Origin of the sequence: Mesorhizobium sp. BH1-1-5 (assembly GCF_020165615.1) — a bacterium.
In the GTDB taxonomy this organism is placed as follows: Bacteria; Pseudomonadota; Alphaproteobacteria; order Rhizobiales; family Rhizobiaceae; genus Mesorhizobium.
This window is the reverse complement of sequence record NZ_JAIUIM010000012.1, coordinates 55371-113041: the sequence shown is the minus strand read 5'-3', so window position 1 is coordinate 113041 and position 57671 is coordinate 55371. Positions and strand designations below refer to the sequence as shown.

At 63.0% G+C, this 57671-nt stretch carries 42 protein-coding genes and 3 pseudogenes (2 of these 45 cut by a window edge); 13 read left to right on the top strand and 32 right to left on the bottom strand.

Features of this window, described 5'->3' with window-relative positions; translation table 11 throughout:
- From LB572_RS17750 to LB572_RS17725, 6 genes are all read right to left on the bottom strand, one after another.
- Window positions 1-488: the 5' end (the start) of a hypothetical protein gene (locus LB572_RS17750; RefSeq protein WP_224668597.1), read on the bottom strand. Its footprint begins 871 nt before the window's first position; the window shows 488 of its 1359 coding nt (coding positions 1-488); its start codon is at window positions 486-488; its stop codon lies beyond the left edge, outside the window.
- 44 nt (window positions 489-532) lie between these two features.
- Window positions 533-1471, bottom strand: coding sequence for a cyclase family protein (locus LB572_RS17745; RefSeq protein ID WP_210242043.1), 939 nt, complete (start codon window positions 1469-1471; stop codon window positions 533-535).
- A gap of 83 nt (window positions 1472-1554) precedes the next feature.
- Window positions 1555-3618 (bottom strand): ABC transporter permease, encoded by a 2064-nt coding sequence (locus LB572_RS17740; RefSeq protein ID WP_224668596.1) that lies wholly within the window; start codon window positions 3616-3618, stop codon window positions 1555-1557.
- A gap of 2 nt (window positions 3619-3620) precedes the next feature.
- Window positions 3621-5159: a sugar ABC transporter ATP-binding protein gene (locus tag LB572_RS17735; RefSeq protein WP_224668595.1), complete on the bottom strand. Its 1539-nt coding sequence runs from the start codon at window positions 5157-5159 to the stop codon at window positions 3621-3623.
- A gap of 70 nt (window positions 5160-5229) precedes the next feature.
- Window positions 5230-6354, bottom strand: coding sequence for a sugar ABC transporter substrate-binding protein (locus LB572_RS17730; protein WP_224668594.1), 1125 nt, complete (start codon window positions 6352-6354; stop codon window positions 5230-5232).
- Between the two features lie 199 nt (window positions 6355-6553).
- Window positions 6554-7405 (bottom strand): enoyl-CoA hydratase-related protein, encoded by an 852-nt coding sequence (locus tag LB572_RS17725; RefSeq protein WP_224668593.1) that lies wholly within the window; start codon window positions 7403-7405, stop codon window positions 6554-6556.
- 89 nt (window positions 7406-7494) lie between these two features.
- Here LB572_RS17725 and LB572_RS34425 point away from each other — a divergent pair, with 89 nt between their 5' ends.
- Together LB572_RS34425 and LB572_RS34420 are read left to right on the top strand one after the other, a co-directional pair.
- Window positions 7495-7974: an enoyl-CoA hydratase/isomerase family protein gene (locus tag LB572_RS34425; protein WP_263498113.1), complete on the top strand. Its 480-nt coding sequence runs from the start codon at window positions 7495-7497 to the stop codon at window positions 7972-7974.
- Window positions 7971-8288, top strand: coding sequence for an enoyl-CoA hydratase/isomerase family protein (locus LB572_RS34420; protein WP_263498112.1), 318 nt, complete (start codon window positions 7971-7973; stop codon window positions 8286-8288). The genes LB572_RS34425 and LB572_RS34420 overlap by 4 nt, the downstream gene beginning before the upstream one ends.
- On the opposite strand, the gene LB572_RS17715 is transcribed toward LB572_RS34420, so the two are convergent.
- The 4 genes from LB572_RS17715 to LB572_RS17700 all read right to left on the bottom strand — a co-directional run bounded on the left by LB572_RS17715 (window position 8274) and on the right by LB572_RS17700 (window position 13006).
- Window positions 8274-9011 (bottom strand): FadR/GntR family transcriptional regulator, encoded by a 738-nt coding sequence (locus LB572_RS17715; RefSeq protein WP_224668592.1) that lies wholly within the window; start codon window positions 9009-9011, stop codon window positions 8274-8276. The two genes, LB572_RS34420 and LB572_RS17715, sit on opposite strands and share 15 nt — an antisense overlap.
- Window positions 9012-9052: 41 nt before the next feature.
- Complete coding sequence (locus LB572_RS17710; protein ID WP_224668669.1) at window positions 9053-10309, bottom strand: acyl-CoA dehydrogenase family protein; 1257 nt, start codon at window positions 10307-10309, stop codon at window positions 9053-9055.
- Between the two features lie 70 nt (window positions 10310-10379).
- Window positions 10380-11957, bottom strand: coding sequence for a class I adenylate-forming enzyme family protein (locus tag LB572_RS17705; RefSeq protein ID WP_140806659.1), 1578 nt, complete (start codon window positions 11955-11957; stop codon window positions 10380-10382).
- Window positions 11958-12007: 50 nt separating this feature from the next.
- On the bottom strand, window positions 12008-13006 hold the full coding sequence (locus LB572_RS17700; RefSeq protein ID WP_412033572.1) for an NADPH:quinone oxidoreductase family protein: 999 nt from the start codon (window positions 13004-13006) through the stop codon (window positions 12008-12010).
- A gap of 98 nt (window positions 13007-13104) precedes the next feature.
- On the opposite strand from LB572_RS17700, the gene LB572_RS17695 reads away from it, so the two are divergent.
- Window positions 13105-14181 carry a phosphotransferase family protein gene (locus LB572_RS17695; RefSeq protein ID WP_224668590.1) on the top strand — a complete coding sequence of 359 codons (1077 nt, stop codon included), beginning with the start codon at window positions 13105-13107 and terminating at the stop codon, window positions 14179-14181.
- A 52-nt stretch (window positions 14182-14233) separates the two neighbouring features.
- On the opposite strand, the gene LB572_RS17690 is transcribed toward LB572_RS17695, so the two are convergent.
- The 10 genes and pseudogenes from LB572_RS17690 to LB572_RS17645 form a co-directional block, all read right to left on the bottom strand.
- Window positions 14234-15154, bottom strand: coding sequence for a cupin domain-containing protein (locus LB572_RS17690; RefSeq protein ID WP_224668589.1), 921 nt, complete (start codon window positions 15152-15154; stop codon window positions 14234-14236).
- A gap of 55 nt (window positions 15155-15209) precedes the next feature.
- On the bottom strand, window positions 15210-16058 hold the full coding sequence (locus tag LB572_RS17685; RefSeq protein ID WP_224668588.1) for a MaoC/PaaZ C-terminal domain-containing protein: 849 nt from the start codon (window positions 16056-16058) through the stop codon (window positions 15210-15212).
- A gap of 9 nt (window positions 16059-16067) precedes the next feature.
- Window positions 16068-18365: a 3-hydroxyacyl-CoA dehydrogenase/enoyl-CoA hydratase family protein gene (locus LB572_RS17680; protein WP_224668587.1), complete on the bottom strand. Its 2298-nt coding sequence runs from the start codon at window positions 18363-18365 to the stop codon at window positions 16068-16070.
- The gene (locus LB572_RS17675; RefSeq protein ID WP_140806664.1) at window positions 18362-19498 is read right to left on the bottom strand and encodes a thiolase family protein; all 1137 of its coding nucleotides are present in this window, start codon (window positions 19496-19498) and stop codon (window positions 18362-18364) included. The genes LB572_RS17680 and LB572_RS17675 overlap by 4 nt, the downstream gene beginning before the upstream one ends.
- A gap of 28 nt (window positions 19499-19526) precedes the next feature.
- Window positions 19527-20315 (bottom strand): enoyl-CoA hydratase/isomerase family protein, encoded by a 789-nt coding sequence (locus LB572_RS17670; RefSeq protein WP_224668586.1) that lies wholly within the window; start codon window positions 20313-20315, stop codon window positions 19527-19529.
- Window positions 20308-21285: an NAD(P)H-dependent flavin oxidoreductase gene (locus tag LB572_RS17665; RefSeq protein WP_224668585.1), complete on the bottom strand. Its 978-nt coding sequence runs from the start codon at window positions 21283-21285 to the stop codon at window positions 20308-20310. Before LB572_RS17665 ends, LB572_RS17670 begins: the two co-directional genes overlap by 8 nt.
- Window positions 21286-21288: 3 nt before the next feature.
- The gene (locus LB572_RS17660; protein WP_224668584.1) at window positions 21289-21930 is read right to left on the bottom strand and encodes a TetR/AcrR family transcriptional regulator; all 642 of its coding nucleotides are present in this window, start codon (window positions 21928-21930) and stop codon (window positions 21289-21291) included.
- A gap of 135 nt (window positions 21931-22065) precedes the next feature.
- Window positions 22066-24202: pseudogene (gene scpA / locus LB572_RS17655) on the bottom strand (methylmalonyl-CoA mutase).
- Entirely contained in the window at window positions 24202-26205 is a 2004-nt protein-coding gene (locus LB572_RS17650; protein ID WP_224668583.1) for an acetyl/propionyl/methylcrotonyl-CoA carboxylase subunit alpha, read from the bottom strand. Before LB572_RS17650 ends, scpA begins: the two are co-directional and overlap by 1 nt.
- A 233-nt stretch (window positions 26206-26438) precedes the next feature.
- Window positions 26439-27971 (bottom strand): acyl-CoA carboxylase subunit beta, encoded by a 1533-nt coding sequence (locus LB572_RS17645; protein ID WP_224668582.1) that lies wholly within the window; start codon window positions 27969-27971, stop codon window positions 26439-26441.
- Between the two features lie 249 nt (window positions 27972-28220).
- On the opposite strand from LB572_RS17645, the gene LB572_RS17640 reads away from it, so the two are divergent.
- Window positions 28221-29633, top strand: coding sequence for a helix-turn-helix domain-containing protein (locus LB572_RS17640; RefSeq protein ID WP_224668581.1), 1413 nt, complete (start codon window positions 28221-28223; stop codon window positions 29631-29633).
- Window positions 29634-29710: 77 nt separating this feature from the next.
- Complete coding sequence (locus tag LB572_RS17635; RefSeq protein ID WP_224668580.1) at window positions 29711-30343, top strand: sigma 54-interacting transcriptional regulator; 633 nt, start codon at window positions 29711-29713, stop codon at window positions 30341-30343.
- Window positions 30344-30495: 152 nt separating this feature from the next.
- Here LB572_RS17635 and LB572_RS17630 read toward each other — a convergent pair whose 3' ends face one another.
- The 4 genes from LB572_RS17630 to LB572_RS17615 all read right to left on the bottom strand — a co-directional run bounded on the left by LB572_RS17630 (window position 30496) and on the right by LB572_RS17615 (window position 35676).
- The gene (locus tag LB572_RS17630; RefSeq protein WP_318014043.1) at window positions 30496-32133 is read right to left on the bottom strand and encodes an ABC transporter ATP-binding protein; all 1638 of its coding nucleotides are present in this window, start codon (window positions 32131-32133) and stop codon (window positions 30496-30498) included.
- A 7-nt stretch (window positions 32134-32140) separates the two neighbouring features.
- Window positions 32141-33040 carry an ABC transporter permease gene (locus tag LB572_RS17625; RefSeq protein ID WP_140806675.1) on the bottom strand — a complete coding sequence of 300 codons (900 nt, stop codon included), beginning with the start codon at window positions 33038-33040 and terminating at the stop codon, window positions 32141-32143.
- Window positions 33037-34023, bottom strand: coding sequence for an ABC transporter permease (locus LB572_RS17620; RefSeq protein WP_224668579.1), 987 nt, complete (start codon window positions 34021-34023; stop codon window positions 33037-33039). The genes LB572_RS17625 and LB572_RS17620 overlap by 4 nt, the downstream gene beginning before the upstream one ends.
- A gap of 72 nt (window positions 34024-34095) precedes the next feature.
- Entirely contained in the window at window positions 34096-35676 is a 1581-nt protein-coding gene (locus LB572_RS17615) for an ABC transporter substrate-binding protein (protein WP_224668578.1), read from the bottom strand.
- A gap of 119 nt (window positions 35677-35795) precedes the next feature.
- Here LB572_RS17615 and LB572_RS17610 point away from each other — a divergent pair, with 119 nt between their 5' ends.
- The 6 genes and pseudogenes from LB572_RS17610 (at window position 35796) to LB572_RS17585 (ending at window position 42580) form a co-directional block, all read left to right on the top strand.
- Window positions 35796-36515 carry a TetR family transcriptional regulator C-terminal domain-containing protein gene (locus LB572_RS17610; protein ID WP_318014042.1) on the top strand — a complete coding sequence of 240 codons (720 nt, stop codon included), beginning with the start codon at window positions 35796-35798 and terminating at the stop codon, window positions 36513-36515.
- A gap of 54 nt (window positions 36516-36569) precedes the next feature.
- A complete protein-coding gene (locus tag LB572_RS17605) occupies window positions 36570-37970 on the top strand; it encodes an aminotransferase (RefSeq protein WP_140802664.1) in 1401 nt (466 codons plus the stop codon).
- 56 nt (window positions 37971-38026) lie between these two features.
- A complete protein-coding gene (locus LB572_RS17600; RefSeq protein WP_140802665.1) occupies window positions 38027-40084 on the top strand; it encodes an NADH:flavin oxidoreductase in 2058 nt (685 codons plus the stop codon).
- Window positions 40081-41099: pseudogene (locus LB572_RS17595) on the top strand (FAD-dependent oxidoreductase); the annotation flags it as partial. The gene LB572_RS17600 and the pseudogene LB572_RS17595, both read left to right, overlap by 4 nt.
- A gap of 141 nt (window positions 41100-41240) precedes the next feature.
- Window positions 41241-41627 carry a hypothetical protein gene (locus LB572_RS17590; protein WP_224668673.1) on the top strand — a complete coding sequence of 129 codons (387 nt, stop codon included), beginning with the start codon at window positions 41241-41243 and terminating at the stop codon, window positions 41625-41627.
- Window positions 41618-42580: an ornithine cyclodeaminase family protein gene (locus LB572_RS17585; RefSeq protein WP_224668576.1), complete on the top strand. Its 963-nt coding sequence runs from the start codon at window positions 41618-41620 to the stop codon at window positions 42578-42580. The genes LB572_RS17590 and LB572_RS17585 overlap by 10 nt, the downstream gene beginning before the upstream one ends.
- A gap of 36 nt (window positions 42581-42616) precedes the next feature.
- Here the strand turns inward: LB572_RS17585 and LB572_RS17580 are convergent, their stop codons facing one another.
- Window positions 42617-46627: an AAA and adenylate/guanylate cyclase domain-containing protein gene (locus LB572_RS17580; protein WP_224668575.1), complete on the bottom strand. Its 4011-nt coding sequence runs from the start codon at window positions 46625-46627 to the stop codon at window positions 42617-42619.
- A gap of 143 nt (window positions 46628-46770) precedes the next feature.
- On the opposite strand from LB572_RS17580, the gene LB572_RS17575 reads away from it, so the two are divergent.
- Together LB572_RS17575 and LB572_RS17570 are read left to right on the top strand one after the other, a co-directional pair.
- The gene (locus tag LB572_RS17575; RefSeq protein WP_224668574.1) at window positions 46771-50868 is read left to right on the top strand and encodes a GMC family oxidoreductase N-terminal domain-containing protein; all 4098 of its coding nucleotides are present in this window, start codon (window positions 46771-46773) and stop codon (window positions 50866-50868) included.
- Window positions 50869-51068: 200 nt separating this feature from the next.
- On the top strand, window positions 51069-52577 hold the full coding sequence (locus LB572_RS17570; RefSeq protein ID WP_224668573.1) for an alkaline phosphatase D family protein: 1509 nt from the start codon (window positions 51069-51071) through the stop codon (window positions 52575-52577).
- A 538-nt stretch (window positions 52578-53115) separates the two neighbouring features.
- Here the strand turns inward: LB572_RS17570 and LB572_RS17565 are convergent.
- The 7 genes and pseudogenes from LB572_RS17565 to LB572_RS17535 all read right to left on the bottom strand — a co-directional run.
- Complete coding sequence (locus tag LB572_RS17565) at window positions 53116-53814, bottom strand: GntR family transcriptional regulator (RefSeq protein ID WP_210242003.1); 699 nt, start codon at window positions 53812-53814, stop codon at window positions 53116-53118.
- Between the two features lie 60 nt (window positions 53815-53874).
- Window positions 53875-54111 (bottom strand): annotated as a pseudogene (locus LB572_RS17560) (SDR family NAD(P)-dependent oxidoreductase); the annotation flags it as partial.
- A complete protein-coding gene (locus LB572_RS17555; protein WP_140802671.1) occupies window positions 54051-54464 on the bottom strand; it encodes a histidinol dehydrogenase in 414 nt (137 codons plus the stop codon). The pseudogene LB572_RS17560 and the gene LB572_RS17555, both read right to left, overlap by 61 nt.
- An 82-nt stretch (window positions 54465-54546) precedes the next feature.
- Window positions 54547-55503, bottom strand: coding sequence for a VOC family protein (locus LB572_RS17550; protein WP_140802672.1), 957 nt, complete (start codon window positions 55501-55503; stop codon window positions 54547-54549).
- 97 nt (window positions 55504-55600) lie between these two features.
- On the bottom strand, window positions 55601-55999 hold the full coding sequence (locus tag LB572_RS17545) for a nuclear transport factor 2 family protein (RefSeq protein ID WP_140802673.1): 399 nt from the start codon (window positions 55997-55999) through the stop codon (window positions 55601-55603).
- Between the two features lie 16 nt (window positions 56000-56015).
- Window positions 56016-56909 (bottom strand): VOC family protein, encoded by an 894-nt coding sequence (locus LB572_RS17540; RefSeq protein WP_224668572.1) that lies wholly within the window; start codon window positions 56907-56909, stop codon window positions 56016-56018.
- A gap of 48 nt (window positions 56910-56957) precedes the next feature.
- On the bottom strand, window positions 56958-57671 hold the 3' portion of the coding sequence (locus LB572_RS17535; RefSeq protein ID WP_224668571.1) for an ABC transporter permease. 261 nt of this gene lie beyond the right edge of the window; only the last 714 of its 975 coding nucleotides appear in the window; its start codon lies off the right edge, out of view — the gene reads right to left on this strand; it ends in the stop codon at window positions 56958-56960.

Here is a 57671-nt window from a genome sequence, read left to right as displayed (position 1 = left end):
GGCCTCGGTCCGTATAGATCTTCCACCATCATGAGGATATCGCGACTTTGACAGTGGGGATCCTTGCCTTGGCTCAGCCTGACGAAGATCGGTTCCGAAAACAGCGGCGGCGTGAGTGTGGTGGCGAGGTGCCCTTTCAGGTCGCCGACGGGCTCGCGGAGGTCGACGTCCTGCCAATCCAGCAGTTCAAGCGGGTCCTTGGAAAGGTTGTCGAGCACCATGCCTGGAATGACCGTCCTGCCGCCGAGGTCGATGACGCGGGTGCTCCTGGCCTTGTGCGCCATGGCGCCGTCGAGCGAGCCGACAAACTGAACGAGGCCGTCACGGATGCTCAGCGCCTCGGCGTCAGGCTGCAGCTCGTCCATCGTCACGATGGGGCCGCCGCGCAGGATGACGTCCGCCGGCCCTTCCAGACGCTGCGCGACAGTCTTGCCAGCCGCCCGGTAGGTCAGGCGGCTGGCGGTTGCGGGGTCGCAGAACAGGCACATCCGGGGACCGTGGCGTATCGTTGCCGAACGTCAGCAATGCCGATCTATTTGATCGCCACGACGTTGACCGGCGAGCCGGTGCCCTGGTGGACCTTGAGCGGAGCGGCGACGTAGAGGAAATCCCATTGGCCGTCCGCGTGGCAATCCTTCGCCAGCGCCTCGAAATTGCAGATCTCGTTGAAGGTGATGCCCAGATTGCGCATCAGCGCGCAATGCAGCGTCACCTGCATGCCGGTTTCCGGGTCGAAGTCCATCTCGTTGGAGATGGTGTCGGTGCACAGAGCCGGGATCTCCATCTTGTGGAACCAGTCCACCAGTTCCGGGCTGTAGATCATGCCAGGCTCGTTGAAGTCGGCATAGAATTTCTGCGGCCCCTGCGTGTGCAGCAGCTGCAGGAAGCCGATGCGCATGCACAGCACGTCGTGCTTCTCGATCGTGACGCCCTGCTTCTTGGCCGCGCCGAGGATATCCTCGAGGCCGAGCGTGTCGCCCTTCTCCAAGGCGAACTTGCCCTTGTAGGCAGCCATGTCGAGAAGAACGCCGCGTCCGACGATCCCGCGTTCGGCGATCGGCTCGATCGAGGCCTTGTTCATGCCTCCGATGGTCTCGGACGCCGGATAGCCGTTCCAGATCTGGTCCTCGTACCAGACGTGGCCGAGGGCGTCATACTGCGTGGACCCCTGCAGGAACATGGTGATCTGATCGTCGGCATATTGGGCGCCGCCGGGCAGCGGCTTCAACCTGCCGCTGTCGTAGTCGCCACGGTCTTGCGTGTTGCTGCGCTTGGGTTGCGTGCGGCTGGGAAAGATCGGATCGCCGGTCGGGCTGGCGATCAGTTCGCCGCAGGTGATGACCTTGCCCTGCCTGATCGCGCGCACGCCGCGCAGAACTTCGGCATTGGTCAGAAAATTCAGGGCGCCGACCTGGTCGTTGGGACCCCAGCGCCCCCAGTTCTTCGGCGAGCCGGCCAGGAGCTGGCTCATCCTCCGATCCTGGTCGCCTGTCATTCCGGCTTGTTTCGACATTTCTTTCTCCTCCTTCGCAAGATCTGAATTTCGGCGCCCGGCTATCCGGTGGACCGTTCCCTCAAGGCAAGCACCGCCGCCAGAACGACCAGGCCGAAGATGATGTCGCGCGACGCCGACGGCAGCGTCGTTCCGGCAAGCAGGGTTTGCAGGGCCGTCAGCAACAGGACGCCGCCCAGCATTCCGACATAGTGGCCGCGTCCGCCGGTGATCAGCGTGCCGCCGATGATCACCACGGCGATCGAGGGCAGCAGATAGGTGTCGCCCATGCCGAGGCTGGCCTGTCCCCCGAACCCGGTCAGCAGGATGCCGACGAGAGCGGAGCAGACGCCGCTCAGAACATAGACGGCGATCGTCGTGGTCCGGACGTTCACGCCGGCGAGATAGGAGGCCTTGGGGCTGTTGCCCAGCGCGTATACCCAACGGCTGAAGACCGTGCGGCCGAGCAGGCCGATCGCCGCGAGCACGAAGATCGCCACGAAGACGACGACAGGGGTAATGCCTAACACCTTGCCGGTCATCAGCCAGCGCAAGCCTGGCGAGGTGAAGCCTGCTGGCGTGCCATCGCTGAACACAAGGGCCGCGCCCTGCAGGATGCCGTTCATGGCCAGAGTGACGACGATGGGTGGCAGGCCGAGGACGGCGACGCCGATGCCATTCAGCCCGCCAATCGCCGCGCCGACGACGAGCACCAGAGGGATCACCCACACCGAGGCCAGATTGGAGCCATTGATGAGGCCGGCGGCGAGGATGCCGCAAAAGGCAATCGTCCAGGCGATTGAAAGGTCCAGTCCGCCCGAGAGGATGACCGTCCCCTGTCCGAGCGCCAGGATAGCCAGGAAAGAGCCCAGGACGATCAGGGAATCATAGTATTTCCAGGCGAAGATCGTGTCGCCGCCATAGACGACCTGCGTCGCGATCACCACGATCACGAAGGCGAGGTAGGCCGGCAGAACGATGCGCACGAGATCGGCGTGGCGCACCAGCCATGACACGTTCCAACCCTGGTCTTGCGCGCTCATCTGTCTGAGGGCCGCAGGCTTGAGCGTAGCAGCCGACGCCGCAAGACCGGCAGCGCGGGCCTTCAGGCGCAGGCCGACCGAACTGAGATAGCGGCGCAGCGGCGCCTCCGAACCAAGTGCTCCGGCCATTGCGGCGACGATCAGGACGATGCCCTCGGCAACCGTGCTGTAATAGGCCGAGACATCGAGCGAAAGCAGGATGTTGACCATGACCATCAGCGTATAGGCGCCAAGGACGGAGCCGAGGGCGCCGCCGCGGCCGCCCGCCAGCGATGTGCCTCCGAGCACCACCGCCGTAAAGGTCTGCAGCAGGATCGGGTCGCCGACCAACGGATCGGCCGAGCCGGTCTGCGCGCTTATGAAGACGCCCGCGGCGCCGTAGAAAAGACCGCCGAGGGTAAAGGCCCAGAAACGGGTCCAGGGGACCGACAATCCGGCCGAGCGGGCGGCATCGGCATCGCTGCCGACGGCGTAAAGGGCGGTGCCGAACCGCAAGCCCTTGAGATAGAGCCACGCCAGAAGCGCCACGGCCAGGACGAGAACGGAGGCCGGCAACACGTCCGTGATGGCCGAACCGGAGAAGAACGCCGTGATCTCCGGCGCGACCGCCCCGCCCGGGTCCGGCATGATCAGCAGCGTCACGCCGTGCACAAGGAACATGGTGGACAACGTGACCACAATCGACTGAAGCCTGAAATACGCGACGAAGAAGCCGTTGAAGGCGCCGACGAGCCCGCCGACCAGCAGACCGAGCAGCACCACGCCGACCTGTCCGGCGAGCGTATCCTGCGGCAGCGATGCAACGATGACGTTGACCAGGGAGATGGTCGAGCCGGCCGACAGGTCGAAGCCGCCGGATAGCACGATGATCGTCTGGCCGACGGCAGCCAGCGCCAGCGGCGCCCCGCCATTGGCGAGGGAGTGAAAATCGAAGTAGCTCATCGGCGCCGGCGAGATGGCATTCACCAGTCCCAGAGCCAGGATGAATATGACGATGATGGCGGCGAGCCCGCGATTTCTGAGCGCCGCCGAGAACAAGCCATTGCCGGACCGGGCGGAAGGTGCCTGCATCGACTGGGCCATGATCAGACGCTCGCTGCTTGTGGCCGGCGGGCACCACCGATGGCCGCTTCGATGACCACGTCCTCGCTGAGGTCGGCGCCATCGATCTGCCGCGCGATCCGCCCGCCATACATGACGAGGACGCGGTCGCATAGATTGGTCAATTCCGGGATTTCCGTCGAGAACATAAGAACGGCGCCGCCGCCATCCGCGAATTGGCGGATCATAGTGTAGATCTCATGCTTGGTGCCGACGTCGACGCCGCGTGTCGGATCGTAAAGCAGCAGGATCCTGCTCCCGGTCAGCAGCCACTTCGCGATGGCAATCTTCTGCTGGTTTCCGCCGCTGAAGGTACCGACTTTGCTGTGCAGCGCCCTCTGGTCGACCTGGATGGCCTTCAGCGCGTCGGAGACGGCCTTCCGTTCCCTGGCGGCGTCGATCAACCCGAAGCGCGTGAACTGGCTGAGGCTTGGCAGCGACGCATTGCGCCGGCCGTCGAGCTTCAGGAACAAGCCTTCCGTCTTGCGGTCCTCCGGAACCAGGCTGATGCCGATATTGGCACGAATGGCATCGCGCGGCGACGTAAGCACGACAGGCTGGCCCCGCACAAGGAGCTGTCCATCGCTGACGGGTTGCGCGCCGAAGCAGGCGAGGAAAAGCTCGAGCTGCCCCATGCCTTGCAGCCCGGCGACACCCAGCACCTCGCCCGGCGACAGCGTGAAGGATGCGCCCTTCAGCCGATGGCCGACGGAGATGGAGCGTGCTTCCAGGGCCGGCGGCGAGACGGCCTGCCGCGCTTCGCCGCGCGGCGGGAATGTCGCGTCCAGCGAACGGCCGATGATCATGCGCACGACCTCGTCATCGGAGAGCTCGCCCACTCTGGCGGTACCGATGTCCTTGCCGTTTCGCAGAACCGTCAGGTATTCGCAGAAATCGTTCACCTCGGGCATGCGATGCGAAATGAAGATCGTGGAGATGCCCTCCGTCTTCGCCTTGGCAATGATGTCGCCGAGCCAGGTGATGTCGGGGCCGGACAACGTCGATGTCGGCTCGTCGAGAAGCAGGATTCGAGGGCGTCGGAAGATCGCCCTGGCGATCTCGAGTTTCTGGCGGATCGCCAGGCTGAGGTCGCGCAGGTCGGCGCGCGGATCGACGAAACTGAGACCCATATCCGCGAGATGGCGCGCGACGATCCGCTCGGTTTCGGCCTTTCTGATTTGCCCCAGAGCATTGGTCGGCTCGTAGAGCAGCAGCATGTTCTGGGTGACCGTCAGATCCGGAATCTGGGTCATCTCCTGGAAGGCCGTCTGTATCCCGAGCATATGCGCTTCGCGCGGCGAGCCGATCGTGACATCCTTGCCGTCGATGACCAGTTGTCCACTGTCGGGTCGCACGAGCCCGCTCAGCACCTTGACCAGGGTCGACTTGCCGGCACCGTTCTCGCCGAGAAGCGCATGCACGGTTCCGGCCTTGACCGAAAAGGACGCATCGTTGAGCGCAACGGTCGGCCCGTAGGCTTTGCGCACTTTGATTGCCGAGATGGCTGTAGGTGTTTCACTCACGGTATCACTCGCCAGGCAAACAGACAGGCCGGCATTTGGCGCGGACGCCAAATGCCGGTTCATGCGCCGACTACTCTTCAGGCGTGCCGGTGAGCGCGGCGTTGAGGCCGACCTGCGGCAGATCCGGCGAGAAGATCGAGGCGTACCAGCCGGGGTTGGGAATGATCTCGGGCTGGAACGTGTTGCAGCCGGCTTTCATTTCCTCCCAGGAGCCAGTCTGGCACAGCTTGACCTTGTCGTTTGTGACCGCGCCGGGAGACAGGAGCGTGGTTTTCTCGACCTTCTTCTTCGCCAGAACCTCCATGGCGATCTTGAAGGCATAAGCGCCCGGATAGGCTTGCGAGCTCGCCGAGATGCTGGGCGCGCCGAGCGGCTTGTAGGTGCCGTTCGAGCCGGCAGCCTGCGTGTCCTTGGGAAGCATCTGTACGCGGTGGCCATTGGAGCCCTCGCCCGCGCAAGGCAGAACCTTGTCGTCGGCGACGCCGGCCTCGAGCTGCATCGAGTTGGCCGTGTAGCATCCGACCTGCATCCACAAGCCGTTCAGCGTATCCCAGCTATGGGTGGCCACGATCTTCGCCAATTCGGTGCGAGCGACCGCCTGGCTCCACATGCCATTCGCCTCGGCCACCACCTTGATGTCGGGATATTTTGCGAAAACCTCGCGAGCGGCTTTGTTGCGTAGCGTGTCGACGGAGGTTCCGGACACGCCGGTGATCATCACGATATTGCCCTTGCCACCGAGCTTGTCGGCGAGCCACTGCGCCGTCACCTTGCCCCATTCCGCTTGATCGATATGGACGTTGTAGGCGCATGGCTCCTCGATCACGCCGTCATAGGCGACGATGGTGACGCCCTTGGCGCAAGCATTCTTGACGGCTTCATTGAGCGCGGTGGGTGAAATCGGGTAGACGATGATCGCCTCCGCCCCGGCCTGCACCATGGCGTTTATCTGCTGGATCTGCTTCTGGGCGTTCGGACCGGCGACCTGGACTTTCAGGTCCACCTTGTCGGCATACTCTTTCGACGCAGCCATGGCCTTCAGCATGTTGGCCGCCTCGGCCTGCCAGTCGTTGCCGATATAGCTCATGCTCAGATAGATCTTGTGCCGCTTCTCGGCCATCGCCTGCGACGTGACCGACAGGGCCGCAACCGCTGCGGTTGCCAGACCCAAAGCGGCGGATTTCCAGAAATTCATGACTTTTCCTCCCTTCAACGAACCGATGGCCAGGCCAGGCCTGGCCGCCACTGGAATTCGACTCTCTCTCCCCATTCAGTCGTGGCGCACGACGTGTTGTCGATTTAACCGACTGACTGATTGTCGGACAATAATCATGTCTAACTCTGCCCGTCAACGCCGTTGATGGTCACCGCTCAATTTTGCTGAACACAAAGCGCTATAGCGGCGTGTCGTCGCTGGCCCACCAGTCGGAGGCGAGATCGTGAGCGCTGATCGCGGCGTTGAAATTCGGCCGCCGTTTTTCCTTGTATGCGGCCATGGCTTCAGCGACGTCAGGCAGGGCCAAGGCAGCCACCAGCGCCCGCGACTCGTAACGATGCGCGACAACCGGATGGCTCGCGCCGAGCATGCGCCAGAGCAGGCGTCGCGTCGTCGCGATTGAAACGGGCGCCCCGTCGGCGGCGATCTCGTTCGCCTTGCGCAACGCTCGCGCCATCAGGTCTTGCGGGCTGACGACCTCGTGCACGAGCCCTTTGGCGAACGCTTCGTCGGCACCGATCATCCTGCCCGACATCATCCATTCGACGGCATTCGCGATACCGACGATGCGCGGCAGAAACCAGCTCGAGCAGGATTCGGCCACAATGGCGCGCCGGACAAAGACATAGCCGAAACTGGCCTGGGTCGAGCAGATCCGCACGTCCATCGGCAACGTCACCGAGGCGCCAAACCCGACCGCTGGGCCGTTGATCGCGCCGATGACCGGCTTGTTCATCCTGAAGAGACGCAGGACGACTTTGGCACCGACATCGGCCGGCACGCCTTCGCCGGTCACCGGATCGCCGCCGGTAGGCAGGGCGAAACCGTTGGTCAGGTCGGTCCCCGCGCAGAAAGCCCGGCCTGCCCCCGTCACCACGACCGCCCTCACGGCATCGTTGCGGTCGATCTCATCGAGAGCTTCGAAAAGATCGTCTATGCCATTTTGCGTTATGGCGTTCAGCTTTGCTGGGCCGTCCAGCGTGATCGTCGCGACGCGTCCGTTGACCTCGCATTTGATTTCAGTGTCCACCGGATAGCCCTTCCTTGCAGTTGACAAGTTTCGCGTCCGCCATCAACGTCGGCTTGTCCGACAGTTAGACAAATTCAGCGGCAAAAGCCATGAGTCACAGGTTCGTTTCGCTGCAAAGAGCAGGAGGCGTCGCGACGATCGCCTTCTCCCGCGAAGAGGCTTTGAACGCGCTGACGCTGGACATGATCGAGGAGTTCGACTGCCTGCTGGCGCAAATCGACGGTGCGCCGGACATCCGCGCCGTGCTGCTGCGCGGCGAAGGCCGGGCCTTCATGGCCGGCGGGGATCTGGATTATCTGCGTGCCGCCGAAGACGCGCCGGCTGCCGCCGGCGCCACGATCCGGTCGCTGAACAAGACCATCCTGCGGCTGACGCGCCTGTCCAAGCCAACGGTCGCCTGCGTCCATGGCGTGGTGGCGGGTGCCGGGCTCAGCATCGTCCTGGCTTGCGATGTGGCGGTGGCCGCGCAGGATTGCCGCTTCGTCTACGCCTATGATGCCATCGCCGCGGTGCCGGACGGCGCCTGTCGCATTTCCTGCCGCGGGCGATCGGCCTCGGCAGAGCCTTGAAATTCGCTTTCCTGAAAGGAGAGCTGACAGCGAGCGAGGCCGAGAGCTTCGGGCTGGTCGCAATGACTGTGCCGGCATCGGAGCTATTGCATAGGGGAGCCGCAGTCGCGGAAAGGCTGTCCGGCCGGAACCGCGAGGCCCTGGTCCGTACCCGGCGTCTCTTGCGTGAAAATTTCGATAGAGCGCTGGAGGACCAGTTGGAGCAGGAACGAACCGCCTTCATGGCATGCGCCGAGACCGCCGCCTTCCAGACCGCGATCGAAGAATTCTTTGCCGCACGCGCCGCGCGAAAGGCGAAATCAGCTGGTGAGTGACCTGTCGATCTGGTTATCGAGCGGCAGCTTCGCCATCAGCCAGCCGCGCTTCAGGTCTTCGATGTGCTTGGCGGCCCAGAGCTCGGCGTGCCGGGGATCCCGACGCTCCAGCGCCTCCACAATCTCCGTATGCGCTTTTATGAGGCGACCGGCAGCCTGGGGAAGCTGGGGCTGGATCTGCTCGAACGCGGGATAAAGCAACCGGCCCACGGGCTCCCGGCACAAAAGCAGCGCATGATTGTGTGCGGCCTCCGACAGCAGCGTGTGGAACTCCAGGTCGAGAATGCCCGGCGATTGGCCTTGCTCGACAGCCTGCTTCGTTGCCTCGAGATTTTGCTTGAGGGCGTCCAGTTCCGCTTCCGAGATGTTTTCCGCGGCGAGCCTGGCTGCGAGAGGCTCAAGCACCCGCGACACGTCCCAAAGCTCCCCGAAGGTCACGGCGCGCATGACGAGGGCTCGCGTCGTGCGCGGTGTCAGATCCGAATGATCCGGTATCGTCACGAGGAGCCGCTTGCGCCCCTCGCGCCTGACCAGGCCATCGCTTTCGAGCTGGCGTATGCCTTCGCGCACGGTCGAGCGGTTGACGCCGAACCGGGCGGCGAGTTCGACTTCGCTGGGTAACGGATCGCCCGGTCTCAGCGAGCCGGCAAGAATGTGGCGCCTCAACTCGTTCGACACGACCTGATATGCCGGCGGGACGCTCAATTTTTCGATTTTCAGCATTCTTATGCCTTTGGTGGCCGCAGTATCCGCAGTCGTCTTGCTCAAATCGCGGGCGACACGTCTTTGGCGGAACTCGCCGCTGCCCCGCGCATTTTCGCGGCCCTCAATTCGTCGCGGGCGATGCCGCGCAAATGAACCTCGTCAGGCCCGTCGATGTAGCGCAGCGCCCGGCCCCAAGTCCACAGAAATGCAAGCGGAGTATCCGAAGTCAATCCTTTTGCTCCAAAGACCTGCATTGCCCGGTCGGCAATTCTTGTCTGCAGACGAGCGGCAACTACTTTGATCGCCGATATTTCTCGTTTGGCGGCCTTGTTCCCGGCGACGTCCATAAGCCAGGCCGCCTTCAGGTTCAACAGCCGGGCCTGCTCGATCTCGATGCGGGATTCGGCAATCCAGTCCTGGATGTTGGCATTGTCCGCGAGGGCTTTGCCGAAGGTGGAGCGGCTGAGCGCGCGATCGCACATCAGTTCCAGGGCGAGCTCGCATTGGCCGATGGTGCGCATGCAATGATGGATCCGGCCCGGCCCCAGGCGGGCCTGGGCGATGGCGAACCCCGCCCCCTCCTCCCCGAGGAGGTTGGCGACCGGCACGCGGACATTTTCGAAGCGCACCTCGCAATGCCCTTCGGGCGAATGGTGGTGCATCAAGGTGACATCGCGCACGACGCTGAATCCGGGCGTGCCGGCCGGGACGATCACGAAAGAGTGCCTGCCGTGTTTCGGCGCATCCGGCGACTTGTCCGAGATGCCGAAAACCAGGGTGAAGGCGAAGAGCGGATGCAGCGCGCCGGTGGTGAACCATTTGCGGCCGTTGACGACGAAATGGTCGCCGTCGCGATCGATCGTGGTGGCAAGGTTGGTCGGATCCGACGATGCCACGTCCGGCTCGGTGATGGACACGCCTGACCGTATCTTGCCGTGCAGCAGCGGGTTGAGCCATTGCTCCCGCTGGGCGGGCGTGGCGAACATGTGGAGAATTTCCATGTTGCCCGTGTCCGGCGCGCTGCAATTGAACACCTCGGAGGCCCAGGGCACGCGTCCCATAATCTCGGCGAGAGGCGCGTAGTCCACGTTGCTGAGCGCCGTCCCCGGTTCGTCTGGACGAAGCGCGGGAAGGAACAGGTTCCAGAGCCCTGCGCTCCTGGCCTTTTCCTTCAGCGGCTCGACCACTTCGCTCGGGTAGGCGCCGGAGTGGGCAATTTCATGCCACCGCCGGTCGTTGGGCAGGATGTGGTCTTCCATGAACCGGTCGAGTTCCGTCCTGAAGGACTGGACCTTTGGTGAATGTTCGAAGTTCATCATCTTCCTTTCCGTCATGGCGCCCGATCGAGGATTTCTTCAGGGCGCTGAAACACGCGACCTCGACCGCCTATCCGGTGATCAGGGCGCGCAGTGCATTCTTGAGGACCTTGCCGTTGGCGTTGCGGGGCAACGGTTCCTTGAGGAAGGTCACGCCGTCCGGCACCTTGTAGTCGGACAGGCGCTCGGCGCAGAAATTCTTGACGGCGGCCTCATCGCTGAGCGAGCCGTCGCTGTAGATGAAGGCATGCACCCGTTCGCCCAGGATCGGATCCGGCTTGCCGACGACCGCGCTTTCGACGAGGCCCGGTATATGGGCGAGCGTGCTTTCGACCTCGATGCAGTAGACCTTGAAGCCGGCCCTGTTGATCATGTCCTTCTTGCGGTCGAAGACGTAGACATAGCCCTGCTCGTCCTTCGACCCGATGTCGCCGGACACCCAGTAGCCCATGACGAAACCGGCCTTGTTGCCAGCGGGATTGTCCCAATATCCGGGAACGACGACGGCGCCGCCGATCAGCAACTCGCCGCTCTGCCCTGACGCAACCTCGCGCCCTTGATCGTCGACGACGATAATGTCGGCGCAAGGCAGGACCTTGCCCACCGAACTCGGCGCCTTGGTGATGTCGCCGAGCGGCATCATCGTCACGGGCGAACTTGTTTCGGTCGAACCGTAGACGTTGCACAAGGTAAGGTTGGGCAGCGCGGCCGCCAGGCGCTCGATCGTGGCTTCCGGCATTGCCGCTCCGCCGAACCCGGCGACCTTCCAGTTGGAGAGATCGAACTGCATGAAATCGGGATCGAGCAGCAGCAGATTGTAGATGGCAGGGACGACGACGGTGAAGTTGATCTTCTCGCGGGAGGCAAGCTCGAGGAACGGGCGTGCCTTGAAGGCGCGCTGGATCACGGTGCAGCCCGCGACGCGCATCGCGGTCAGGATGATGGCGACAAGCCCGGTCACATGCGAGGCCGGCACGGCCAGCATCGCTATATCGCCTTCAGCGATCGCAAAGCCGTGCTGGTAGTGGAGCAATGTATGGATCGTGCTCACATGGGTGAGCATGGCTCCCTTGGGCTTGCCGGTGGTGCCGGATGTGTAGAGCAGGCAGTAGGTATCCTCCTCGGCGACATCGGGAAACGCCACGGCCGGGCGTTCGCCAAACAGGTCGCCGAAAGGCTCGCCGCGGCCGTCTCCCACGACGTAGGCATGGCGCAGCGAGCCGACCGCTTCGCCCGTCGGAACATTCGCCTCGTATTCCGCGTCATAGATGATCCCGGAAGCCGTGCATTGATTGAGGACGAATTCGACCTCCGGAAGCTTCTGACGAATATTCATCGGCACGGAGATCAGGCCGGCGCGCGCCGCCCCCAGGATCGAGTAGACGAACTCGAGGCCATTTCCGAGCAGCAGCGCCAGGCGATCCCCCTTCTTGAATCCCGCATGGATCAGGTTTCTTGCAACCAGCTCCGCCTTCGCATCCAGTTCCCGGTAGGTAACCCGCTGCTGTTCGAACACCAGGGCAATCCGGTCGGGCGCGCGCTGCACGGCACTGCGGAACATCTCGTCCATGTTGCCCGGCCTGTCGACGAAACAGCGCACTATGCGTTCACCGTAGCGAACCTCATGACGCATCGCTGGAACCGGCATTTTTTGACCTCCCTTGGAAATTAGCGGCCGACGTGCTTCGGCCATGTCCTTTATGGAACCGTGATGACCACCTTGCCCGTCACGGTCCTGGAGGCGAGCAGCTTCAAAGCCTCGGCAGTGTCCGCAAGGGGGAAAAGGCCGTGTATCGACGGTTTGATTTTTTCGGCGGCATAGAACGCGAGCAATTCGCTCACCGCCTCGACGTGGCGCGCCGCGTCGCGCTCGATCGCCGCGCCCCAGAACACGCCGCGGATATCGCAGCTCTTCAGCAGGGGCAGGTTGAGCGGTATGCTTGCGATGCCCGCCGGGAATCCGACGACAAGATAGCGTCCCTCCCACGCGATCGCGCGCAGAGCCGGCTCGGTATATTCGCCTCCGACCGGGTCGTAGACGACGTCGGCGCCTTGTTCTCCGCATGCAGTCTTGAACTGGCCTGCAAGGCGCTTCTGTCCGTCTTTCCCCAGTGCGCCGGTTTCATAGAGAACCGTGCCGTCGGCACCGAGCGAGCGCGTCGCGGCAAGCTTGCCCTCGCTCGACGCCGCCGCGATCACCCTGGCCCCCATGGCCTTGCCAAGCTCGACGGCCGCGAGCCCGACGCCACCGGCGGCGCCGAGGACGAGCAACGTCTCTTCGGGCCGCAGCCCGGCTCGATCGTTCAACGCATGGTAGGAGGTGCCGTAGGTCATCAGGAAGGCCGCGCCGTCCTCGAACGGCATCGAATCGGGCATCAAGGAACAGCGCTGGGCTTCCGCGCACACATATTCGGCCATGCCGCCCCAGCCGAGCATCGCCATGACGCGCTGCCCCGGAACGAAGTTGCCGACCCCCGGGCCGATTGCATCGATGATCCCGGAAACTTCGGCTCCCGGTGAGAAGGGACGAGCCGGCTTGAACTGGTAGCGGTCCTCGATGATCAGCAGGTCCGGATAGTTCACGCCGATGGCATGAACGCGGATGCGGACCTGGCCCGGCCCTGGCGAAGGAACCGGCCGCTCCGCCAAAACCAGGGATTCAGGCCCTCCCGGTTCAAGGCTGAGCACGGAAATCATCGAGTCTGACATAGTTCGGGCTCCAGATTTGTCCGACAAACCGATAATCCGGCTTCATAACGCATTCGTCAATGCCCTTGTTAAGGCGGATTGTCGGATTGACGGTCTATTGGCACTTATTTATTGTCCGACAATCGAACATTAGCAGCAGGCCTCTTGTGACCAATCCTACCAAACGGCTCGAACAATTCCTGAGATCGGAAATCCCGGGACTTTCGGGGGACCTTCGGCTGGAACCCGTCGCGGGGGGACAATCCAATCCGACTTTCTTTGCAAATTTCGACAATCGCCGGCTCGTTGTAAGGAAGAAGCCCGACGGGCCGGTCCTGCCGTCCGCCCACGCCGTGGATCGGGAATTCAGGGTCCTGGAAGCCCTCGGAAAGGTCGGGATCGCGGTGCCGCCCGTCCTGCTTTACCACGAAGCGGGAGATGTATTCGGGACATCCTTCTACGTCATGGAGCGCGTCGACGGGCGCATCTTCCATGACAGCCAGCTCGCCGGGGCGCCTCGGTCCGAACGCTTCGAGATGTATCGCTCCGCGGCCCGGATGCTTGCCGCGATCCACAAAGTTGACTTCGAGCAGGCCGGCTTGTCCACGTTCGGCAAACACGGCAATTTTTTTTCGCGTCAGATCGCCCGCTGGACCCATCAGTGGCATCTCTCCAAATCGCACGACCTGCCGGAAATCGACCGGCTGGTCGAGTGGCTGCCAGCGAATCTGCCCGCGAACGACCAAACCACTGTCGTTCATGGCGATTTCCGCATCGGCAATCTGATGTTCCACCCGACGGAGCCGCGCATCGTGGCGGTGCTTGATTGGGAGCTTTCGACACTCGGCCATCCGATGGCGGACCTTGCGCATAGCTGCATCTACAGCTGGTATGTCACGCCCGAGGAATATGGCGGCATTCTCGGCCTGGACTTCGCTGACCACGGACTGCCGACCCTTTCGGAATTCTCCCGCGCCTATTACGAGGCCTCCAACCAGTCTGACAGGCTGGAGGTTTTCCATATCGTGCTGGCCCTGTTTCGGAATGCCGTCATCTTTCAGGGCATCGCCTCGCGCGCCAAGGCTGGAAACGCGGCCTCGCAAAACGCCGCCGCCGTGGGCAAGCTGGCTCCGATCTTCGCCCGCCGCGCGGTCGACCTGATCAAATCCTCCGGACAGCTCTGAGCCGGCCGGGCCGAGGGTCCGGCTCCGTCGCTGCCGCGACCCCGGCCGTGTTCTAATCGCAGTAAGCGAAGCCGACCGCCCTCGTGTGGTAGTAAAGACCGGAATCCTGCATGACAAAACTGCGCATCAATTCCTGGCCGCGGTTGTGATGCGAGTGGGCTTCGGTGGGCGGCGTGACCATGACGCCGAATTTGCGCCAATCGACGCGCTGGCCTTCGATGACGGAATGACACCCCTCGCCCTGGATGCAGAACGTCAGCGCCACCGCGTTGTGGCGATGGGCGCGCTGATCGCCACCGGCTTCAAGGGTGTTGATCACGCCCACCATCATTGGCGTGACGGTGCTGGTCGCCTCGCCTATGGGTGTCGTGCAGAAAACCGCCTTGCCGGCGACATCCGTTCCGGCCCGCGAGTGGACATCCTTGAGGATCAGGTCGATCTCGGAGCCTCTGTAAAGCGTCGGCTTTATCACGCCGTCGGCCGGATCCCTGGGCCGAACCCCGAGGAAGTTCAGCATCGGCTCGTCGGTGCATTGCAGCAGCAGCGCGCGCCCGCGCCCGGCTCTGTGCGTTGTGACTCCGCCGCCCGGCATGCAGAACACATCTCCGGCCTGCCATTCGAGCTTGACGTCGCCCTTGCTCGAAGCGCCATGGCCGGAGGCCACATAGTACATTTCGCCGGTGGCGTTGGTGGAGAGCTCGAGCGCGGAACTGTCGTCGAGGATCAGGTATCGCGCCAGCAGGCTGGGAGTGGTTGCCGGATAAGCCAACCCCAAACGCGCCGACAGATCGAGAGCGATGGCGCCCGCTGGCGTGGCATCATCGAGAGCCGCCAGCCGCTCTTCCTCGAAGAGATGACAAGGTACTTTCGGGATCTTAACGCTGAACGCGTTCGAAGGCGTTCGAAAGATCGGCGCTCCGATGCCTGCGTGGTTGCCGTGGATCGCCTCAGATACGCTCGCGCGATCGGCCATCGTCATCCTCTCCCAAGATCGACATCGCTCTCATTCCCAAGCCTCCTGCGATTTTTCACTCCAAGGCGGCCAGGCCGTTGTCGACCACGACGCGTTCGCCTACCTTGGCCCTGAAGCTGACGACATGGCCGTCGCGCCAAAGCGAGATGGACAGGACGTCGCCTGGAAACACCGGTGCCGTGAAGCGGCAGTCCATCGTCTTGATCGAGGCCGAACTATCGCCGCGCAAGGCCTTTGATATCGCGCGCCCGATGTGGCCATAGGTGGCAAGACCATGCAGGATGGGCCTGGGGAACCCGGCCCCGCGGGCGAATTCCGGATCGACATGCAGCGGATTGTCGTCGCCGGAAAGGCGATAGATCAGCGCCGACCGCAATGCGGGGGGCATGTCGATGGCCGCGTCCGAATTCCGGTCGGGAAGCTGATGCGGTTTGGGCGGCGCGATCACCGGCCCGCCCAGGCCGCCGTCACCTCGGCAGAACGCGGTCTGGGTAACCGTCGCGAGCGCCTCGCCGGTCGACCGGTCCGCAATCACCCTTTCGCTCACGACCAGCGAACCCCGGCCGGCTCCCTTGTCATATATCGCGACGATCCTTGGCGTTGCGACAAGTGAGGCGGCGACCGGCAACGGTCGATGGAGTTCGAAGCGCTCCGAAGCGTGCACTGTCAGCGTGTCGTCGAGACCGGGCGAGAGCGTGCGATACCAGTTTCCCGGATAGGCAAGAACGACCGCCATGGTCGGCAGCGCGATCAGGCCGTTCTCGTAGACATGCCGCAGTTCCCCGGGATCGTCCGGCGGATCGCCGGCCCCAACGCCCAGCGCGTAGAGGATGGTCTCACGCGCACCATAGTCGTGCACGATCTCCGGGAACCGGAAAGCCATCAGCTCGTCGTAGCGGGACATCGTGGCCTTTCAGTTGCGCAAGGGTTTGCCGGTCTTGAGCATGTGCTCAATGCGCGCGGCGGTCGCCGGAAGCTTGGCCAGTCCGACACATGCTTTGCGCTCGAGCGTCATGATCTGCGTCTCGTCGAGATGCGCCGCTGCCGTATCGCCGCCGGTAAGCGCGCCGGCCAGGGCTTCGGCTATGGCGACGTCGGCGTCGCTGATCTGGCCGAGATTGCGGGAGGCCCGGACGCTGTTGGTCAGCGACAGATAGCCTGAGCGTCCGGCAACCGCGATCGACGTGCGTTCCGGCGCGACGTAGTCGCGAGCGAGCTCCATCGCAAAGCTTCTGGCGGCGCCAAGAAGGTGGGAGCGGTTCATGACGATGCGATCGGTTGGCAAGAGCATGCCGAGGCCGCGCGCGTCGAGCGCCGACGTCGAGACCGCGGCGCGCCAGATCACGTCGAAGACGGCCGCGGCATTTGCAGCCGGCCCGCGCGGAACAGACGGGTTCAGCGCCGCGCGCCTGAGCAGCTGGGTGCCGCCGCCCCAGCCGGGGATGATGCCGACCTTGGTCTCGGGCAGCCCCGCGTTCAGCTCTGCATGGGCGACGATCGCGTCGCAGTGGAGCATGAACTCGCAGCCGCCGCCGAGCGCCAGGCCATGCGCGGCGGCGACCACCGGAAACGGCGCGTATTTCATGCGCAGGAACAGGTCCTGGCCCTCTTCGATATAGGCATCGAGCGCTACCCAGTCCTTGCGCTCGATCATGCCGAGAAAGGCCCGCAGATCGGCTCCCGCCGAGAAAGCGCGCGGATCGTCATTGCCGAGGACGAGGCCCGAGAACGAAGAACGGACATGCTCCAGCGAGGCTTCCAGCACGCTGAAGACAGCCGGCGCGAAACTGTTGAGTTTCGTGTGCAATTGAAGGCACGCAATGCCTTCGCCCATGTCCCAGAGCGAGGCCGCCTCGTTCTCGACGACCGCCTTGTCTTGCTCGCGGAGCGAGGCGATCGACAACGCCGGGGCGGTCGTGCCGCGTCCGGCGCGGACGGGCGCCGTCTCGAGCAGGCGCGCCGGCAAGGCGCGGCCTTCGGCGGTAAACCGGGCGGCAAGCCGGGCGCCATCATAGCGCCGGGCCAGCGCCACCGGGCCCTGCGACCAGCCATAGCCGAGGATCATCGCACGATCGATGTCGCTGCGGTCGAGGCTGATGTCGTCGGCTATCCTGTCGACATAGCCGACGAGGTTGGCGAAGACCGTCCAGGCATAGCGTCCAAGCCGCTCGTCGCTTTCGAGAAGCGCTGCAAGATCCTTTCCGTCGCCCGGCAACTGCCGGAGGTCGAAAGGCCGCGCATCACGATAGTCCTGGGTCGCGAGATCCAGCGCCTGCTTGGTCTTTTGCGGCGTCAGCCTGTAGAAACCCTCGCCGCTCTTGCGGCCAAGGCGTCCCGCTGCCAGCAGGTCCTGAACCAGCTTCGTGCCTGGCAGGTCGAAATTCTGCAGGTCGTCCGCACCGGGCAGCGCCGACATCAGGCTGCCCCAGACATGCGGGATGAGGTCCAGGCCGATCAGGTCGAGAACACCGAAGACCCCAGTGCGCGGCGCTCCCAAAGCCATCATGACGGCGTCCGCCTCTTCGACGCTCACGCCCTGCCGAATGGCTTCTATGGCCGCGACCGCCAGCGCGTAGCAGCCGATCCGGTTGGCGATGAATCCGGGCGTGTCCCTGCAGTCGACAGTCGTCTTGCCGAGAGCCGTTTCGCAATAGTCCCTGGCAGTGCCTATGATCGCGGCCGGGTTTTCGTCGCCCGAGACGATTTCCACGAGTTGCATCACGCGCGGTGGATTGAAGAAATGCGTGATGACGAAGTCGGACGCGAACTCGCGCGGCATCCCGTCCAGGAGTGCCTCGCGCAGGATCGTCGAGGTATTCGACGAAACCAGCGAGCCCTTCTTGCGCACCGCGTCGATCTGGCGATACAGCGCGCGCTTGGCGCCGACCTCCTCGACGATCGCCTCGACGATCCAGTCCGCCTCCGCCAGGCGCGGCATGTCGTCGGCGATGTTGCCTGGACGCACGAGCCCCGCCGCGGCAGGCGTCATGAAGCCGCCGACCTTGAGCTGGCGCTCGACGCCCTTTTGCGCCGGATCGTTCCTGCTGGCCGGATCGGATCCCGGTACATCGAGCAGGTCGACCGCTATGCCGGCATTGGCGAGCTGCGCGGCGATGCCGCCGCCCATCGAGCCGGCCCCGATCACGACGGCACGACGCAGGCCGATGCGCTCGACCCCCGCGGCGGCTGAAATCCTGGCCACGGCGTTCATGCGGCCTCCAGGACCATAGCGATGCCCATGCCCCCGCCGATGCATTGGGTGGCGAGCGCCCGCCTGCCCTTCTCGCGCCGCAACAGCGATGCGGCCTTGCCGACGAGGCGGCCGCCGGTCGCGCCGAGCGGATGACCAAGCGCGATTGCGCCTCCATCGATGTTGAGCTTCTCATGCGGAATGTCGAGCTGCCTGCGGCAGGCTTCCGCCTGGGCGGCAAAGGCCTCGTTCATCTCGACGATATCGATGTCCGCCATCGTCAGGCCGGCACGGCCCATGGCCTTGCGCGAAGCTTCGACAGGTCCCATGCCCATGATGCCCGGCGCGCAGCCGGAGACGGCGAAGCTCTCCACGCGGGCCAGAAGTTCCAGCCCATGGCGCTTCGCAAATTCCTCGCTGCAGACCAGCAGCGCCGAGGCTCCGTCGGTCATCGGCGAGGAGGTGCCGGCCGTCACCGTCCCGTCCTTGAGGAACACCGTCTTCAGCTCGGCGAGCTTTTCGAGCGTAGTCTCGCGCACGCAGCCGTCCTCGGCGACCGTCGTGTCGCCGAGCGGATAAGGAGCGATCTCCTGCGCCAGCAGCCCCTTCTTCTGCGCCGCCCGTGCCTTGGCCTGGCTCGCGAGGGCAAAGCGATCCTGGTCCTCGCGCGTGATTCCGAATTGCCTGGAGACGCGCTCGGCCGTCATGCCCACATTGACGAAGTCCTCGACCTGCTCGTCCGACCATGAAGGGTGGGGAAGCACGTTGAAGCCCATCATCGGCACCTTCGACATGCTCTCCGTGCCGCCGGCGATAAAAGCATCGCCGGCGTTCATCAAAAGCATGCCCGCGGCGACCTGGACCGCCTGGATGGACGAGCCGCACCAGCGGTTGACGGTCACGCCGGCTGTGGTCTCCGGCAAGCCCGCCTGCAGGCCGACGACGCGGCCGATATTGAGCCCCTGCTCGCCCTCGGGAAACGCACATCCCCAGACGACGTCCTCGATCTCTTCGCCGGCAACGCCGGTCCGCTCCAGCAACGCTCTTACCGCATGCGCGCCGAGGTCATCCGGACGCACGCCCGCAAGGGCGCCCTTTCTTGCAAAGGTGAACGGCGTGCGGACGTAGCCCGCTATGAAAGCGTGTCTTGTCATGAATGCTCCTCCCGACCTGCCGTCGTGCTCAACGGCCGTGAAACTGGGGTTTTCTCTTCTCGAAGAATGCGTCGACCGCGCCGGAGAAGTCTTCGGTGAGGGCGCAGACCCCGAAGCTCTCGCCCTCGGCGTCGAGCTGGGCCTCGAATGAGCGATCCCACGACGAGCGCAGCAGCGACTTGATACGGCCCATCGCAATCGGCGCTCCCTGCGCCAGGCGTCTCGCCAGCGTTTCGGTCTCGCTTGCGAGGTCGTCCGCCGGGACGACCCTGTTGACCAGGCCCAGGCGCAATGCTTCCTCGGACCGGACGGTCTCGCACAGAAGCGCTATCTCCATGGCCCTGCGCAGGCCGATCAGGCGCGGCAACGCCCATGAGCCTCCGCAGTCCGGCGAAGCGCCGATCGCGGCATAGGCGAGATTGAAGCGGCAATTGTCGGCGGCGATGGCGAGGTCGAGGCTGAGCGCGATGCTCATGCCGCCGCCGGCGACGGCGCCTTTCAGGCTGGCGAGCGTGATCGACGGCGACTGGGCGAGCCGCTTCAAGGCGGAATGGATCGGATCGATCAGGTCGAACGCGGCGGCACGCTTGTCCGCCGAGGCGCGAAAATGCGCGAGGTCGCCGCCGGCGACGAATGCATTTCCTTCGGCCGCGACCACTATGACACGCACCGCGGGTTCGTTCAGGGCTCTGTCCACCGCCTCGTGGAAGCCGCGCGCGCTCTCCACATCCAGGACATTCAGCCGCTCGGGACGGTTGAACCGGATCTCGGCGACACCGTCCTTGCTCCGGTAGAGAATGGCCGGTTTCTCAGGCATGGGCGCTCCTATCGGAAGAGGTGAGTGGCGCCAGGAACCGATCCGACCCCGCCGCCGCCATCGCGTCGCGGTATTCATCCGCCAGACGGTCGCATAGAACGGCGGCAGGCGGGACGTCCGTCACCGCGCCGACCCCCTGTCCGGCCGACCAGATCGCCTTCCAGGCCCTGGCTTCATGGTTCAGATCAAGTTCCGCATGCGCCGGCAGATGGTCCGGATCGAGACCGGCAGCCACGATGCTGGGGCGCAGGAAATTGGCGTTCACCCCGGATATCGCGGGCGTATAGAGGATGTCCGCGGATGACGATGCCACGATCATGTTCTTGTAGGCCGCAGGAGCCATCGACTCGCGCGTGGCGATGAAGCGCGTGCCCATATAGGCGAGGTCGGCGCCCATGACGCGAGCGGCAGCGATATCGCGGCCCGTGGCGAGCGACCCGGACAGCACCAGCGTGCCGCGAAAGAAGGAGCGGACTTCGGAAAGCAGCGCAAACGGGTTGGTCGCGCCGGCATGGCCGCCGGCGCCGGCCGAGACGGCGATAATGCCGTCGACCCCCGCCTGCGCCGCTTTTTCGGCATGGCGGATGTTGATGACGTCATGGAAGACGAGCCCGCCATAGGCATGAACGGTATCGACCACGTCCCGCACCGCGCCGAGCGAGGTTATGACCAGCGGCACCTTATGCCTGGCGACGATCTCGAGGTCGGCGGCAAGGCGTGGATTGGACCTGTGAACGATCAGGTTCACCGCGAAGGGAGCGGCGCTGTCGCCGATGTCGGCCAGCTGCCCGCTTATCTCCTCCAGCCAGGCCGCGAAGCCTTCGCTGCTGCGCTGGTTCAGCGCCGGGAACGACCCGATCACTCCTGAACGGCAGACCTCGACGACGAGGTCCGGCCCCGAAACCAGGAACATCGGCGCTGCTATGACCGGCAGCCGCAACCGTTTCAGAAGAGCGTCCGCGATAGGCATCCCTCAAGCTCCGGAACGGGGCGTCAGGCCCAGCAGAAGGGTCGCGACACAACCGTCCGCGACCTCCTCCGCCGAGAGCGATCCAGCGGGGTCGTACCAGCGCGCGATCCAGTTCAGCGCGCCCGTCAGCGTGAACGTCACGATCTTGGGGTCGCCCGCGGCCAGCGAGCCGTCCCGCATCCCGTCGGCGACGACGCGCCGCACCGTATGATCGATCTCGCGCTTGAGGGCTCGAAACTGCGCCTTGGCCTGCGGCGACAGTTCGTGGTCGGCGGTGCGTGTGACGCAAATGCCGAAATCCTGCGTCATGATGATCGCATAGCGGCGCATCAGCGCCTTCAACCTGTCGAACCCGCTGCCGCCATTGCGCTCGACCGTCTCGGCGGCCACCCGGATCCCGTCCAGGCCCAGCCGGACGCATTCGAACAGTATTTCGTCCTTGTTCGCGAAATAGTGGTAGATCGTCGGCTTCGTCACATTCAACGACGCCGCCACCTCGTCCAGCGACGTGGCATGAAACCCCTTCCGGTTGAAAGATTGCACCGCCGCGTGGAGCACGGCCTCGCGTTTCACGGCGCGGTCCCGCTTCCTCTCATGCTTGGCCGGCCAGGGCGATGCAGGCTCCGCGAGTGAAAGCGCGCTCATCCGTTTTCCGATCGGTACCATGGTTACTCATCAGTAGTAATTTACTGGCGAGTAACCTGTCAATGGCTGCTCGGCATCTCGTCAGGGTCCGTGCGGTCGAGCGGTTCTGGGTTTTCCGGGAAACGGCGAACTGCTCTAAGCATTGCGTCTCCTGCCCTCCATGAGATCGAGCACGGCATGGGCTGCGTGGAGGACGTTGGTGCCCGGCCCGAAGACGGCGGCCACGCCGTGATCATGGAGGTACTTGTAGTCCTGGCGCGGCACGACGCCGCCAACCACCACAATGACGTCCGAGGCACCCTTTGCCTTGAGCGCCTCGACCAGTTGCGGAGCCAGGGTCTTGTGGCCGGCCGCCAGCGAGGACATGCCCACCACATGGACCTTCATCGTCGCCGCAAGGTCCGCCGCTTCCTGCGGCGTCTGAAACAGCGGCCCGGCGATGACCTCGAACCCGACATCCCCGAAGGCCGAGGCGATGACCTTGGCGCCGCGGTCGTGGCCGTCCTGGCCGAGCTTGGCCACCAATATCCTGGGCGCTTCTCCCCGGTCGGCCCGCAGGGCTTCGAGGCGCTTCACCAACATCTCGTATTCCGGCTCGCCGCGGTAGGCGGCATCATAGACCTTGCGCACCACCTTCGGGGCCGCGGCATGGTCGCCAAAGACCTTGCGCAGCACATCCGATATCTCGCCGACCGTTGCGCGGGCCCTGGCAGCCTCGACGGCGATCGCCAGGATATTGCCCTCGCCGGAGCGGGCGACCTGGCCCAGCGCGGCGAGTGCCTTCGCGACCTTTGCGGGATCTCGCTGGCGCCTGACCGTTTCGATGCGGGCGATCTGCGCGGCCCGCACCGCCTTGTTGTCGATGTCGAGGATGTCGAGTTGCGCTTCCTCTTCGAGTCTGTACCGGTTGACGCCGACGATCACCTCGTCGGCGCGGTCGATCGCCGCCTGCCTGCGGGTCGCGGCTTCCTCGATCATGCGCTTGGGCAGTCCCTCATGGACGGCCTTGGTCATCCCGCCCATGGCCTCGACCTCCTCGATCAGCGTCCAGGCGGCGTCGGCGAGCTCCTTGGTCAGGGTCTCGACATAGTAGGAGCCGGCCAGCGGATCGACCACCTTGGTCACACCCCGTCTCATGCTGCAGGATCAACTGCGTGTTGCGCGCGATGCGGGCCGAGAACTCGGTCGGCAGCGCGATCGCCTCGTCGAAGGAATTGGTGTGCAGACTCTGCGTGCCGCCCAGCACCGCGCTCATCGCCTCATAGGCGGTTCGCACGATGTTGTTGTAGGGATCCTGCTCCTGCAGCGAGACGCCCGATGTCTGGCAGTGGGTGCGCAGCATCAGCGAGGCAGCCTTCTTCGGCTGGAACTCCTCCATGATGCGGGTCCACAGCAGCCGCGCCGCGCGCAGCTTGGCAGCCTCCATGAAGAAGTTCATGCCGATGGCGAAGAAGAAGGACAGCCGGCCGGCGAAATCGTCGACGTCGAGGCCTTTCTTCAGTGCCGCGCGGACATATTCGCGCCCGTCGGCCAGCGTGAAGGCAAGCTCCTGCACCAGCGTCGCCCCGGCCTCCTGCATGTGATAGCCGGAGATCGAGATCGAGTTGAACTTGGGCATCTCCTTCGCCGTGTACTCGATGATGTCGGCGACGATCCGCATCGAGGGTTCCGGCGGGTAGATGTAGGTGTTGCGGACCATGAACTCCTTGAGGATGTCGTTCTGGATCGTGCCCGAGAGTTGTGCCCGCGGCACGCCCTGCTCCTCGCCCGCGACGATGAAGCTGGCGAGGATCGGGATCACCGCGCCGTTCATGGTCATCGACACCGAGACCTTGTCGAGCGGGATGCCGTCGAACAGGATCTTCATGTCCTCGACGGAATCGATGGCCACGCCGGCCTTGCCGACATCGCCCTCGACGCGCGGGTGATCGCTGTCATAGCCACGATGGGTGGCAAGGTCGAAGGCCACCGACACGCCTTGCTGGCCTGCAGCAAGCGCCTTGCGATAGAAGGCGTTGGAGGCCTCCGCCGTCGAGAAGCCCGCATATTGCCGGATCGTCCATGGGCGGCCGGCATACATGGTTGCACGCGGCCCGCGCAGGAACGGTTTTTGTCCCGGCAAGCCGCCGAGATAGTCGTTCCCCTCGAGATCCTGTGCCGTGTAGAGAGGCTTGACCTCCATGCCTTCCGGCGTGCGCCAGGCAAGCGTGTCCGGGTCGGCCTTGACCTCCCTCTCGGCGAGGGCGCGCCACTGCTGGAGCTTGTCGGCCATTACTCGAACTCCATGATGAGCTCGTCGACCGCGAGGCTGGCGCCGGCTCTTGCCGCGATCGCCTTCACCACCGCCCGACGCTCGGCGCGCAGCACGTTCTCCATCTTCATGGCCTCGACAGTCGCAAGCGTCTGCCCGGCCTCGACCGTGTCGCCCACCTGCACCGCGAGCGAGGTGATGATGCCGGGCATCGGACACAGCAGCATCTTCGAGGTGTCAGGCGGCGTTTTCACCGGCATCAGCCGGGCAAGCTCGGCCACGCGTGGCGAGCGCACGAACGCGGTGACGTCGATGCCACGCCAGCGCAGGCGCAGGCCGGAGCCGTCGAGCGACACCTTCACGCCCACCGCCTCGCCGTTGACCACAAAGGCGGCATGACTATCGCCCGGCAGCCAGTCGCTCGACACGGTGAGGCTCGGCCCATCGGCAAAGGCGACGAGGGCGCTCGCCTCGTCCTGAAACATCGCGAACGCAAATTCACAATCGGCCACCGTCGCCATCCAGTCCTTGCCAATGCCGCGCGGATGATTGGCGAGAGCGCCCGAAATCTGTGCCGACCGGCGAACGATCCTCGCATTGATGAAGGCCGCGACGGCCGCCAGCAGACGCGCCTGGGCATCATCCGGCCCGACGCCCTGAAAACCGTCCGGGAACTCTTCCGCGATATAGGCCGTGGTCAGCCGGCCCTCGCGGAAGCGCGGCTGCGCCATCACCGCCGACAGGAACGGAAGGTTGTGACCGATGCCTTCGACCTCGAAATCGTCGAGCGCACGGGCCATCGCGTCGATCGCCGCGCCACGCTCCGGCGCCCAGGCGCAGAGCTTGGCGATCATCGGATCGTAATACATCGAGATCTCGCCGCCCTCGAACACGCCGGTGTCGTTGCGCACGACCGTGCCGTCGTCGCGCCGCCCCTCGACCGGCGGCCGGTAGCGAGTCAGGCGTCCGATGGACGGCAGGAAGTTGCGATAGGGATCCTCGGCATAGAGCCGGCTTTCGATCGCCCAGCCGTTGAGCTTCACATCGTCCTGGCCAAAGCGCAGCTTTTCGCCGGCGGCGATGCGTATCATCTCCTCGACGAGGTCGAGGCCGGTGACCAGTTCCGTCACCGGATGCTCGACCTGAAGCCGGGTGTTCATCTCGAGGAAGTAGAAATTCTTCGTGCCGTCGACGATGAACTCGACCGTGCCGGCCGAGAAATAGCCGACCTCGCGCGCCAGCGCGACGGCCTGCTCGCCCATGGCCTTGCGGGTAGCTGGATCGAGGAATGGCGACGGCGCTTCCTCGATGACCTTCTGGTTGCGCCGCTGGATCGAGCATTCGCGCTCGCCGAGATAGACGATATCGCCGTGCTGGTCGCCCAGCACCTGGATCTCGATATGACGCGGCTCGGTGACGAATTTCTCGATGAAGATGCGGTCGTCGCCGAAGGAGGCCTTGGCCTCGTTCCTTGACGACTGGAACCCCTCACGCGCCTCTGCGTCGTTCCAGGCGATGCGCATGCCCTTGCCGCCGCCACCGGCGGACGCCTTGATCATTACCGGATAGCCGATCAATGCTGCGATGCGCGCGGCTTCGTCCGCGTCCTCGATCAGGTCCATATGACCGGGCACGGTGGAGACTCCGGCCGCCGCGGCGATGCGTTTGGAGGTGATCTTGTCGCCCATTGCCTCGATCGCCGCCACCGGCGGGCCGATGAAGGCGATGCCGGCATCCTTGAGCGCATCGGCGAAATTGGCGTTCTCCGACAGGAAGCCATAGCCGGGATGCACCGCGTCAGCGCCAACGGCCTTTGCCGCGTCGACGATCTTGCCGATGACGATATAGGATTGGTTGGACGGCGATGGCCCGATATGGATCGCCTCGTCGGCCATCTTGACATGCAGCGCGTCGCGATCGGCATCCGAATAGACCGCCACGGTTGCTATGCCGAGCTTCTTCGCTGTCTTGATGACCCGGCAAGCGATCTCGCCCCGGTTGGCGATGAGGATTTTCCTGAACATTATCGCTCGACCACGAACATTTCCGACGCGCCTTGGCGTGCCCATTTCAGCGCTGAACGCTCCAGTGTCCTGGGCACGTCGATCACGCACAGGCACCAGTCCATCTCGCCATGGTGATCCACCCATTCGAGGAGCCTTTCGGCGCCAAGTCTTTCGGGTCGAAGCCGGGCGGCCAGCTGCCGCGGGGTCGAACAGAGAATTCCGTCAATCTGGACCTGCGTGCACATGGACCCTCACAGCGGCATGGTGTCGTGCTTCTTCCAGCGCGGCTCGAGGCTCTTGCCACGCAGCGCGGCAAAGGCGCGGGCGATGCGCTTGCGCGAGGAATGCGGCATGATCACCTCGTCGATGAAGCCGCGTTCGGCCGCCACGAACGGGTTGGCGAAGCGTGTCTCGTACTCCCTGGTCCGCGCCGCGATCTTGTCCGCGTCGGCGAGTTCCGAGCGATAAAGGATCTCGGTCGCGCCCTTCGCGCCCATCACGGCGATCTCGGCGGTCGGCCAGGCATAGTTCACGTCGGCGCCGATATGCTTGGAGGCCATCACGTCATAGGCGCCGCCATAGGCCTTGCGCGTGATCAGCGTCACCATCGGCACTGTGGCCTGCGAATAGGCAAACAGAAGCTTGGCGCCGTGCTTGATGACGCCGCCATATTCTTGGCTCGTGCCCGGCAGGAAGCCCGGCACGTCGACCAGCGTCAGCAATGGAATGCTGAAGGCATCGCAGAAACGCACGAAGCGCGCGGCCTTGCGGCTGGAATCGATGTCGAGGCATCCCGCCAGCACCATAGGCTGGTTGGCGACGACGCCCACGGTCTGGCCCTCGAGGCGCAGGAAGCCGGTGATGATGTTCCCGGCGTAGGCTTGGCTGATTTCGAAGAAATCGCCCTCGTCGGCGATGGCCAGGATCAGTTCCTTGATGTCGTAAGGCTTGTTGGCGCTGTCGGGCACCAGCGTATCCAGCCGCATGTCGAGGCGCGCCGGATCGTCGTGGAAGGGCCTGACCGGCGGCTTGTCGCGATTGTTGAGCGGCAGGAAGTCGAACAGCCTGCGGATCGCCTCCAGCGCCTCGACGTCGTTCTCGAAAGCGCCGTCGGCCACGGAGGATTTTTGCGTGTGCGTGCCAGCGCCGCCGAGTTCCTCCGCCGTGACGATCTCGTTGGTCACGGTCTTCACCACATCCGGGCCGGTGACGAACATGTAGGAGGTGTCGCGCACCATGAAGATGAAGTCGGTCATGGCCGGCGAATAGACGGCGCCGCCGGCGCACGGCCCCATGATCACGGAGATCTGCGGCACCACGCCGGAGGCGTCCACGTTGCGCTTGAAGACATCGGCATAGCCGGCGAGCGAATCCACGCCTTCCTGGATGCGCGCGCCGCCGGAATCGTTGAGACCGATGACAGGCGCGCCGTTCTTCACGGCCATATCCATGATCTTGCAGATCTTCCTGGCGTGCGTCTCCGACAGCGAGCCGCCAAGGACGGTGAAGTCCTGGCTGAAGACATAGACCATGCGGCCGTTGATCGTGCCCCAGCCGGTGACGACGCCATCGCCGGCGATCTTCTGGTTCGCCATCCCGAACTCGGTCGCCCGGTGGGTGACGTACATGTCGTATTCCTCGAAGGACCCCTCATCGAGAAGCACTTCGAGCCGTTCGCGCGCCGTCAGCTTGCCCTTCGCATGCTGAGCGTCGATGCGCTTCTGGCCGCCGCCAAGGCGCGCTTCAGCGCGGCGCGCCTCCAACTGCTCCAGCACCGCCCGCATCAGCGTCCCGCCTTGTTGTCGAACCCGACGTTGCCGGGGGCGAACGACCGCACCGCCTGCAATGGGACTATATCGAGCGCCGCGGCCCGATGGGGCGCACGCAAGGTCGAAACGATTGTCGTCATGTCTTCCCCATCGGTCCGGGATCGGGGCAGACAGCTAGCGCTCGGGCGGGTTGGAGAAAACGGTTGAAAAGGCGCAAAAGCTATGTAAGCATTTTTGCAAATAGAAAAATGCGAAATTGCAAAAATGGCACCCTCGAAACTCTTTATCGGCCGCAAGATCCGCGAACTGCGTGAGGCGAACAAGGCGACCCAGGCTGTCTTCGCCGAGAGACTGGGTATCTCGACCAGCTATCTCAACCAGATCGAGAACAACCAGCGCGCCGTCTCGGCCTCGGTGCTGCTGTCGCTGGCCGAGAAATTCCGGGTCGACCTGTCCGCCTTTTCCGGCAGCGACAGCGACCGGCTGCTCTCGGCGCTGAGCGAGGCGCTGGCCGATCCGCTGTTCGACGTATTGTCGCCGGGATCGCAGGAGTTGAAGCTGGTGGCGCAGAGCGCGCCCGCCTTCGCCCATGCGCTGCTCGCCTGCCATCAGGCCTACCGGCGCAACAGCGAGCAGCTTGCCAGCATCGACGACCAGATGGTGCGCACCGACAGCTTTTCCGAGCCGACGCCTTATGAGGAGGTGCGCGACTTCTTTCATTTCGTCGACAATTACATTGACGAACTGGATATGGCAGCCGAGAGCCTCGCCGGCGATCTGCGGATCGGCGAGCAGGACGGCATCGCCGCCATGGCGGAGCACCTGGAAAAGCGGCACGGGGTGCGCGTTGCCGGTTCGGGCGAGGACAGCGAAACGCTGCGCCGCTATGACAGCAAGGCCAAGGTGCTCTATCTCAGTCCCTATCTGGACAGCGCCTCGCGCGCCTTCCAGCTTGCTTTCCAGATCGCCGCGCTGGAGCGACGGGCAGAGGTCGATGCGATCATCGCGCGCGCCGGTTTCCGTACGGCCGAGGCCGGCGACATCTGCCGTATCGGCCTCCGCAATTATTTTGCCGGGGCGCTGGTGTTGCCCTATGGGCGCTTTCTCGCCGCGGCAAAGGAAGTACGGCACGACATAGAATTGCTGGCGGCGCGCTTCGGCGCCAGTCTCGAACAGGTGGCGCACCGGCTCTCCACCTTGCAGCGGCCTGGGCAGAAGGGCGTGCCCGTCTTCTTCGCCCGCATCGACAGGGCCGGCAACATCACCAAGCGCCATAGCGCCGCGAAGCTGCAATTCGCCCGCTATGGCGCGGCTTGCCCATTGTGGAATGCCTACGACGCCTTCGAGACCCCTGGCCGGTTCGTGCGTCAGCTCGCCGAGATGCCGGACGGCGCGCGCTATCTGTCCATCGCCACGGAGATTTCCAAGCGCAGCGGCGGCTTTACCGCGCCGCAACGGCGCTATGCGATCGCGCTTGGCTGCGAAGTCTCCCATGCCGACGACTTCGTCTATGCCGACGGCCTCAACCTGGCCGGCCGGGCAGGTTTCCAACCGATCGGCATCTCCTGCCGCATCTGCGAGCGGGTGAACTGTGGCCAACGCGCCGTGCCGCCGCTGAAACGGCGCCTGCGCGTCGAACATGACGTGCGGACAACCCTTCCGTACCAGATCACGTAGTCCTATGCCGGGGCATGATGAGGGGCCAAGGGCGAAACGCCCGCTCTTCGAGGGGTGATCGGCTAAGAAGCCGATTTATGCCCGGCCTTGCGCGCCTCGCCGACCGAGGTACGTTGTTCCTCGACGAGGTCGCCGACATCCCCCTGCCCGCCCAGACCGCGCTGCTGCGCTTCCTCGATTCCATGGAAGTCCGCGCGATCGGCGGACAGCACACGCACAGGGTGGATGTGCAGATCGTTTCCGCCACCAACCGCGATCTTGGCGAGATGATCGCCGGGCGAAGCTTCCGCGCCGATCTGCTCTATCGGCTCAACGCCTTCACGCTGCATCTGCCGCCCCTGGGAGCACGTTCGGATTTCGCGCTGATCGTGCGGCACCTGATGCGCAAGCTTGCGCCGGACGCGGCGATCACCGACGCAGCGATCACCGCGCTTTCGCTGCGCAAGTGGCCCGGCAACATCCGCGAGCTTCAGGCAGCGCTGCAGCGCGCCCTGGTCCGCGGCGCGGACTACGTCGACGAAGGGTCTTTCGACGATCACCCGCTCCAGGAAGAAACGGACAGTTGCCCAACCTGCCGCGGACATCCACTCGACGAGAGCAGGTGTCGCGACATTCGCAGGACCTATCGCGAGGCTTCCGAAAATATTTCGGAAACGACGCGCCGGCTCGGCCTTTCGCGAACGACCGTCTACAAGCATCTCGGCTTGTAATCAGCGCTGCCCGTCTCGAAGATTTCGATAAAACTTGCGCTCATCTCAGCTTAGAGCTCCAGGCGAAGTTTGCTGGCGCGACCGTCATTGGCCGCGAACCAGCCCGGATGTCCGTTACGCCGGCAATGTCTCCGATGCGCACTGCATCGAAATCAGTCAGCGATGCGGCCCAGGCTCGAACCACTGCGATCAGCGGCCAGGATGTCATCCAGCCAGCGTGGATCCATCTGTGGGACGGCGGACAACAACGCTTTCGTATAAGGATGATCCGGCGCAACCATGACGGCGCTCCTGGGGCCCTGCTGCACGATCTTGCCGCGCTGCATGACCACGACTTCGTCGGCTATGGCGTTCACGGTTGCGATGTCATGGGTGATGAAGATGTAGGATTTGCCGAGTTCCTTCTGCAGCCGAAGCAACAGCTTGAGGATCTGCTCCTGGACGAGCTGGTCGAGCGCCGAAGTGATCTCGTCGCAGATGAAAACATCCGGATCGGCCGCGATCGCCCTGGCGATGGAGACGCGCTGCTTTTGCCCGCCCGACAGTTCGGACGGGAAGCTGGTGAGGTATCTCCGCGGCAGTTCGACCGTTTCCAGCAGGTCGGCCACCCGGCGCGCGCATTGCTGCCCCCTCTGGCCGGTGTGCAGGGTGACCAAGCGGCCGACGATATCCATAACGGTCTGGCGCGGGTTGAGGGCATTGTCGGCCGATTGGTAGATCATCTGGATGCGCCGCAATTGGTCGACGTCGCGGCTTCGGAACGACCGGGCCAACTTCTGGCCGTTCAGGCTGACCGAACCGCCGGCAGCCGGCAGCAGCCCGGCTATGACGCGGGCGAGCGTGGACTTGCCCGAGCCGGACTCGCCGACGATTGCCAGAGTACGCCCTTTGGGCAAAACCAGGCTGACGTCGTCCAGCACCTTCGCTTGTCCGTAATGGGCAACGATATGCTCTACGTCGAGGATCGGAGGTGCTTGCGGAACCGCTTCCTTTTCCAGGGACCGCACGGCCCATAGCGAACGGGTGTATTCCTGCTGGGGCCTTTCCAGCATCAGTCCGGTCTGCTGCTCCTCGACGAGCTCGCCATAACGCAAGACCATGATGCGATGCGCCATCTGGGCGACAACGGCAAGGTCGTGGGTGATATAGAGCGCGGCCGTATGGTGATCGTTGACGATCCGGCGGATGGACGCCAGCACCTCGACCTGCGTGGTCACATCGAGCGCGGTCGTCGGCTCGTCGAACACGATCAGGTCCGGTTTGCACATCATTGCCATGGCCGTCATCGCGCGCTGCAATTGCCCGCCGGACAACTGATGCGGGAAACGTCCGCCGATCGTGTTCGGATCGGGCAACTGCATCTCGGCAAAGAGCGAGCAGGCCCGGGCCTCCGCCTCCTTGCGTGAGGTCGCGCCGTCGCGCATGGCGCACTCAACGGCCTGATCCATCAGCGTGTGCGCGGGATTGAAGGAGGCCGAGGCGCTTTGCGCGACATAGGCGATCCGCGTGCCGCGAAGCCTGCGCCGGGCGTCCTCATCCAGAGCCAGCATGTCCCGGCCACCGAAGAGAACTTCTCCCGAAGCTACGCGGCATCCGGAGCGGGTGAAGCCCAGCGCGGCCAGGCCGAGCGTGGATTTGCCCGCTCCCGATTCTCCGATGATGCCGAGGACTTCCCCTCGCCGCAGCGACAGGCTGATGCCCTTGACGATCGGTTGCCAGGCGCCGTCGGTGTCGGCCTCGACCCACAGGTCCCGGATGTCGAGGATCGTGTCGGAAGCCTGCGACCGCAATGACGGTTCAGCTATCATTGCGCAGTCCGCTCGTGACATCCAGGAACCAGTCTATGACGAAGTTGATGCTTACGGTCAGGATCGCGATCGCCGCGGCCGGAAGAAGGGGCGTGATATTGCCGTAGCTGATGAACGTCGCGCTCTCGCGCACCATCGTGCCCCAATCCGCGGATGGCGGCTGGATACCGAGGCCGAGAAAGGAGAGAGCCGAGATGGTCAGGAACACGAAGCAGAAGCGCAGCCCGAATTCCGCCAGGAGCGTCGGAAGCACGTTGGGAAGGATTTCCTTGGTGACGATCCACCAGGTGCTTTCCGCGCGCAGATAGGCCGCCTCGATATATTCCATCACCACGACGTTGCGGGCGAGCAAGCGGGACAGACGGAAAATCTGAGTGGCGTTGAGCATGGCGATGATCAACACGATGCTGGTGATGGATGACCCGAACAGGGCCAGCAGAATGAGCGCGAAAATCAGTTGCGGGATCGCCATCAGCGTGTCGGCGACCACCGACAGGACATTGTCGAACCAAGGCGACGAGATAGCCGAGAAAATGCCCAGCCCCGCCCCCACGACAAATGCGAGCGAGGTTGTGATGAAGGCGATACCGACGGAATTTCGCGCGCCGTAAATCAGGCGGCTCAGCACATCGCGCCCCATTTGATCGGTACCGAGCAGATGCGCGACGCTCCATGCAGCGAACGGTTCGCTGGAAACCACGTCGGACTCGCCGAAAGGCGCCAGCAGGGGCGCGAACACCGCCATGGCGACATAGATTGCAATCACGACCAGGCCGATCCGGGCTGAAAGCGGCGTCTTCCTGAGGCCATCGCGAAACAACGATAGACGAGAGCGGCGATACCTGATCGGCGAGGTGTCGCCGCCCTGTCGGTTGGCTTGGAAGGTCATCGTGGATGAGCCAGTCTGGGGTTCGTGGCGATCGCGACTATGTCTGCCAACAGGTTCAAAAGGACATAAGCCGTGGCGAAGATGAGCGCACAGGCCTGAACGACCGGAATATCGCGTGAGCGGACGGCGTCCACCATCGCCTGGCCGATGCCCGGATAGACGAAGACGACTTCCACCACGACCACGCCGACGATCAGATAGGCCAGGTTGAACGCCACGACGGCCGCGATGGGCGCCCATGCGTTAGGCAACGCGTGGCGAAGGACGATGTCGCGCGTTGTGACACCCTTCAGCTTCGCCATTTCGACATATGGCGCGGAAAGCAGGTTGATGATCGCGGCCCGCGTCATGCGCATCATGTGGGCGATGATCCCGAGGCTGAGCGTCGCGATCGGCAAGGCGAGGCGCAGCGCGATCTCGGATGCCGTCATGTTCGGCGTTATGCGCGCCAGCGAATAGAAGATCGGCAGCTTCACGGCGAAGAGGAGCATGAGGACATAAGCGACGAAGAACTCCGGAAACGATATGCCGACAAGCGTGACCGTGTTGAGCAGGCGATCCACCCAACTGTTGCGGCGGATCGCGGCGATCATGCCGAGCGCCAGGGCAAGCGGGACGCAGCAGATCGCGGTTATGGCCGCCAGGAAAAGCGTATTCTTCAGACGCGGGCCGACAATGCTGACGACCGTCCGCGGTGTGCCGGAGCCTGAGGAGAACGACATCCCCAGATCTCCAGTGAGGGTCTTGCCGATCCATTTCGCATAGCGCTCCGGCAGGGGGCGGTCCAAGCCGATCGATTTCTGAAAGTTGGCGACCGTCTCCGGCGTCGCCGCGCGGCCCAGGGCGACCTTGGCGAAGTCGCCGGGCAGAACCGCGATCGCCGCGAAGATGATTAGGGAGACGAGGAACAGGGTGACGAAACCGGATCCGACCCTGATAAGCGCCGTTCTCGCCAAAGGTGGAAGGTTCAGCCGCTGCAACAATCTGGCCTTTCGAAAATCGGCTGGCGACAAAGCGCCAGCCATCCGGTCGGGTGAGACGCGTCAGGCCCGCGGTCAGGCCAGCCACCAGCGCTCCGCCATCCGGAAATTGTCGCATTGAAGCATATTGCCGATCTTGCCGTGGGTGATCTTCTTCGACAGCGCGTCCATGAACAGCGCATATGCGATGACGAGCGCTCCGCCGTCGTCGTGCAGGATCTGCTGCATCTCGCCGTACATCGCCTGACGCTTGGTCTTGTCGGACTCCGCCCTAGCCTTGACGAGAAGTTCATCGAAACGTCCATTGCTCCAGGCGGTATCGTTCCAGGGCGCGCCGGTCGCGTAGGTCGTCGTGAACAGGGAATCCAGCGTCGGCTTGCCCAGCCAGTCGACGCCCACGAAGGGCTTGTGCTGCCAGACATTATCCCAATAGCCATCGTCCGGCTCACGGATGACGTTGATATCGATGCCCGCCTTGGCAGCATGTTCCTTGAACAGCAAAGCGGCATCGATCGCGTTCGGGAAGGCGGTTTCGGCGACGGAAAGATCCACCGACAGCGTGGTTAGTCCCGCCTTTGCCAGATACGCCTTGGCCTTGGCGACATCATATTCATGGATCGGCTCGGGATTCACCGCGAAAGCGATCTGGGGAGCGGCCGGATCGTCGTTCGCGACCTTGGCGTTGCCCAGGAACGCCTTGTTGATGACGTCGTTTCGATCGATGGCGTGCTTCAGGGCCTGACGCACATCCGGATTGTCGAATGGCGCGGTCTTGGTGTTCATGCTGAAGCTGAAGTGGCGCAGCCCGCTCACCCGGGTGATCTCGATATCCGGATTCTGCTCGAGCATCTTGAGCGTCTTTATGTCGACATCGACCATGTAATCGATCTCGCCGGTCAGCAAGGCATTGGTGCGGGCGGCGACGTCGATGATGTTGACGAATTCGATCGCGTCGAAATAGGGCTGACCGGGCTTATGATAGGCGGGATTGCGCTTCATGCGCACCGAAATGCCCGGCTGGTTGTCATCGATCATGTAGGGGCCGGTCGCGACGCCCTTCTCCCAGGCGACGCCGCCTTCAGGCTTGGCCGGCAAGATCACCAGATGAACGTCCGCGGTGAGGTAAGGGAAGTCCGCGTTCCCACCGCTCAAGGTGAAGACCACCTTGCGGTCGCCATCGGCCTTGATGTCCACGATCGAATCGACCAGCGCCTTCACAGCCGACGACGAAGACGGCCCCATATGATGGCGGTAGGACTGGATGACGTCATTGGGCGTGACGGGCGTGCCATCATGGAACTTGAGGCCCGGCCTCAGCGTGTAGGTCCAGACCTTGAGATCGTCCGAGGGGGCGAAGCTCTCCGCGAGGTCGGGCGCTGCCGCGCCCTCCACGTCCAGTTCCGTCAGCGCGTTGCACAGCGTGCCGCCGAAGATCACCTGCGTATAAGAGTTCTGCCAGGTCGCCGGATCGTAGGAATCCGTCTGCGTGCCGTCATTGATGGCGAACTTCACCGAGCCACCCTGCTTGGGCTCGGCGCGCGCCACGGAAGTCTGCGCCATAAGCGATGCGCTCAAAGCCAGCATGCCAACGGCGCCCATGAACTGGCGACGGGTCGCCGTGAACCCGGCGAGGCCCCGATCCTGCTTGTCCTGCATGTCATTCCCCTTTGTTTTTTTGCTCTTTGAAGGCGGCACCCGTTCGATCCGGAACCGGCACCCGCCTTTTTCATCTGGCTCGCAATATCAGTTTCGAAATCTGATCGGTCAATAAAAATATGATCGATCAATCAAAAAAATCTCCCGAAAACACCATTGACGACAATCACATAAAGTTCATAGCATCGCATATGGGATCAAAAAAAAATGAGATATCGAACCATAGCGCGCAGCGCCGCAAGCAGTTGCTGGAGGCCGCTTGCGCGGTGATAGCCAGACGCGGCCTGTCCGGAATCACGGTCAACGACATCGCCAACGAAGCCGGGTGCAGCTATGGCGTCATCGCCTTTCACTTCAAGACGAAGGAACGCCTGCTGCTTGCCGCCCTCAATGTCGTGGCCAGCAAGTATGAGGCGGTTTGGTCCGAGGCCATGGCGGCCGCTCCGAGCTCTCCCGCCGAGCGGTTGCGCATCCTGCTTGAAGTCGATTTCGATCCAAGGATAGCCAGGGCGGCCGATCTTGCGGTCTGGATGGCCTTCTGGGACGAGGCTCCGCGTGTCACTGCCTATAAGAGGCGCTGCAGCGAGCTGAAACGCCGATCCCTGCAGTCGATTACCGACCTGGTCTCGGAACTTGCCACGCTCAGGTCTCTCGACATCAACGTCGAAGCGGTGTCCCAGGGCCTTTATGCCATCACCGACGGCTGCTGGATATTCGGGCACGTCACCGGCCAGAACGGCCCCCAGGACCGCAAGCGCTACAGGCAGATTTGCCTGACATTCCTGTCGGCATTCTTCCCGGACGATTTCAGCCCGATGCCTGTTGCATCGCCTCGCTGAAGCGGCCCGCCCAATCGGCAACAACACACAACAAGACAAGAGAAGACAGTGCACATGTATTCAGAGACCGGATCCCAGTGGAATGTCGCGGAACTGGAAAGCGCCGCGCACCGCCACCTCATCAGCCCTGCGGAGGAACTGGCCAAGCTTGGCACCGCCGGCGGCCGGCCTCTGTTCACTTCGGCCGACGGCATCTACATCACCGACAGTCGCGGCCGCAGGATGATCGACGGCCCTGCCGGAATGTGGTGCACGCAGGTCGGCTACAACTGCAAGCCCATTGCCGATGCGATCGCCGCGCAGGCGCTGCGCATCTGCTACAATTCGCCCTGGTATTCCCTGAACGGCCCGTCGGCCGAGCTGGCAAGGCGCATTTCCGAATTCGCTCCGGGCGACCTCAACCATGTGTTCTTCACCACCGGCGGCTCGTCGGCGGTGGATTCGGCGCTTCGCTTCGTCCAGTTCTTCAACAATGTGCTGGGGCGTCACAGCAAGAAGAAGATCATCTGCCGTATCGACGGCTACCACGGAAGCTCGCATCTTACCGCGGCCTGCTCGGGCCGCGCCGGAAACCGCCCCAATTTCGACCTGGAGCTGGATAACGTCACCTTCATCTCGGCGCCGAACCGCTACCGCCATCCGCAGGGCGGCGACGAGGCCGCTTTCCTCGAATTCCTAGTGGCCGAGTTCGAAGAGCGGATCGAGAGCCTCGGCCCGCAGAATGTCGGCGCCTTCCTGGCCGAGCCCGTGCTGGCTTCGGGCGGCGTCATCGTGCCGCCCAAGGGTTATCATCGCCGCTTCCGCGATATCTGCCGCAAGCACGACATCCTCTATATCTCCGACGAGGTCGTGACCGGCTTCGGCCGCTGCGGCGAATGGTTCGCGTCCGAGAAGGTGTTCGACATCGTTCCCGACATCATCACCTTCGCCAAGGGCGTGACTTCGGGCTACGTGCCGCTGGGCGGCTTCGTCATTTCGGACGCCGTGCTGGGTCGCATATCGGGCGAGAACGCGAAGGGAAGCGCCTACACCAACGGCTACACCTATAGCGGCCATCCTGTGAGCTGCGCCGCGGCGCTCGCCAACATCGAGGTCATCGAGCAAGAAGGGCTGCTCGAACATGTCCGCGAAATCGCTCCCTATTTCCAGGAGCAGTTGCGCAAGCTCGGCGAGATTCCCCTTGTCGGCGACGCGCGCGGCATCGGTCTCCTGGGTTGCGTCGAATGCGCCACCGATCCGCACGCGCCGGCCGCGACGGATTTCGACAAGGCCGTCGCGCTGCGCATCGATCGGCTTTGCTACGAAAACGGCCTGATCGTGCGGCCTATCGGCAGCATGTGCGTGCTCTCGCCGGCGCTGATCATCAAGAAGGAAGAGATCGACACCATGATCTCGATCCTGCGCGACAGCATCGAGAAAGTGCAGGGAGAGATCCGGGCGGAAGGCAGGTTCTGAACGACGCCCGTTTCCGTACCTCCGCTCCAGAGCAAGCACGAGCCATGGATCCGGCAATGCCCCAGTCACATTCGTCTTCGAGCGCGCCAGCAGGCGGCAAGGATCCCCTGCTGCAGCCGCTGACCATCAAGAAGCTGGTGCTGCGCAACCGCATCATGAGCACCAGCCACGCCTCCTTCATGGAGGAAGGCGGCTTCCCGCTGGAACGTTACCAGCGCTATCACGAGGAGAAGGCCAAGGGCGGGCTGGCCCTGACCATGTTCGGCGGCTCCTCCATGGTGGATGTGGATTCGAACTGGGGCGGCGGACAGATCAACATCGCCACCGATGAGATCATCCCGCACCTGCAGCAGTTCTCGCAGCGCATCCATGCCCACGGCGCGGCGCTGATGTGCCAGATTTCGCATCTGGGTCGCCGCGCGGACGCCACGACCAGCAATTGGCTGCCGGCAATCGCTCCCTCCCGATCGCGCGAGACGCAGCATCGCGCCTTCTCCAGGGAAATGGATGAATATGACATTGCGCGCGTCGTCAAAGCCTATGGCGACGCGGCCGCGCGCTGCGTGGAGGGAGGCCTGGACGGCGTCGAGACGCTGACCGGAGGCCACCTGATCGGCCAGTTCTTCTCGCCGCGCACCAATTTCCGCACCGACCGCTTTGGCGGCTCGGTGGAAAATCGCGTTCGCTTCGGCCTCATGGTGCATGAGGAAATCCGCAGGCGCGTCCGCGACGACACTGTCGTCAGCATGCGCTTCGTCATCGACGAGGCGAGCGAGGACGGCCTGAATTTCGAGGACTGCCTCGAGATCGCGCGGATCTTCGAACGCGAAGGGCTTATCGACGTGTTCAACTGCATATTCGGCAGGATGGATACGGTCATCGCGCTGGCCGAACAGAACATGCCGGGCATGTCGCAGCCTCTCTCCCCTTTCCTCTCACGGGTCGGGATGTTCCGGCAGCATACCAAGCTTCCGGTCTTCCATGCCGCCCGCATAACCGACCTCGCCACGGCGCGGCACGCCATTCGTGACGGGCTGCTCGACATGGTCGCCATGACGCGCGCCCACATGGCGGACCCGCAGATCGTCAACAAGCTGATGCGCGGCGAGGAAGACCGCATCCGCCCCTGTGTTGGCGCCTCCTATTGCATGCACAAGAAGGTGAACTGCATCCACAATCCGGCCTCGGGCCGCGAGACGATTTTGCCGCAGGTCATCGAACCAGCCGATCACAGCCGCAAGGTGGTTGTCGTCGGCGGCGGCCCCGCCGGCCTCGAAGCCGCGCGTGTGTGCGCCGAACGCGGCCATCGGGTGGTGCTTTTCGAAGCGTCGAGCAAGCCCGGCGGGCAGGTTCTGCTCGCCTGCCGCGCGACCTGGCGCAGGGACCTGATCGGCATCGTCGACTGGCGGGTATCCGAACTGGAGCGTCTTGGCGTGGACGTGCGCTGCGACGTCTACGCCAGCGATGCCGATGTGCTGGCCGAGAAACCGGACAGCGTCATCGTCGCTACCGGCGGCCTGCCGGACCTCGATTGGCTGCCTGGCGCGGAGCATTGCGAAAACATCTGGGACGTGTTGAGCGCCAGCACCCATCAGGGGGGAGACGTCATGCTCTATGACGGAACCGGCAGGCACGAAGGAATATCGACGGCGCTGCACCTGGCCGAGCAGGGAGCGTCCGTCCATCTCGTCACCATCGACGACAGCCTCGGGCAGGAGATCGAATATTCCTCGCGCGCGGTCTACCGCAAGCAATTCCGCCAGCGCGGCATAAAGGTGACCGTCGACCACCATCTTGTCAGGGTCGAACGCAACGGCTCCAACCTCCTGAACGCTGTCTTCAGGCACGAGCTGACCGGACAGGAACTGGAGATTTCCGCCCCTCGCATCATCGTCGAGCGCGGCACGCAGCCTCTCGACGAGGTCTTCAACGCGCTCCGCGATCTCTCCAGCAACAAGGGCGTGACCTCGCTGCCGGCGCTAATCAGCCCAACAGAAGCGCGAGAGGTCACTGACACTGGAGGATTCGAGCTGCACCGCATAGGCGATGCTGTTGCCAGCAGGAACATCCACGCCTCCATCTACGAGGCATTCCGCCTGTCGCTCACCCTATGAACCAGGCCTCGTCGTTTCAGGTCGCCGTGATCGGCGGCGGGATCACCGGCGCCAGCGCCGCCAACCATCTGGCCGCTGCCGGTTTCCGAACCGTGCTTCTCGAGCGCGGAGATTTCGCCTCCGGCACGTCGAGCCGCTCCAGCCGCCTGCAGCATTGCGGCTTGACGTATTTCTCGCCCGGACGCTCGATCTGGAATTTCCTTCTCAATCCCCGCATGGCGATCGAGCATCTCGAACTGGCAAGGCGCGCGATGCGCGACCGATCGCGTTTCGTTCGGGCGACGCCGGAACGGGTGCGCCCCGTGCGCTTCTACACACCGCTCTATCGCAACGACGGCATCCCGGCCTGGAAGGCACGGCTGGGCTTCCGGTTGCTCGAACTGCTCGATCCCGGTGGCGTGCCACTCGATTTCGAGCTGCTCCGTTCCGAAGAGGCGGCAAGTGAACCCGCGCTTCGCCACCTGCGTGACAGGCAGGACCTGGTCGGCGCGGTCAAGTTCACCGAGTACCAGTTCGACTGGCCCGAGCGCATCTGCCTCGACACCGTCATGAATGCCCGCGATTGCGGCGCGCAGGTGCGCAATTACGCCGAGGTCGTCGCCATCAGACAGGCTGCGGATGGCAGGTGGCATCTCGATGTCGCCGACAGGCGCGGCCGAGCCGAGGAGGCCAAGTCCGTGTCGACGGTGGTCGCCGATTGCATCGTCAACGCGACCGGCGCCTGGGTCGATGAAACAGCGTCCCGATGCGGCCTTTCCGTCCCTCGCGTGAACCAAGGGCTGAAGGGAACCAACATCGTCGTGCGCCTGCCGGACGAATTCCGCAGTCTGGCGGTAGAGACCGCCTGCCCGATGGCAATCCCTTCTATGTCATCCCCTGGGGCAACCTGCATTATTTCGGGCCGCGCGACGAACCATGCGACCCATCGCCGGATGGTTTTCGCGCCGACGAACCGACCATACTCGCGCTCCTTCAGGATTTCAGGTCGGTCTTTCCGTCCCTTCCCATCGCGCGCGAAGATGTCCTCTACAGCTGGGCCGGGGTGCGGCCCAGAACAGCGCGCGCGGGCCATCCGGACGGCTGCGAGGCGGTTCTTCTGCACGATCTGTCAAAACCGGGCGGGGCAGCCTACTACACCTATACAGGCGGCCTGTTGATGACGCATCGGAACGCCGGCGCCAGCATCGCCGAGGCGGTGTCGAAGCGCATCCGGCCCGAGCATCCCCGCCGCCCCGTCTCCTACGCTGCCCGGACCGCCAAGCCTGCCTCGGCAAACGACCATTCCACCTTGGGCGAGACGGGAATCGACATCGAGCATTTGCGACAGGTTGCCCGCGAGGACATGGTTTTCCATCTCGACGACCTCCTGTTTCGGCGCTTTCCGCTCGGATGGTCGGAGCGGCTCGGCCTGGATATCGCTCGGCAAGCGGCCGAGGCGATTGCCGACCTCATGGGCTGGTCGCCAGCCGATGTCACGCGGGAGGTCGATCGATACAACAATCTTGTCGCGCGGGAATTCGGGAGAACGACGCCATGCATCTGATCGACGGCCCGACCGTGCATGAACTCCTCGGCTACCGCAGCCTCGTCGATGCGCTGCGCCTCGCGCATCAGGCTCCGATGCCGGAGGTTCAGGAGGTCGTGCTCAGCGAGCCCGGAGGCGACAATGCGCGCAATCTGATCGTGTTGCCGGCCTGGCAGCGGGGCGCGCTTCTTGGGGCGAAACTGGTTACCGTCTTCCCCGAGAACCCGTCCCGCTCCGAACCGGTGCCGGCAAATCAGGGAATCTACGCCGCCTTCGATGCCGAGAGCGGAACCCCGGTGATGGTGGCGGACGGCACGGCATTGACGCTCCGCAAAACGGCCGCCGACTCCGCTCTCGGGGCGGATCTTCTGGCAAGGCCGGACGCCCGCAGCCTGCTGATGATCGGCGCCGGCGCGCTGGCGCCTCACGTTATCAGCGCGATGCTCGCGGTCCGTCCATCCATCAACGCCATCCGCATCTGGAACAGAACACCGGAACGGGCGAAAGAGATAGCCGCCGCGATGGCCCGAGACGGATTTCCGATAGAAGTGGCCGAGCGGCTTGACGACGCTCTTTGCGAAGCCGACATCGTCTCGAGCGCGACGATGGCGGAAGTCCCGTTGATCCACGGGGATGTGCTTCGTCCCGGTTGCCACGTCAACCTGATCGGCGGCTGGAACCCCCAGATGCGGGAAGCGGACGATCGGACGATCGAGCGCGCGAGGCTGTTCACCGACAGCCGTTCTCAATGCGGCTCGTGCGGCGACTTCATGCAGCCGGTGGAGAGCGGGGTCATGACATGGGACGATATCGAGGCCGACCTCTTTGAATTGTGCGGCAGCTCAAATCTGCGCCCTATTTCACCGCAGGACATTACTCTTTTCAAGAATTGCGGCGGCGGTCACCTCGACCTGTTTGTCGCTCAGGAATTGATCCGGAAAATTCGGCACCGCACCAAGGCCAATGCGTAGAGAATCAGACCTGGTGGGAATTGCCGAATCGAGCTGTTAAACCCGATCCAGTCGGCGTCTCATCTCGGCCGCGATTATCGACGCGTCGCGAAGCAATGCAAGGCGCTGAGCGGCCGCGAGCCCACGTTTCCACGCAGAGACCGCGAGTTCATTGCGTCCATCCAGCCAATGCGCCACACCGACCCACAACTCATGCTGTGGGCCACCGACGGGAAACACGCGACGATAGCGCTTGAGTTCATGCAGGGCTTGCCGCTCCCAGTGCCGCCATTGATCGTATTCCCGCGACAGGCCTGCCTCGCGGCCGCGCAGGAGCACTTCTATGACACCGGTCAGGCCAGGAAGCGTGCTGTGTACAGTCGGTCGGCCCATATCGCGAAGTAGACGCAGCGTCTCCACAACGGTCCGGACACTCTCCGCATGTTGCCCAATGCGAGCGAGCGCCAGCGCGAGCGAGCCTTTCGCCGAAACCATGTCGGCGAGATCGGCGGACCCGACCATTGCGGACGTGGTCAGCCGCAGAATGTCGACCGCCTCCCGCGGGCTGTCCGCCTGAAGGACGCACAAGGACTTGCATCGCAGCGCCCAAATTTCCTGCTGGAGGTTTCCGCTGTTCTGCGCCCGTGAAAGCAATGCTTGGGCAGTGTGCTCCAACTCACCCGAGTGCCCCCGGTAGTACAATGACCAGAAGCGAATGGCCTGCGCGTTACACCAACTCAGTTGATCCCCCGCCTGGAGACAAAGCTCCTGGGACTGATCGAGACGGCGATCCACCATCATCCAATCGCAATGACCGATACGCCACAACGCATCGAGGTTGCAGAGGTGCGAATGGATCGATGGGTCTGCCAGCGTGATCGCGACCCGTTCCGCCCGCGCCATGAAATAGCGGCAGGCGCGCCGCCACCCGAGAATCCCTAAACCACACGCGAGTTGTGCTGACGCCACCGCCACCTCGGTTGTGACTCCAGTCCGCTCTGCGTAGGTGACAGCTGCAACTGTGTGCGAGAAAGCGCGCGAGAAACGAAGTTCGAAAAAGTCCACGACAGCAGCCTGGTTCAGGCAGCGAGTGAGCTCCTGTTCCCAAGAAACCGTAGCTTCGTCCCGACCTGATCGCGCCGAGGGAGGAAATATCTGTTGGAATGCAAGGCGCCCCCCGCTTCCGAGCAGTCGGGTCAGAAGAGCCATTGACGAGCGTGGAACTGGCTCGCCCGCCAATTTTAGCGCTCGTCTGACAGAAATGCCCTGACCATGAAGGTCGCCACGGCTATATTGAGCCTCGCCCAGCTGCCTACGCCAACGCACTGCCTGGAGCCTTTGAACGGCACTCCAAGGCTGCTCGGGCTCGTAGTTCAGGCAGATTCCCAGGAATGACTCGACCTCGCGAAATGCACCGATCTGCAGGGCCTTTGTCGCGGCAAGATTTGCGTATCTCACTGCTTTGAGGCCATCCCCCGCGGCTTCGAAGTGCTGGACAAGTGTTGCGATATCAGCGCCCGTGGCAGCCGACTGGCTTGACTCCATCCATGCAGCCAATGCTCCATGAAGCCGCTGGCGCACTTCGCCGTGGATTGCGCCATAGACGACGTCCCGGATCTGATCATGGCGGAACTCATAACTCGCTGAGCCGACGACTTGATGCACGAGATGTGCGGCCGCCAGCGAGTCGACGGCTGCGGTAACCGCGTCGCGGTGCAGCACGCCCTTGAGCAAGGTCACTAGCGCCTCACGGCTGAAAGTACGGCCAATCACGGCCGCCGCCTTGATCGCGTCTTGCGCGCCGGCGTCGAGCCGATCGACGCGCTCGCGAATGACCCGTTCGACACCATCGAAGTACTTGAGGCGATCCAGTGGCCGAATTGGGCGCCAGGAGCCATCGCGCAAAGCGATGAGACCCTGACTCTTGAGCGTGAGAACTATCTCCTCTGCAAAGAACGGGTTGCCGCCAGCCAATGCACACACCCGGTGCAAGAGTTCATCATGTGGCGGCGCATCGCCCAGCGTGCGGGCGACCAATTCGCAGATTGATGCGTCGCTGAGTTCCTCGAGATCCAAGATACGACAAAAGCGAGCCGGATCGTCGGTGTCGGTTGCGCCTGCATTCATGCCAGGTGCTTCGGCCCGCTTGCGCAGGTTTTTCAGCTGCTCCGGTACCTCGTCCGAGCGCACGCACAAGATCAAAAGCAGCGATGTCAAGGAGGATAGAACCCACTCCACGAGACGCCAGGATGCCGAATCCAGCCACTGACTGTCCTCCAGCACCAATACCAGCGGGCGGGGCGACAACGTATCCATAAGATCGCCCAGAAGTCGCATGGTCGCATCGGCGCGATTGGCTCCCTCCAAGTGCCTTGTCGCTTCGTTCTGCGGAATTTCGACGCCTAGCACATCCGCGAGCAAAGGCAGCCGCGCGACGATCGACGGGTGGCCATGAATACGCTCGGTGACACGTTGAAGAATCGTCACGCCGTCGCTTTCGGAGAGTATCCCGAGAACGGCCGCAAACAGGCGTCGCCAAGGCAAGAACGATGTGCGGCGATCGTCACGTTCGGCGTCAGCCACAAAGACGGCGGTCGGCATCAGCCGCAGTTCATCTGTGAAGGCCTTGATTAAGGCAGTCTTGCCAATGCCGGACTCGCCCAGGATCACAACTAAACGCCTGCTTCCTTCCCGGGCTTCGCGAAATGCACGTTCCAAGGCCGCCATTTCGCTTTGCCGGCCAAGGAGAGCGGTAGTGTTGTCTTCGGGAGCGCGTTGGTCCGCTGGACAAAAGACGGTCGCCATTTCGCCTAGCCCTTCGAGCTGCAGCGTGCCACGCTCCTCGAAGCGAAATGACCTCCGGCTGGCTCTTTCGGTCGGCGCATCGCATAGAATGGTCGTCGATGCGGTCATCAGCCGAGCTGCCCGATTCACGGCGGCTCCGAACACCATTAGCTGCCGCCTGCGGGCGCTGCCGACGACACTGAAATGCGCATCGCCAGTAGCTACTCCCACCGACGCCGAAAGCCCCAAATGTTGAACTGTCAGGCTGATCGCGCGGGCAGCATCGACCGCTCGGCTAGGATCATCGCGGTGAAAGCTGCCCCGCGCTCCGAAAGCCGCGAAGAAAACCAAGCCCTTGTCATCCAGGAGCAGTTCGCCGGCCGGCCCGCCTCGCGAACGCAAATCTTCCTGCAAGGCTGCGTATAGCGATTGGTAGCGAGCAAGGTCCTGAGGTTGGCCATAGTCGAGCCCGACTATTCGCGCGAACAAGGCAGTGATCGGTCTTATTTCGGCAAGGGTGTCCAGGTGGATGGCTGTCCGGCGATTTTCCACGGAGCGGAGCGGGATGGCGCTGCCTCCGGTTGCCGGGCTCGATCCGACATCAGTGATCAGATCCCTGAGTTGCACAGGCAGAAACCTCGCCAGCCAGTCGGCTGGGGGAGGTATCGTCGCTCGGGCATCCAGATAAGGGCGCGATCCGTGCAGCCCCGTTAGCGCCAAGCTTGCCTTCTCCGAAACCACATATTCCCATCGGCGTGCGGCAGCTTGGGAGCGGGCAGCTTGCACCACCGCGCTGCCCCCGGCGAAGAGGGTCCAGACGCGTTGGCTACCCAACACCGCGGCCCAGAGCGGCCCGGCGCCGACACCAACGTGCAGTGCCGGTGCGACGTCACTTTCGCCGTTGTCCGAACGGTCATTCTGGCTACCGCAGATGGCCTCGGCACAAGCGGTTGCCGCTTTTACAGCGCCTGCAAGCCCGTCGGCGTCCGCCGCCCAATAGGCCAGCAACTCGTCGCCTGCGAGATATAAAACCTCTCCGCCACGCTCGTGCACTTGTTCCACACAGCGTGAGTACGACCGGTTGAGCAGGTTTGGAATTCGTTCAAGTCCTTCCTGTCCCCGGCGCGCCAGCTGCTCGACCAGCGCGGTATACCTCGACACATCGACAAACATCACGGCGGCCGGAAACTCGACCGCTACCGGACCATCGGAGCGAGCCGCGTGAAGTCTCCCGAGTAACTTAAGAGGAAGGAAACTCTCCAGTAGCGCGTGAGTCTCCGTCATGGCCTCCCCCCGCAGTCGCGGCCAACAGCCCCAAGAATAGGACGTCGCAGACATCCTTAAGGCTACCACAGTATGACGGGTGCGGCTTCCTGACGTTACATCAAATTTCGCATATAGTTCAGGCCCAATGTTGGGAGGGGCCAATGTCCATCGATCCCGAAGGCGCAGCCGAACCACCACGCGGAACAGTTTGGCTTTCGCGAGGGCTCGAAGCATTGGCTGTCGATATGCCTCAGATAGCAAACCCGCGGAGAAGACGCGCCAAGGACGAGTTTGATTTCGACATTGTCATAGTTGGCAGCGGCTATGGCGGCTCTGTTGCCGCCGCCGAACTTAGCAACTGCAAGGATGCTCAGGGAAACCCGTTGAGCATCTGCCTTCTGGAACGCGGCAAGGAGTACCTGGCGGGAATGTTCCCGGCCCGCATGGCCGACCTGGCGGGGCACGTCCGCTTCACGACGCCATTCGCGGAGCGGCAGCGCGGGGTGTTCGACGGACTGTACGACATGCGCTGGAGCGACGACGCGGCCGCGCTTATAGCCTCTGGCCTGGGCGGCGGCTCGTTGATCAATGCCGGCGTCATGGAGATGCCTCACCCGCAGATCTTCCAGGAGGCGCGCTGGCCTTCCGAAATTCGCAAAGAACCCAAGCTTGCAGAGACGGCTGAACGACTGCGCGCTTGGCTGGGAGCCAAGGCAACGGATGTCGCCGACACCCCTTCCTTAGCCAAAACCGACGCACTTGGCAGGTTGGCTGACGGGAAGGCACGATCCGCCCATATTACCGTTGCGTCCCGTTGCCACACAAATTCCGCCGGGGTTGCGATGAGTCCCTGCCGCCGCTGCGGCGACTGCGCGACGGGCTGCAACTATAACGCCAAAGAATCTCTCGATCTGAACTTGTTGCGCCTTGCCCAACAAAGCGGAGTCCGCATCGTCACCGGCGCAACCGCCCTGCGCGTTTGGCCATTGAAAAATGGATGGCAGGTGGACGTCAACCACACGGACGGGCAGTTGAGAGACCGCCAGCGGAAGCCATTTGCGCTGCGGGCAAGGCGGGTGGTTCTCGCTGCCGGAACTTTCGGCTCGACGGAAATCTTGATGCGCTCGCAGGATGACCGGACAAGATTCTCCGATCAGTTGGGTCGCAAGTTTTCCGCCAACGGGGATATGCTTGTGGTAGCGCACGCCCTGGCGACCCGGGTCAATGGCGTTGCCGATGAAACGCAGTCTCCTGCTCCTGACGCTGCCGACGACAGCGGCCGCGCGATCGGTCCGACCATAACCGCGATGATCGATCTGCGCGAAGGCAACGCGGACACCGATCTGGTGATTCAAGACCTGGCGGTGCCGGGACCGCTGCGGCGCATTTTTGAAGAGAGCACCACCACATTCGATGTGCTCAATCGTGTGGCCGAGGGCGATTGGGGGAAGCACGAGCCAAATTCCTCATGGGTCGACGACGCTGCAGTCGATCCCAACGCCATCGCGAACTCCCTTGTGCTGGCGATGATCGGCCGCGACGATGCGGAGGGCGAACTGGCCCCGGGCGGCGCCATAGCCGACAACAGCGATGGAATGCTCACCGTGCGATGGCCGGAGTTGCGATTGGACCCGCGGTTCGAGAAACATCATGCACGTCTTGGCGATATGCTTCAAAGATCGGGGTTGGGCGGGCGTATTGTGAACAATCTGCTTTGGCGTCCATTGTCAGATCGATTGGAAGCCGTATTCGGCCGCCAGCGGGGCCCCCTGGTCACGGTTCACCCGCTTGGGGGATGCGCCATGGGTGATGACGTCCGGCAAGGCGTCACGGACCATTTCGGCCGTGTGTTCGACGCAGCCGGGGCCGGCCCTAACAGTCTTCATGAGGGGTTGATCGTGCTCGATGGCTCGATCGTGCCCACGTCATTGGGCATCAACCCTGCCCTGACTATCGCCGTCCTTGCGTTGCGCGCAATCAGCGCGCTCAAGGAGAAATGGCAACTCAGCGGCGGTCGCTTGACCGACAGTCATGTGCCCGGGAATTCCGCCGGCGTCGTCAGGCCGGTTTATTCCACGCCGCAGACCAACCCCAAACCTACTCCAACCAGGATCGAGCTGACCGAGCAGGTGCGAGGTCGGATACCCTTGGTGACGCGCGGCAGCGGCAGGGCAAGACCGCATATGGTCGAAGTGACCATCACCACGAAGCCGGTGGTCCTGCCCGATCTTTTTTCCTCGCAGACACCCGAAGGCCGCCGCTTGCGTATCGCCGACGGTCGATTGCGTATCCTGCGAGCAGGAAAGCGGTTCGACCCTGTCGCCGACAAAGCCTATGAAGCCGACGTCGCCGTCGAAGCCGAGATTTCGGGCACGCTGCGCCTTTTCGATCGCGAAGAGTCTGGTCCCGTTACTCGAACACTACGGGCTTTGCTGGCCTGGGCGGTCAACCGTGGATTTCGCGACGTCGCATATACCTGGATCGGGCACGGCCAGAAATGGTTACGTCTCAAGCCTCCCGACAGCGCAGGGCCATCAGGCGTCGGACCGTTCGACATTCTGTACCTTTGTTCCCGGGCAGGCGCGGTGCGGCTGATCGAGTACGATCTGAGCATCGACAAGATCGTCAAAGCCGATGACCTGACGCCCGGGAAGGCCGCTGCCGATGCAGGGGGTGACAGCTCGATATTCCGACATGGGAAGATCAGAGCGGTTAAGCGGCTCACATATGGACGCGGCACCAGTCCGTGGACGCAGTTGATAGAGATGTCGGTCGTGGCTTTCCCTGGCATGCGCAAGACTGCGCTCGGCAGGAAACCACCGGTGCTGGAACTCAACAAGCGCTACCTTGCCCGGCAGCAGGTGCCCCTGCTGCGAATAGTCGGCCAGGAAAACAGGGTCGCCGCGCTGGCGGATTTGATGTCCTTCCTGCTTTACGGCCTACGCGTCGTCCTTCAGATACATGCGCTGAGTTTTCGCCGCCCCGACCCTCCCTCAGAGCGTGTGCCACAAAGGCTGCCCGGGACAATAACGGGCCTGCCAACCCCTCAAATCGAATGGCTGACCTTGGACAAGGCGATGCCGTCGGTTCGCATCCGCTTGGCGCGCTACAACGGTGCTCTCGCCAGATTTGGCCAGGGGGGTGTTTCTAAACGCCCGGTACTGCTCATCCATGGCTACAGCGCAAGCGGCACCACCTTTGCCCACACCGCCGTGCCCGGCAATCTTGCCCAGACATTGTGCGATGCCGGCCGCGACGTGTGGGTGCTCGACATGCGGTCGAGCTCGGGCCTGACAACAGCCACCGGCAACTGGCCATTCGAGACGATGGCCGAGCAGGATATTCCGATCGCCATCCGCCACGTGCTGGCTGTCACTGAGCAGGAAAAGCTCGATGTCGTCTGCCATTGCATGGGCGCGGCCATGTTCAGCATGGCAATACTTGGCGGATCGGATCAACAAGATCTACACCAGAAGATTGGGCGGGTGGTTTTTTCGCAGGTCGGACCGGCGATGCTCTTAAGCTCATCCAATGTGCTCGCCGCCTATATAATGCGGTATATTCGATACTTCCTTCAAGTTCAGGATTATGTGTTTAGCCCGCGCAGTGAAATCTCACTGCCCGGTCAATTGCTCGACCGCGCCCTTGCGGCGACGAGAATGCCGCCTGACGAGTTTCGGCGCGAAAATCCGATCTGGCCTCCGGGTAAGGTAACGCCCTGGGTCGGGACAAGGCATCGGATGGACGCGCTCTACTCGCGCACCTTTTCACTCAAAAACCTCTCCGACGCCGTGCTCGACCAAATCGACGACTTCTTCGGCCCGCTTAGCGTCGAGACGGTCTCGCAGGTTATCCATTTCGCCGGTTTCAACACCGTCACGAATAGGGCCGGCATCAATCGTTACGTGCTGCCCGATCGGGTAAGGGATCGACTGCGGTTTCCCATGATGTCGATCCATGGAGCGGAAAACGGTTTGGTTGACCCTTCGACGCTGAGGCTGATGCGAAATATGCTCGGAGAGGCCGGTGTGCCGCACTTGAATTCATCCTCGGAAGCCGTCGAAGAGCCACAATCAAAGGAAGCGATCAGGCAGGTTATCGATGAAAACCAGTCACATCTGGGTCTCGGCCAGCCTTCCTATCTGACCTGGTGCATACCTGGCCACGGCCATCAGGACTGCCTGATCGGCAAAGACGCCGCGTCGATCTGCGGCGTCATAGCAAAATACCTTGGAGTTCCAGACAACAGGTCGGTCTGATCAGGCGACCCGTCACACAAGCGGTGGAGTATTGAGCTTTGACGCGTTCTCTCCCCTACGAGGCCAGGGCCCCAGCATTCGGCGTTCGCATTGGGATCGAAGCCGGCAAGATCAGAGTTCAGGCAGCAGACAGCGGAGGGCGCGGGTTCCCTCACGCCGCCCTCCTTGTCCCCGTTCGCAGGACAGGAAATCGGCTCTGCATGGTCGAGACAGCGGCTGCACCTGGTCCCGACCAGATGGAACAAGGCGAGAGTTTGATTGGTCTTTACATGCCGCAAAGCGCGTCGCCCAACGCGTTCGATGTTCCGCTTCACGAATGGCCTCCCGCGGAACAAGTCCTGGTGCTTTTGCTATACGTACAGGCCGAGGGTATCGGCGGTCTTGCCCGGTTGCCGCGACTACCCGATTTGGCAGGTCAAACACCTGATGTCTTCGATACCGGCCCACATGCGCAGAAGGCACCGGACGAGGCCGTCCAGGCGGTTCGTGACGCGCTGGAGGCTGACACGCTTGACGACTTGCGTGGCGGCCTGATCATAGGCGATCCTGGGAAGCTGCGCCGGAGCTACGACCGCAAGAACGGCAGCCGGCCAACGCAAATTCGCTTCGCCCTCGCTAGCTGCCAGTATCCCAGTGACTTCCTCGACCATATGCCCAACGGCGAGCACGCCACACGAGGGCCAGCCGATGCCTCCCTGCTTGCGCTTGCCGATCTGCTGGGCGAAAGCGGCGCGCCGACCCTGCTGCTTCTGGCTGGTGATCAGGTATACATCGACGCAACCGCCGGTCTCTTCGACCCCAAGGTGACCGATGATCGCTTCCGAATGGCATATGAACGTCGCGGTCAAAGCCGCGGTGTGATGGCGGTAACGCAGCGCCTGAATCTGGTGGTCGAAACCATGTTGGACGATCATGAGATCCGGGACAACTGGGCCAATGACCCCGATCCCAAAATGCGTGGCAAAGACACCGATTTCAAGGCGGGAACACAGGCGTATCTTAAATATCAACGCGGCAAAACCGGGCGCCTTCCGGCTCATCTTTGGCGCAATTTCACCCACGATGGCGTGCCGTTCTTCCTCAGCGATACCCGCACCGAGCGTGAGGGGAGAACAGCCTTGAATTGCCACAAAGCGAAGATCATGGGGCCGAAACAGTTCGACGAGCTGTGCGCATGGCTGACCAAGCCCGAATACGCCGAGCTGCCTAAATTTGTTCTTACACCTTCAGCCATCCTACCACGTCGCAGAGAAGTGGCCGGACACCCCAGCTGTGCCCTGCATTCTGACGCGTGGGACGGATACCCGCGCTCCTTCCATGCGTTGCTCAAGTTTCTTTGCGACAAAGAGGTCGAGCGTGTGGTCTTCCTTTCAGGTGATGAGCACCTGTGCAACGTTGTTACCGCCCGGGTAACGAACTGTATTACTGAAAAACAGTGCACCCTGCATTCGGTCCATAGTTCGGGCTTGTACGCACCCTACCCATTTGCAAATGGCGTTCCCGACAATTTCCAGGCTGATGAAACCTTCCTCTTCCCCAATTCGACGAGCGGGCCATATTGCTGCGAAGTCCGTACAAGTTTTGTATCGGGCGATGGCTTCGCGCTGATAGCAGCTGACCGTAGCCAATCGGGTTGGCACCTGAATGTCGGTTTCTATGGAGCCAGCGGTCTTAAAGAGAATGGATCGTACCCACGAGAGCTGGGTTGACGACTGCAATGTTATTGGTGCGAGACGCCGCCAAGAATTCTTGGATGATGCCCCGGCTTCGCCTGACGCCGGAAGCCGATGGTACCGTTGGCTGGGATCACCACGTTGCAATTGCCATTGTTTTTGCTTAGTTTTTTGTCCTTGGCGACACGATTTGTATCACAATAGGTAGCACAAATTGTAGCACACTTGCTCGGCGGTTGCCGTAACGGTACCGCCCCCTGGCTACAAGGTATCACTGGCTATGTTCCTTGCGAGGCGCTCAATGACCGGATAGACGGCGTCGAGAATTTGGCCGGCCCGGAGGATGTCGTAAGGAACTTGATTTCATTGCGTTTTTCGTGGGCGAAATTCACGACCCCTCCCGTATCGTTCCGTATGGTTCCACAAGCAACCGGCGACTACCTGCCCGAAGTCTCGATCGCTGCTGCCTCAAGTCTTAGTCCATAGGTTCAAATCCGGGACGGGATTTTGAGCCTGTCGAGCCTGCTTGCGAAGTCCGGTCAACAGACGAACTCGGTTGCAGAGGTCGTTGTACCTAGGTCAGCCCGGTCGTGACGATCTGCGTTGTCGTCCACATATGCGATGCTATCTCCGCGCAGGCTCGTGTGACATCGCGGGCAATGACTGCATCTGCGATGTTTCTATGCTCTTGCGCCACATCGCGTTCGGCTCTGGCAAGCGGCACCGAGAGCTGCCGGTAGCGCTCGCTTTGATCGTAAAGCTGCCCGCGAATCCGAAGCAGCCAACGGTTGCCGCAGGCTGAAACCAAAGCACGGTGAAATTCTCGATGCGCCTTGACCCAGCGCTGGTCCAGAACAGCGGGGTCATCGGGCATCGTGTACGGCGTGTGGCTGAGACGATGGAGGGCGGCCACAATATCTGTCTCCCACTCAAGCCCGCCTTTCTCGATCGCAAGCTTGAGGCACTCCTGTTCGATGCGGACGCGAGCATCGGTCAATTCAGCGAGGTCTTCCGGAGACACGTCGGAAACCGTGTAGCCGCGCTGCGCCCTTGCGTCGACAAGGCCCTCGGCCGAGAGTTTCGACAGCGCTTCGCGGACAGCGCCCAAACTCACCTCATACTTCTGCACGAGGGCCTGGATGTTGATCTTGGATCCCGGAAGCATGCGGCACGAAATGATGTCGTGGCGCAGTTGCTCGTAAACGTCGTTGGCAATCGTGCGGGCTACCGAGTCCATCTCAATGTCGCTTGTCTGACCGTAGAAGTGATTCAAATGGATCTGGCATCGTGCCGCTTCTTGGCCAACTTGTATCGAATGTCAAACTTGCCAAAGTCATTCCGCCGTCCAACCGCCGTCGACCTTGATGGAAGTGCCCGTCATCAATGCAGCAGCGTCCGAAGCAAGAAAGACAACGGCCCCCGTCAGGTCCTCGACTCGACCGAGTCGGCCAAGCTTGACTTTGGATAATACCTCATCTCGAAAAGCTTTGCTTTCAAAGTAAGGAGCCGTCATCGGGGTCTCGATGAAGGTGGGGGCAATGCTGTTGACCCGGATGCCGTGCGGCGCGAGCCCGAATTCATCGGAATGTTGCGGTGGCCGAGCACCACCCCGGGCAGAGTCTCGACCTCGACATCCTTGAGGGCGGCCTTCTGGACTTCGGCAAAGCGGCGGATCTGCGCCTGCGCGAAGCGGATATCGTCCAGCTGGCGGGAAGACAGCGCCCCGACGCATGCATCGATCTCGTCCTGCGAAAGACGAAAGGACGGCGGCGACCACCGGTCGAACTTCTGCGACAGTTCCCGCAACGCAGTGTCTCCACGGGCCTCGACGTCGATGAGAACACTCTCGACCGCCCCGCGGACGGCGCTGGCATCGGTCGCCTTGGCTTCCGCGGATCGCCCCGACTTCAGTATTCTGATCATGCAATTTCCTTTGCTCTGCGTTCTTTGCCCGGAGCCTTATCCATCCCGACGGGCTGCAATGGTGTCGAAAAGCCCGTTTCGCCTACTCGGCCTCATAATTGCGCGCGAAGTCGTCAGGCGGAGTCGGCCCCCAGATGTAAAATGAATCCTGCGGATCGTGGTCCTTGGATTCCCAATCCATCTCGGCGGGGATGTAGTCGATGTCGCACGAGTACTCGGCGTAGCTGCCCCAGGGGTCGCGGATGTAGTGGAAGAAATTCGAACCAAGCACATGGCGCCCCAGTCCCCAGCCTCTCGAAAAACCCTTGTCGGCCATCTGCATCGCACCTTGCCCGACATTGTCGATCAGCGGCACGTCCCAGCTTGTATGATGGAGGCCAGGCGCCGATGATTTGACGAAGGCAAGCATGTGATGGTCGCTGCCGTGGCGGCCATGCAGGAATGCGATGTTGTCTCCCGAACGGTCGGACAGCCCCATGCCCAGGACCTCGGTGTAGAAGTCGATCGCCTTCTGGACGTCACGGGTGAAGATCAGGATGTGGGCAAGTCGGGTCGGGCGAACCTTCGCCGCCTTGCTGCGCAGCGGCGCGGCGACAACGCCGGCGGGCGTTGAGGCATGCCCCGACTGCGCCTTAAAGTCGGGCGACGTCTTGGCGGCGACGATCAGCTCGATGAGATTGCCGTCGTGGTCGCGGAACCACAATCCATTGGACTCGAAGCCCTGGGGCGGAGGCAACAGCTCCATCCCCTTGGCCTCCAGATGCAGTTTGAAGCGTTGGAAATCCTCGTCGAAGACGCCGAAGGACAGATGCTGCAGCTGCTTGCGCGAGCCTTGGACAAAGAAGCCCCAGTCGTGGTCGATCCCTTCCGTGCGCACCGCATAGCCCGAGCGATGGTTCACCACGTCGAGACCGAAAGCCTGATGAAAGCGCTCGGCCTCCTTGAGGTCGGGAACGGCCAGCACGAAATGGTTGACGGAGTGGATGCCGAGAATGCCCTCGCCGCCCGCTTCAAGCTGCCGCTTGCGAATTGCCGTCATTGTTCATCCTCCGCCCGTCGCATCCGACGTCCTCACTTCCGTCGAACCTCACACATCGTTACAAAAAATATATTTTTAAGTCAATGATACGATCTAACTACTTCCGAAAGGGTGTCGGCTGATAGGCGATCAGACGCCACCGGTCCTTGCTTTTTCCCCAGACCGCCATGCAGGAATTGTCGATCTCGCGGACCGCGGCTCCAACCGTCGCCTTCGCGCGCATGGTGCCGGCGACGACGGCCAGGCCTTCCCGCACGACGATGCGTTCGCTGCTGTGATGGATTTCGTGATAGACGAAGAACCGGTCTGCGACTTTTTTCAGATAACCCGCCTTGTCGTCACGCTCTCCGAAGGAGTGCGTGTAGACCAGGTCGTCATCAAGGAGATCCGCAAGCGTTGCGACATCGGACGCCAGCATCGCCGAATAGCGTTTCTCCTCGAGGCCCTCGATGACGCGGCGAACCTCATCGGCAAGGTCTACTTTTTGCAAATCCATGATTTTCCTCCCGATTTCAGGCAGCGATCGGCGCGGCGAACGGCATAAAATGCTCCGTCCAAAGGCGGGGCGGCAGTGCGCCCCAGCGGTTCACGACCTTGGGATTTGACAGGTTTTCACCCGGGTCGGCAATCCTTGGCTGATGGTTCTCGTCTTCGATGACTTCCATCTCGGCGATGCATTCCACCATGAACCCGGACCGGTCGATGTAGTAGGCGAACAGATTGTCGCCAGCGCCATGGCGGCCAGGTCCCCAGACGAGGAAGCGTCCCTGTGCGTCAAGCATATCCCCCAGCCGCTTGAAATCGTCGAAACTGGCGAACTCCCAGCTGAAGTGGTGCAACCCGCTTGGTCCTTTGACGGTCGCGACCGTGTGGTGCCGGTTGTCGGCCGCACGCATCCAGACGATTTCATGGCCGGTGGTCCTCTCCGACTGCCGAAGCCCGAGCACGGCTTCGAGCTCCCGGCTGATCGCCTTCGAATCCCTGCTCGACAGGTTCACGTGATCGAGGCAGCGCGGACGGATGCCCGGGCCCGTGTGACGGACCGGCTGCGTGAGCGGCATCGGCGTGTGGACCTCAAAGACATGGCCTTCGCTGGTCGCGAAAGTGACGGAGCGCTCGATGCACGCAAGCGAGGGACGCTCGGACAGAATCTTGAGGCCAGCCTGTTCGGCACGGATACGTACCGCGGCGACCGCCTCGCTATCATGGGCCTGCAGCCCGATCGATCGAACGCTGTCGCTATCGCCGGCATGCAGGACGAGTTCAGCTTGACGCTGGTTCGAGGTCAGCAACGCGCGTCCTCGCTCCCGTTCGACGACGCGGGCGCCTGCGATCGTGCAAGCGTCTTCTATCGCAGTTTCGATATCCGCCACGTTGAGGGCGACATAGCCCAGCCGCTGAACCATTGGTCTCATCAAATCCTCCCGAGATATGCTTTTTGGCCGCCGCCCGGATCACTTGACGATGCCGATCTTGGTCCTGTCCGTTGTAACGGCGACCGCGACCAGAATGATGATGCCGAAGGCGACGTCCTGCGCCGCGCCCGGCAGGCCCGCGATCGTGGCGCCGACGCGGACCATGACTGCCGTGAGCCCGCCTATCAGGCTTGCAGACAGGCCGCCTACCCCGCCCGAGATCGCGGTCCCGCCCGCCACCACGCCGACCAGCGCAGGCAAGAGCAGATTGCTCGCCATCGTCGGCGCGCTGTAGAGGGTCTGCGACAGGAGCATCATCCCGCCGAGGGCGGCGCAGACCGACGAGATCGCGAACGCGCAGCTCCGGATCAGGTCGCGCCGGACGCCGGACATATAGGCAGCCAGTTCGCTCGCTCCGAAGGCATAGATATCCCGGCCGACACGCGTGAAACGCAGCAAAAGAGACAGGAATATCCACACCGCCACCACCGCGAGGAAGGCATTGGGCACGCCATGGGTCCTGCCGCCGAGAAAGTCGAGCGGCGCAACTTCAGGACCGAGGGCGACGGTCGAGGCGTTGCTGAGATAAAGGGCAAGGCCCGAAAACAGGCCGAGCGTTCCAAGGGTCATCACGAAGGAAGGAATCTGAAGCCGCCCGATCAGCCATCCCTGGGCGGCCCCGATCCCTGCTGCTCCAACAAGCACCAGCGGCACGGCGGCCGAGCCGAATTCGGGGACAAGCAGTGCCACGAC

Coding starts and splice junctions, on each gene's coding strand:
- LB572_RS17745 (WP_210242043.1), bottom strand. CDS start 1,471: ATGAGCCAGCTCCTGGCCGGCTCGCCGAAGAACTGGGGGCGCTGGGGT.
- LB572_RS17740 (WP_224668596.1), bottom strand. CDS start 3,618: ATGGCCCAGTCGATGCAGGCACCTTCCGCCCGGTCCGGCAATGGCTTG.
- LB572_RS17730 (WP_224668594.1), bottom strand. CDS start 6,354: ATGAATTTCTGGAAATCCGCCGCTTTGGGTCTGGCAACCGCAGCGGTT.
- LB572_RS34425 (WP_263498113.1), top strand. CDS start 7,495: ATGAGTCACAGGTTCGTTTCGCTGCAAAGAGCAGGAGGCGTCGCGACG.
- LB572_RS17715 (WP_224668592.1), bottom strand. CDS start 9,011: ATGCTGAAAATCGAAAAATTGAGCGTCCCGCCGGCATATCAGGTCGTG.
- LB572_RS17710 (WP_224668669.1), bottom strand. CDS start 10,309: ATGAACTTCGAACATTCACCAAAGGTCCAGTCCTTCAGGACGGAACTC.
- LB572_RS17705 (WP_140806659.1), bottom strand. CDS start 11,957: ATGCCGGTTCCAGCGATGCGTCATGAGGTTCGCTACGGTGAACGCATA.
- LB572_RS17700 (WP_412033572.1), bottom strand. CDS start 13,006: ATGATTTCCGTGCTCAGCCTTGAACCGGGAGGGCCTGAATCCCTGGTT.
- LB572_RS17690 (WP_224668589.1), bottom strand. CDS start 15,154: ATGGCCGATCGCGCGAGCGTATCTGAGGCGATCCACGGCAACCACGCA.
- LB572_RS17685 (WP_224668588.1), bottom strand. CDS start 16,058: ATGTCCCGCTACGACGAGCTGATGGCTTTCCGGTTCCCGGAGATCGTG.
- LB572_RS17680 (WP_224668587.1), bottom strand. CDS start 18,365: ATGAACGCCGTGGCCAGGATTTCAGCCGCCGCGGGGGTCGAGCGCATC.
- LB572_RS17675 (WP_140806664.1), bottom strand. CDS start 19,498: ATGACAAGACACGCTTTCATAGCGGGCTACGTCCGCACGCCGTTCACC.
- LB572_RS17670 (WP_224668586.1), bottom strand. CDS start 20,315: ATGCCTGAGAAACCGGCCATTCTCTACCGGAGCAAGGACGGTGTCGCC.
- LB572_RS17665 (WP_224668585.1), bottom strand. CDS start 21,285: ATGCCTATCGCGGACGCTCTTCTGAAACGGTTGCGGCTGCCGGTCATA.
- LB572_RS17660 (WP_224668584.1), bottom strand. CDS start 21,930: ATGAGCGCGCTTTCACTCGCGGAGCCTGCATCGCCCTGGCCGGCCAAG.
- LB572_RS17650 (WP_224668583.1), bottom strand. CDS start 26,205: ATGTTCAGGAAAATCCTCATCGCCAACCGGGGCGAGATCGCTTGCCGG.
- LB572_RS17645 (WP_224668582.1), bottom strand. CDS start 27,971: ATGCGGGCGGTGCTGGAGCAGTTGGAGGCGCGCCGCGCTGAAGCGCGC.
- LB572_RS17640 (WP_224668581.1), top strand. CDS start 28,221: ATGGCACCCTCGAAACTCTTTATCGGCCGCAAGATCCGCGAACTGCGT.
- LB572_RS17635 (WP_224668580.1), top strand. CDS start 29,711: ATGCCCGGCCTTGCGCGCCTCGCCGACCGAGGTACGTTGTTCCTCGAC.
- LB572_RS17625 (WP_140806675.1), bottom strand. CDS start 33,040: ATGACCTTCCAAGCCAACCGACAGGGCGGCGACACCTCGCCGATCAGG.
- LB572_RS17615 (WP_224668578.1), bottom strand. CDS start 35,676: ATGCAGGACAAGCAGGATCGGGGCCTCGCCGGGTTCACGGCGACCCGT.
- LB572_RS17610 (WP_318014042.1), top strand. CDS start 35,796: ATGATCGATCAATCAAAAAAATCTCCCGAAAACACCATTGACGACAAT.
- LB572_RS17605 (WP_140802664.1), top strand. CDS start 36,570: ATGTATTCAGAGACCGGATCCCAGTGGAATGTCGCGGAACTGGAAAGC.
- LB572_RS17600 (WP_140802665.1), top strand. CDS start 38,027: ATGCCCCAGTCACATTCGTCTTCGAGCGCGCCAGCAGGCGGCAAGGAT.
- LB572_RS17590 (WP_224668673.1), top strand. CDS start 41,241: ATGACGCATCGGAACGCCGGCGCCAGCATCGCCGAGGCGGTGTCGAAG.
- LB572_RS17585 (WP_224668576.1), top strand. CDS start 41,618: ATGCATCTGATCGACGGCCCGACCGTGCATGAACTCCTCGGCTACCGC.
- LB572_RS17580 (WP_224668575.1), bottom strand. CDS start 46,627: ATGACGGAGACTCACGCGCTACTGGAGAGTTTCCTTCCTCTTAAGTTA.
- LB572_RS17575 (WP_224668574.1), top strand. CDS start 46,771: ATGTCCATCGATCCCGAAGGCGCAGCCGAACCACCACGCGGAACAGTT.
- LB572_RS17570 (WP_224668573.1), top strand. CDS start 51,069: ATGGTCGAGACAGCGGCTGCACCTGGTCCCGACCAGATGGAACAAGGC.
- LB572_RS17555 (WP_140802671.1), bottom strand. CDS start 54,464: ATGATCAGAATACTGAAGTCGGGGCGATCCGCGGAAGCCAAGGCGACC.
- LB572_RS17550 (WP_140802672.1), bottom strand. CDS start 55,503: ATGACGGCAATTCGCAAGCGGCAGCTTGAAGCGGGCGGCGAGGGCATT.
- LB572_RS17545 (WP_140802673.1), bottom strand. CDS start 55,999: ATGGATTTGCAAAAAGTAGACCTTGCCGATGAGGTTCGCCGCGTCATC.
- LB572_RS17540 (WP_224668572.1), bottom strand. CDS start 56,909: ATGGTTCAGCGGCTGGGCTATGTCGCCCTCAACGTGGCGGATATCGAA.